Source organism: Halobacterium hubeiense (assembly GCF_001488575.1).
Classification (GTDB): domain Archaea; phylum Halobacteriota; class Halobacteria; order Halobacteriales; family Halobacteriaceae; genus Halobacterium; species Halobacterium hubeiense.
The window spans coordinates 56,341-109,305 of the sequence record NZ_LN831302.1; the positions used below are offsets into that span (position 1 = coordinate 56,341).

Annotated in this window: 60 protein-coding genes, 1 tRNA gene, 1 other RNA gene and 1 pseudogene (2 of these 63 cut by a window edge); 33 read left to right on the plus strand and 30 right to left on the minus strand. The window is 69.1% G+C overall.

Features of this window, described 5'->3' with window-relative positions; translation table 11 throughout:
• Together HHUB_RS00265 and HHUB_RS00270 are read right to left on the minus strand one after the other, a co-directional pair.
• Positions 1-214: the 5' portion of a DHH family phosphoesterase gene (locus HHUB_RS00265; RefSeq protein WP_059055133.1), read on the minus strand. Its footprint begins 872 nt before the window's first position; only the first 214 of its 1,086 coding nucleotides appear in the window; the start codon lies at positions 212-214; its stop codon lies off the left edge, out of view.
• A 46-nt stretch (positions 215-260) separates the two neighbouring features.
• Positions 261-692 carry a universal stress protein gene (locus HHUB_RS00270; RefSeq protein WP_059055134.1) on the minus strand — a complete coding sequence of 144 codons (432 nt, stop codon included), beginning with the start codon at positions 690-692 and terminating at the stop codon, positions 261-263.
• 94 nt (positions 693-786) lie between these two features.
• On the opposite strand from HHUB_RS00270, the gene HHUB_RS00275 reads away from it, so the two are divergent.
• Positions 787-1,230, plus strand: coding sequence for a universal stress protein (locus tag HHUB_RS00275; RefSeq protein ID WP_059055136.1), 444 nt, complete (start codon positions 787-789; stop codon positions 1,228-1,230).
• Here HHUB_RS00275 and HHUB_RS00280 read toward each other — a convergent pair.
• The 4 genes from HHUB_RS00280 to HHUB_RS00295 form a co-directional block, all read right to left on the minus strand.
• Positions 1,222-1,476, minus strand: a complete 255-nt coding sequence (locus tag HHUB_RS00280; RefSeq protein WP_059055138.1) for a hypothetical protein — start codon at positions 1,474-1,476, stop codon at positions 1,222-1,224. The genes HHUB_RS00275 and HHUB_RS00280 overlap by 9 nt on opposite strands.
• A gap of 45 nt (positions 1,477-1,521) precedes the next feature.
• Entirely contained in the window at positions 1,522-2,070 is a 549-nt protein-coding gene (locus HHUB_RS00285; RefSeq protein WP_059055140.1) for a GNAT family N-acetyltransferase, read from the minus strand.
• A 1-nt stretch (position 2,071) separates the two neighbouring features.
• Positions 2,072-2,440 carry a universal stress protein gene (locus HHUB_RS00290; protein WP_059055142.1) on the minus strand — a complete coding sequence of 123 codons (369 nt, stop codon included), beginning with the start codon at positions 2,438-2,440 and terminating at the stop codon, positions 2,072-2,074.
• Positions 2,441-2,659: 219 nt separating this feature from the next.
• Positions 2,660-2,875 (minus strand): hypothetical protein, encoded by a 216-nt coding sequence (locus HHUB_RS00295; protein WP_059055144.1) that lies wholly within the window; start codon positions 2,873-2,875, stop codon positions 2,660-2,662.
• 241 nt (positions 2,876-3,116) lie between these two features.
• Between HHUB_RS00295 and HHUB_RS00300 the strand changes: the two genes are divergently transcribed.
• Positions 3,117-3,740 carry a DUF5806 family protein gene (locus HHUB_RS00300; RefSeq protein ID WP_059055146.1) on the plus strand — a complete coding sequence of 208 codons (624 nt, stop codon included), beginning with the start codon at positions 3,117-3,119 and terminating at the stop codon, positions 3,738-3,740.
• Here the strand turns inward: HHUB_RS00300 and HHUB_RS00305 are convergent.
• Positions 3,737-4,225, minus strand: a complete 489-nt coding sequence (locus tag HHUB_RS00305) for a DUF7529 family protein (RefSeq protein WP_059055148.1) — start codon at positions 4,223-4,225, stop codon at positions 3,737-3,739. The genes HHUB_RS00300 and HHUB_RS00305 overlap by 4 nt on opposite strands.
• Before the next feature lie 82 nt (positions 4,226-4,307).
• Here HHUB_RS00305 and HHUB_RS17470 point away from each other — a divergent pair, with 82 nt between their 5' ends.
• From HHUB_RS17470 to HHUB_RS00330, 5 genes are all read left to right on the plus strand, one after another.
• Entirely contained in the window at positions 4,308-7,037 is a 2,730-nt protein-coding gene (locus HHUB_RS17470) for an ABC transporter ATP-binding protein (protein WP_059055150.1), read from the plus strand.
• A 148-nt stretch (positions 7,038-7,185) separates the two neighbouring features.
• Positions 7,186-8,823, plus strand: a complete 1,638-nt coding sequence (locus tag HHUB_RS00315) for an ABC transporter substrate-binding protein (protein WP_059055152.1) — start codon at positions 7,186-7,188, stop codon at positions 8,821-8,823.
• Between the two features lie 49 nt (positions 8,824-8,872).
• Complete coding sequence (locus HHUB_RS00320; RefSeq protein WP_059055154.1) at positions 8,873-9,886, plus strand: ABC transporter permease; 1,014 nt, start codon at positions 8,873-8,875, stop codon at positions 9,884-9,886.
• Positions 9,883-10,800, plus strand: coding sequence for an ABC transporter permease (locus tag HHUB_RS00325; RefSeq protein WP_059055156.1), 918 nt, complete (start codon positions 9,883-9,885; stop codon positions 10,798-10,800). The genes HHUB_RS00320 and HHUB_RS00325 overlap by 4 nt, the downstream gene beginning before the upstream one ends.
• Positions 10,793-11,155 carry a DUF7268 family protein gene (locus HHUB_RS00330; RefSeq protein WP_059055157.1) on the plus strand — a complete coding sequence of 121 codons (363 nt, stop codon included), beginning with the start codon at positions 10,793-10,795 and terminating at the stop codon, positions 11,153-11,155. The genes HHUB_RS00325 and HHUB_RS00330 overlap by 8 nt, the downstream gene beginning before the upstream one ends.
• Here HHUB_RS00330 and HHUB_RS00335 read toward each other — a convergent pair.
• The 3 genes from HHUB_RS00335 to HHUB_RS00345 all read right to left on the minus strand — a co-directional run bounded on the left by HHUB_RS00335 (position 11,152) and on the right by HHUB_RS00345 (position 14,279).
• Positions 11,152-12,063, minus strand: a complete 912-nt coding sequence (locus HHUB_RS00335) for an amino acid kinase family protein (RefSeq protein WP_059055158.1) — start codon at positions 12,061-12,063, stop codon at positions 11,152-11,154. The two genes, HHUB_RS00330 and HHUB_RS00335, sit on opposite strands and share 4 nt — an antisense overlap.
• Positions 12,064-12,104: 41 nt before the next feature.
• On the minus strand, positions 12,105-13,367 hold the full coding sequence (locus HHUB_RS00340) for a dihydroorotase (protein ID WP_059055159.1): 1,263 nt from the start codon (positions 13,365-13,367) through the stop codon (positions 12,105-12,107).
• A 243-nt stretch (positions 13,368-13,610) separates the two neighbouring features.
• The gene (locus tag HHUB_RS00345) at positions 13,611-14,279 is read right to left on the minus strand and encodes a lipoate--protein ligase family protein (protein WP_059055160.1); all 669 of its coding nucleotides are present in this window, start codon (positions 14,277-14,279) and stop codon (positions 13,611-13,613) included.
• Between the two features lie 51 nt (positions 14,280-14,330).
• Between HHUB_RS00345 and HHUB_RS00350 the strand changes: the two genes are divergently transcribed.
• Together HHUB_RS00350 and HHUB_RS00355 are read left to right on the plus strand one after the other, a co-directional pair.
• Complete coding sequence (locus HHUB_RS00350; protein ID WP_059055162.1) at positions 14,331-15,155, plus strand: hypothetical protein; 825 nt, start codon at positions 14,331-14,333, stop codon at positions 15,153-15,155.
• A 59-nt stretch (positions 15,156-15,214) separates the two neighbouring features.
• A complete protein-coding gene (locus tag HHUB_RS00355) occupies positions 15,215-15,652 on the plus strand; it encodes a phosphate-starvation-inducible PsiE family protein (RefSeq protein WP_059055164.1) in 438 nt (145 codons plus the stop codon).
• A gap of 3 nt (positions 15,653-15,655) precedes the next feature.
• Here HHUB_RS00355 and HHUB_RS00360 read toward each other — a convergent pair whose 3' ends face one another.
• Positions 15,656-16,228, minus strand: coding sequence for a cysteine hydrolase family protein (locus tag HHUB_RS00360; protein WP_059055166.1), 573 nt, complete (start codon positions 16,226-16,228; stop codon positions 15,656-15,658).
• Positions 16,229-16,327: 99 nt separating this feature from the next.
• Here HHUB_RS00360 and HHUB_RS00365 point away from each other — a divergent pair, with 99 nt between their 5' ends.
• Both HHUB_RS00365 and HHUB_RS00370 read left to right on the plus strand, forming a co-directional pair.
• Complete coding sequence (locus tag HHUB_RS00365; protein WP_059055167.1) at positions 16,328-17,758, plus strand: Hvo_1808 family surface protein; 1,431 nt, start codon at positions 16,328-16,330, stop codon at positions 17,756-17,758.
• Positions 17,759-17,825: 67 nt separating this feature from the next.
• On the plus strand, positions 17,826-18,980 hold the full coding sequence (locus HHUB_RS00370; RefSeq protein WP_059055169.1) for a nicotinate phosphoribosyltransferase: 1,155 nt from the start codon (positions 17,826-17,828) through the stop codon (positions 18,978-18,980).
• A gap of 10 nt (positions 18,981-18,990) precedes the next feature.
• On the opposite strand, the gene HHUB_RS00375 is transcribed toward HHUB_RS00370, so the two are convergent.
• A complete protein-coding gene (locus tag HHUB_RS00375) occupies positions 18,991-19,626 on the minus strand; it encodes a TIGR00296 family protein (protein ID WP_059055171.1) in 636 nt (211 codons plus the stop codon).
• A gap of 258 nt (positions 19,627-19,884) precedes the next feature.
• On the opposite strand from HHUB_RS00375, the gene rnpB reads away from it, so the two are divergent.
• Positions 19,885-20,314: RNase P RNA component (gene rnpB, locus HHUB_RS13200), an RNA gene on the plus strand.
• A 219-nt stretch (positions 20,315-20,533) separates the two neighbouring features.
• On the opposite strand, the gene HHUB_RS00380 is transcribed toward rnpB, so the two are convergent.
• The 4 genes from HHUB_RS00380 to HHUB_RS00395 form a co-directional block, all read right to left on the minus strand.
• The gene (locus HHUB_RS00380; protein ID WP_059055174.1) at positions 20,534-20,773 is read right to left on the minus strand and encodes a hypothetical protein; all 240 of its coding nucleotides are present in this window, start codon (positions 20,771-20,773) and stop codon (positions 20,534-20,536) included.
• Between the two features lie 157 nt (positions 20,774-20,930).
• Entirely contained in the window at positions 20,931-22,034 is a 1,104-nt protein-coding gene (locus HHUB_RS00385) for an aminopeptidase (RefSeq protein ID WP_059055176.1), read from the minus strand.
• A 57-nt stretch (positions 22,035-22,091) separates the two neighbouring features.
• A complete protein-coding gene (locus HHUB_RS00390; protein ID WP_059055178.1) occupies positions 22,092-22,508 on the minus strand; it encodes a CBS domain-containing protein in 417 nt (138 codons plus the stop codon).
• 43 nt (positions 22,509-22,551) lie between these two features.
• Positions 22,552-25,191: a valine--tRNA ligase gene (locus HHUB_RS00395; RefSeq protein WP_059055180.1), complete on the minus strand. Its 2,640-nt coding sequence runs from the start codon at positions 25,189-25,191 to the stop codon at positions 22,552-22,554.
• A 231-nt stretch (positions 25,192-25,422) separates the two neighbouring features.
• On the opposite strand from HHUB_RS00395, the gene HHUB_RS00400 reads away from it, so the two are divergent.
• Positions 25,423-26,571, plus strand: a complete 1,149-nt coding sequence (locus HHUB_RS00400; RefSeq protein WP_059055181.1) for an ABC transporter substrate-binding protein — start codon at positions 25,423-25,425, stop codon at positions 26,569-26,571.
• Between the two features lie 48 nt (positions 26,572-26,619).
• Here HHUB_RS00400 and HHUB_RS00405 read toward each other — a convergent pair whose 3' ends face one another.
• From HHUB_RS00405 to HHUB_RS00415, 3 genes are all read right to left on the minus strand, one after another.
• On the minus strand, positions 26,620-27,741 hold the full coding sequence (locus tag HHUB_RS00405) for a FecCD family ABC transporter permease (RefSeq protein ID WP_059055183.1): 1,122 nt from the start codon (positions 27,739-27,741) through the stop codon (positions 26,620-26,622).
• A 156-nt stretch (positions 27,742-27,897) separates the two neighbouring features.
• The gene (locus HHUB_RS00410) at positions 27,898-28,743 is read right to left on the minus strand and encodes an ABC transporter ATP-binding protein (RefSeq protein ID WP_082687129.1); all 846 of its coding nucleotides are present in this window, start codon (positions 28,741-28,743) and stop codon (positions 27,898-27,900) included.
• Positions 28,744-28,818: 75 nt separating this feature from the next.
• On the minus strand, positions 28,819-29,073 hold the full coding sequence (locus HHUB_RS00415; RefSeq protein ID WP_059055185.1) for a hypothetical protein: 255 nt from the start codon (positions 29,071-29,073) through the stop codon (positions 28,819-28,821).
• Positions 29,074-29,167: 94 nt separating this feature from the next.
• Here HHUB_RS00415 and HHUB_RS00420 point away from each other — a divergent pair, with 94 nt between their 5' ends.
• Genes HHUB_RS00420 through HHUB_RS00425 form a run of 3 tightly spaced genes read left to right on the plus strand, consistent with a single transcriptional unit; the run spans position 29,168 to position 32,193 of the window.
• Complete coding sequence (locus tag HHUB_RS00420; protein WP_059055187.1) at positions 29,168-31,018, plus strand: ABC transporter ATP-binding protein; 1,851 nt, start codon at positions 29,168-29,170, stop codon at positions 31,016-31,018.
• A gap of 47 nt (positions 31,019-31,065) precedes the next feature.
• Positions 31,066-31,233: a hypothetical protein gene (locus HHUB_RS16445; RefSeq protein WP_157533961.1), complete on the plus strand. Its 168-nt coding sequence runs from the start codon at positions 31,066-31,068 to the stop codon at positions 31,231-31,233.
• A 51-nt stretch (positions 31,234-31,284) separates the two neighbouring features.
• A complete protein-coding gene (locus tag HHUB_RS00425; protein ID WP_059055189.1) occupies positions 31,285-32,193 on the plus strand; it encodes a decarboxylating 6-phosphogluconate dehydrogenase in 909 nt (302 codons plus the stop codon).
• A gap of 96 nt (positions 32,194-32,289) precedes the next feature.
• Here the strand turns inward: HHUB_RS00425 and HHUB_RS00430 are convergent, their stop codons facing one another.
• Positions 32,290-32,871, minus strand: coding sequence for a DJ-1/PfpI family protein (locus HHUB_RS00430; protein WP_059055191.1), 582 nt, complete (start codon positions 32,869-32,871; stop codon positions 32,290-32,292).
• A 92-nt stretch (positions 32,872-32,963) separates the two neighbouring features.
• Here HHUB_RS00430 and HHUB_RS00435 point away from each other — a divergent pair, with 92 nt between their 5' ends.
• The 5 genes from HHUB_RS00435 to HHUB_RS00455 all read left to right on the plus strand — a co-directional run bounded on the left by HHUB_RS00435 (position 32,964) and on the right by HHUB_RS00455 (position 36,996).
• Positions 32,964-33,545 carry a 2Fe-2S iron-sulfur cluster-binding protein gene (locus HHUB_RS00435; protein ID WP_059055193.1) on the plus strand — a complete coding sequence of 194 codons (582 nt, stop codon included), beginning with the start codon at positions 32,964-32,966 and terminating at the stop codon, positions 33,543-33,545.
• Between the two features lie 163 nt (positions 33,546-33,708).
• Positions 33,709-35,064, plus strand: a complete 1,356-nt coding sequence (locus tag HHUB_RS00440; RefSeq protein WP_059058131.1) for an MATE family efflux transporter — start codon at positions 33,709-33,711, stop codon at positions 35,062-35,064.
• Positions 35,065-35,115: 51 nt separating this feature from the next.
• A tRNA-Arg gene (locus tag HHUB_RS00445) sits at positions 35,116-35,188 on the plus strand.
• A 73-nt stretch (positions 35,189-35,261) separates the two neighbouring features.
• Positions 35,262-35,666, plus strand: a complete 405-nt coding sequence (locus tag HHUB_RS00450; protein WP_059055194.1) for a hypothetical protein — start codon at positions 35,262-35,264, stop codon at positions 35,664-35,666.
• 82 nt (positions 35,667-35,748) lie between these two features.
• Entirely contained in the window at positions 35,749-36,996 is a 1,248-nt protein-coding gene (locus tag HHUB_RS00455; RefSeq protein WP_059055196.1) for an outer membrane protein assembly factor BamB family protein, read from the plus strand.
• 48 nt (positions 36,997-37,044) lie between these two features.
• On the opposite strand, the gene HHUB_RS00460 is transcribed toward HHUB_RS00455, so the two are convergent.
• Entirely contained in the window at positions 37,045-37,743 is a 699-nt protein-coding gene (locus HHUB_RS00460) for a DUF502 domain-containing protein (protein WP_059055198.1), read from the minus strand.
• A gap of 173 nt (positions 37,744-37,916) precedes the next feature.
• On the opposite strand from HHUB_RS00460, the gene HHUB_RS00465 reads away from it, so the two are divergent.
• Entirely contained in the window at positions 37,917-38,402 is a 486-nt protein-coding gene (locus tag HHUB_RS00465) for a DUF7504 family protein (protein ID WP_059055199.1), read from the plus strand.
• On the opposite strand, the gene corA is transcribed toward HHUB_RS00465, so the two are convergent.
• From corA to HHUB_RS00475, 3 genes are read right to left on the minus strand one after another with little or no spacing between them, the layout of a single operon-like run.
• Complete coding sequence (gene corA / locus HHUB_RS00470; protein WP_059055201.1) at positions 38,399-39,367, minus strand: magnesium/cobalt transporter CorA; 969 nt, start codon at positions 39,365-39,367, stop codon at positions 38,399-38,401. The two genes, HHUB_RS00465 and corA, sit on opposite strands and share 4 nt — an antisense overlap.
• Entirely contained in the window at positions 39,364-39,528 is a 165-nt protein-coding gene (locus tag HHUB_RS16965) for a hypothetical protein (protein ID WP_169793376.1), read from the minus strand. Before HHUB_RS16965 ends, corA begins: the two co-directional genes overlap by 4 nt.
• 41 nt (positions 39,529-39,569) lie before the next feature.
• The gene (locus HHUB_RS00475) at positions 39,570-40,034 is read right to left on the minus strand and encodes a deoxyuridine 5'-triphosphate nucleotidohydrolase (protein WP_059055203.1); all 465 of its coding nucleotides are present in this window, start codon (positions 40,032-40,034) and stop codon (positions 39,570-39,572) included.
• Between the two features lie 133 nt (positions 40,035-40,167).
• On the opposite strand from HHUB_RS00475, the pseudogene HHUB_RS00480 reads away from it, so the two are divergent.
• From HHUB_RS00480 to HHUB_RS00500, 5 genes and pseudogenes are all read left to right on the plus strand, one after another.
• Positions 40,168-41,753, plus strand: a pseudogene (locus HHUB_RS00480) (S8 family serine peptidase).
• Between the two features lie 128 nt (positions 41,754-41,881).
• Positions 41,882-43,867 (plus strand): aconitate hydratase, encoded by a 1,986-nt coding sequence (locus HHUB_RS00485; protein ID WP_059055204.1) that lies wholly within the window; start codon positions 41,882-41,884, stop codon positions 43,865-43,867.
• A gap of 99 nt (positions 43,868-43,966) precedes the next feature.
• Positions 43,967-44,470 (plus strand): ribosomal protein S18-alanine N-acetyltransferase, encoded by a 504-nt coding sequence (gene rimI, locus HHUB_RS00490; RefSeq protein ID WP_059055206.1) that lies wholly within the window; start codon positions 43,967-43,969, stop codon positions 44,468-44,470.
• 22 nt (positions 44,471-44,492) lie between these two features.
• Positions 44,493-44,870 carry a DUF5810 domain-containing protein gene (locus HHUB_RS00495; protein ID WP_059055208.1) on the plus strand — a complete coding sequence of 126 codons (378 nt, stop codon included), beginning with the start codon at positions 44,493-44,495 and terminating at the stop codon, positions 44,868-44,870.
• Positions 44,871-44,894: 24 nt separating this feature from the next.
• Positions 44,895-45,314 (plus strand): DUF5809 family protein, encoded by a 420-nt coding sequence (locus HHUB_RS00500; RefSeq protein WP_059055210.1) that lies wholly within the window; start codon positions 44,895-44,897, stop codon positions 45,312-45,314.
• Here the strand turns inward: HHUB_RS00500 and HHUB_RS00505 are convergent, their stop codons facing one another.
• A complete protein-coding gene (locus HHUB_RS00505; RefSeq protein ID WP_059055212.1) occupies positions 45,315-45,752 on the minus strand; it encodes a metal-dependent transcriptional regulator in 438 nt (145 codons plus the stop codon). It abuts the gene before it with no gap.
• 93 nt (positions 45,753-45,845) lie between these two features.
• Here HHUB_RS00505 and HHUB_RS00510 point away from each other — a divergent pair, with 93 nt between their 5' ends.
• Together HHUB_RS00510 and HHUB_RS00515 are read left to right on the plus strand one after the other, a co-directional pair.
• Positions 45,846-46,418, plus strand: coding sequence for an NUDIX hydrolase (locus tag HHUB_RS00510; protein ID WP_059055214.1), 573 nt, complete (start codon positions 45,846-45,848; stop codon positions 46,416-46,418).
• Positions 46,419-46,465: 47 nt separating this feature from the next.
• A complete protein-coding gene (locus tag HHUB_RS00515; RefSeq protein ID WP_059055216.1) occupies positions 46,466-46,834 on the plus strand; it encodes a rhodanese-like domain-containing protein in 369 nt (122 codons plus the stop codon).
• A 94-nt stretch (positions 46,835-46,928) separates the two neighbouring features.
• On the opposite strand, the gene yciH is transcribed toward HHUB_RS00515, so the two are convergent.
• Both yciH and HHUB_RS00525 read right to left on the minus strand, forming a co-directional pair.
• Positions 46,929-47,222, minus strand: a complete 294-nt coding sequence (gene yciH / locus HHUB_RS00520; protein ID WP_058980746.1) for a stress response translation initiation inhibitor YciH — start codon at positions 47,220-47,222, stop codon at positions 46,929-46,931.
• Positions 47,223-47,638: 416 nt separating this feature from the next.
• On the minus strand, positions 47,639-47,842 hold the full coding sequence (locus tag HHUB_RS00525) for a DUF7573 domain-containing protein (RefSeq protein WP_082687249.1): 204 nt from the start codon (positions 47,840-47,842) through the stop codon (positions 47,639-47,641).
• Positions 47,843-47,914: 72 nt separating this feature from the next.
• Here HHUB_RS00525 and HHUB_RS00530 point away from each other — a divergent pair, with 72 nt between their 5' ends.
• Positions 47,915-48,112 (plus strand): hypothetical protein, encoded by a 198-nt coding sequence (locus tag HHUB_RS00530; RefSeq protein WP_059055220.1) that lies wholly within the window; start codon positions 47,915-47,917, stop codon positions 48,110-48,112.
• Here the strand turns inward: HHUB_RS00530 and HHUB_RS00535 are convergent.
• Positions 48,109-49,083, minus strand: a complete 975-nt coding sequence (locus HHUB_RS00535) for a 5,10-methylenetetrahydromethanopterin reductase (protein ID WP_059055222.1) — start codon at positions 49,081-49,083, stop codon at positions 48,109-48,111. The two genes, HHUB_RS00530 and HHUB_RS00535, sit on opposite strands and share 4 nt — an antisense overlap.
• Positions 49,070-49,831 carry a coenzyme F420-0:L-glutamate ligase gene (locus HHUB_RS00540; protein WP_059055224.1) on the minus strand — a complete coding sequence of 254 codons (762 nt, stop codon included), beginning with the start codon at positions 49,829-49,831 and terminating at the stop codon, positions 49,070-49,072. Before HHUB_RS00540 ends, HHUB_RS00535 begins: the two co-directional genes overlap by 14 nt.
• An 88-nt stretch (positions 49,832-49,919) precedes the next feature.
• On the opposite strand from HHUB_RS00540, the gene HHUB_RS00545 reads away from it, so the two are divergent.
• Together HHUB_RS00545 and HHUB_RS17565 are read left to right on the plus strand one after the other, a co-directional pair.
• A complete protein-coding gene (locus HHUB_RS00545; RefSeq protein ID WP_337589475.1) occupies positions 49,920-50,777 on the plus strand; it encodes an NUDIX domain-containing protein in 858 nt (285 codons plus the stop codon).
• The gene (locus tag HHUB_RS17565) at positions 50,702-51,157 is read left to right on the plus strand and encodes an eIF2B alpha/beta/delta subunit family protein (RefSeq protein WP_337589476.1); all 456 of its coding nucleotides are present in this window, start codon (positions 50,702-50,704) and stop codon (positions 51,155-51,157) included. The genes HHUB_RS00545 and HHUB_RS17565 overlap by 76 nt, the downstream gene beginning before the upstream one ends.
• 414 nt (positions 51,158-51,571) lie before the next feature.
• Here HHUB_RS17565 and engB read toward each other — a convergent pair whose 3' ends face one another.
• Entirely contained in the window at positions 51,572-52,189 is a 618-nt protein-coding gene (gene engB / locus HHUB_RS00550; RefSeq protein WP_059055226.1) for a GTP-binding protein EngB, read from the minus strand.
• A gap of 112 nt (positions 52,190-52,301) precedes the next feature.
• Here engB and HHUB_RS00555 point away from each other — a divergent pair, with 112 nt between their 5' ends.
• On the plus strand, positions 52,302-52,965 hold the 5' portion of the coding sequence (locus HHUB_RS00555) for an SIMPL domain-containing protein (protein WP_059055228.1). The gene runs 92 nt beyond the window's last position; 664 of the gene's 756 nt are visible here — the first part of the coding sequence; the start codon lies at positions 52,302-52,304; the stop codon falls past the right edge of the window.

Below are 52,965 nucleotides of genomic sequence, written 5' to 3' on the forward strand. Positions count from 1 at the left end.
CGTCGCCGTACACCTCGCGGACGATGGCCGCACACGCCATCCCGTCGGCGTCCGGGTCCGCGACGACGAGGACGTCCGCGCCCTCGGCCTCCTCGCGAATCTCTCGGTCCTTGCGCTCCTCGTGGATGCTGTCCGGGATGAAGAAGCCCTTGCCGGGGAGCAGTGACTTCCGCTCCAGCGGCATGTCTTCGTCCTCGATGACCCAATCTTCCATACCGGAGGGAGGCGCGGCCGCGCAAAGAACCCCGTGGTTGGTCGCCCTACTCGCTGTCGTCGAGCTGGCGCACTGTCAGCACGGGCACCGGGCACGTCCGCACGACGCGCTCGGCGACGCTCCCGATGAGAAAGCGGTTCTCGCCGTGGCGGCCCCGCGTCCCCGTCGCCACCACGTCGGCGTCCACGTCGCGGGCGTACTGGCTGATTTCCGCGGCCGGCCGGCCCTCGCGGACCGCCGTCGTCACGCGCCGGTCGGCCTCGTCGGCGATGTCCGCGACGGCCTCCTCGCCGCGCTCTTCGAGGGCGTCGTGCATCTCCTCGCGGACCTCCGCGGGCGCGCTCTCGACCTCGCTCTCCTCTAAGACGTACAGCGCGTGCACGTCCGCATCGAAACGCTCCGCGAAGTCGAGCGCGACCGCGACGGCGCGCCCCACGCTCTCGGAGCCGTCGGTCGCGATGACCACCGTCTCTATCATACCCGACGCTGGGCGCCCGCGCCCCTTAAACCCACGCGGCAGTGGCGCCCGCACACGCGGAGCGCTTTAGTAGCCCGCCCGCGCAGACCCAGCCATGACCCTCGAAGTGGACACCGTGCTCGTGCCCGTGGACGGGACCGACGCCTCGGTCACGGCCGCCGAGTACGCGTTCGCGGTCGCGGACCGCTACGACGCTGACGCCCACGCGCTGTACGTCCTCGGCGAGACGGTCAGCCGCGGCATCCACGCCGGCGAAGTCGACGAACCCGAACTCGCCGACGAGACCCGGACGTTCCTCAACGACGTCGAGGAGCTCGCGCCCGAGGACGTCCGCGTCGACTCCACCATCGCGTACGGGTTCTCCACGACGCGCAAACTCCAGCACCCCGGCAGCGTCATCCTCGACTGCGCCGCCGACGTCGACGCCGACTTCCTCACCATCCCCCGCGAGGGGATGCTCGACGAGACCGGCGACGTCCTCGAGAAGGCCGCCGAGTACGTGCTGCTGTACGCCAGCCAGCCCGTCCTCTCAGTCTGACTCTCCGGCCGGCTCGCCGTCTGCCTCCGCGATTCGCGTCTTCACGAGCCTGTCCACCTGCGTGAACAGCGAGTGGACGAGCACCCACGTCGCGGCCAGCGCGAACGCGCCCGCCAGCAGCGCGCCGGCGGTGCCGGTCGGCACCAGAATCGCCTGCAGCGTGACCAGCGCCACCCACGCCAGCACCGCGTGGAGCGTGAACCGGTTCGCCCGCGAGACGTGTTCGTCGGACCAATCAGGGGACATAGTCGGGCGTTCTGGCGCGCTCGACAAAACAGTATCCGAACCGCGTCAGTTCAGCCGAATCGCCATCTCCATCTCGAAGCTCTCGGCCGCGGCCGTCTCGAAGCCGACCTTCTCGTAGAGCGCGACCGCCGGCCGATTCCACCGCTCGACGGTGAGCCAGACGTACTCCGCGCCCTGCTGTTGCCCGTGGCCGAGCAGGGCCTCGATGAGCTTCGTGCCGATGCCCGCGCCCTGGAAGTCCTGATGCACGAAGATGGCGAGCTCGTACGTCGTCTCGTTGTCCGGCACGAGCGTCGCGTGGCCCGCCACCTCGTCGCCGTGCCACGCCAGCACGTCGTAGCCGTCCTGCTCGAAGAGGTTCGCCAGCCACTCCCGGATGCGGTCCTCGCCGACCGGCGGCACGCCCTGCGCGCGGTCCGCCGGGTCGAACTCCACGTACATCTCCACGACCGCCTCGAAGGCGTCGTCGCCCGGGCCGTGCTCGCCCTCCCACGCCCGCACGTCGATGGTCCGCCCGTCGCCGTCCTCGAACTCCCGCGGCGGCCGCGGGAACTCCTCGACCACCTCGTCGGGGTACGCGCGTTCGTCGGTCATGCTAACGCACCAACTTCACGGACACGCGCGCGTTCAACAGCACGAACTCCGCGATGTTCCCGAGGCGAATCTTCCCCATCGGGCTGCGCTGGCCGCCCCCGAGCACGATCTGGTCGAACTCCTCGCTCTCCGCCAACTGCACGATGCTACTCCCCGGGTCGCCCGAGAGCCGCCGCACGTCCGCCTCCAGTCCCGCCTCCGTCAGCGTCTCTCGGGCCACGTCCACGAGGTCATCCGGCTCCCGGTCGCTGTCGGGGTTCTCCACGACCGCCACCGTCACCTCGTCGCCCGTCTCGACCGCTCGCTCGACCGTCTCGTGGAGCGCGTCGAGGGAGTCGTCTGCACCGCCGATGCCCAGCAGCACTTTCATAGTCGGACTGTCAGCGCCGCCGAGTAAAAGGATTCGGCTGGGAGACGGTGAGCGGAGCGAACCGTCTCCGAATACGTGAGCGGGGAGCGAAGCGACCCGCGAATTGGGGGATTCCGAGCGAAGCGAAGAATCCCTGGCTACGTGAACGGCGACCGCAGGGAGCCGTGAACCGGGCGGCGACGAGCGACGCGAGTCGCCTCCGAACAAGTGAGCGAGCGGTCACTCAGTCCCCGTCTGCCACACCTCGTGGGCCAGCGCCGCGACCATGACGCCGAACACCACGACGTGTACGGCCTCGTACAGCGTGCCGACGATGCTCGCTCCGTCCGTGACGAGCCCGCGAAATACGTCCGGACGGAAGGATACCCACGTGAGACACGCGAGGACGAGCACGCCCGCCTGCCCCCACTTCCGTAGCACACGTTCGACCGCCATACACTCGCGTACGCGTGCGCAGCGCACTTATATCGTTATCTGGCTTCGACCGCCGCTCGCGGGTCGCTTCGCTCACGGTTCACTCTGTTCAACGTTCGCCGTAACGAGGAGTCTCACTCCGCTCGGCTCCTTGCCGGGACTCGCGGCTCCCGTCGGTCGCCGCTCGCTTCAACGTGCTCTCCCTGCGGTCGAGCACGCTCCCGGCGACACGCTTTTGCGCTCAACACGGCAACCCTACTCCATGCCCGAACGCGCTTCTCCCGCAGACTGGGACCTCACGCCGGCCGTCGAGCCGGCGGAGGGCTCGACCGACGACGCCGACGACGTGCCCGAGGACGTCCGCGAGTACGCGCGGTTCTCGAAGATGGACGGCGCGCAGTACGACCGCGTCAACGAGTTTCTCCGGGACCGCACGTACATCACGGCCCGCGAATGGGCGATTGCGCGGCTCTGCGCGGACTTCCGCACGGAGACCGGCGTGGAGATGACGAAAATCGGGGAGAACCTCCCGGAGCTGGTGCCGTTCATGACCGACACGTACAGCCCGCAGGCGGTCAATCAGGCGCGGTCGGCGTTCGAGGACAAGGTGCGGATGGCGGGCGCGACGTTCCTCTACGGCGCGATGTCCGGGTTCTTCACGGCCGACGAGCTCGACGACCTGATGTACGAGGTGACGGAGGTTGCGAAGTTCCTGTTGGAGGTCGAGGGCGTGGACCTCGCCGTCGAGGAGGAGTTAGAGGCCGAGGAGCGCATCTCGTCGGTGATGCGTGACGTGCGCTCCGCGAGCGACGAGCTGCGCCACGACGGCACCGAGTGCCCGAACTGCGGGCACACCATCGACGCGGACGCCAGCGCCGACGATTAGGCGTTGGGCTGTTCGGGGAGGAACGGGGCGACGTTCTCGTGGACGAACTCCACGTAGTCGTCGTTCAGCCGGCGGCAGAATAGCCGGAGTTCGCCGCTCTCGCGAATCGTATCGAGCTTCTCCGCGGAGGACGCGGTGTCGTAGTACGCGGGCACGAACACCGCGGTCTCGCTGTCGGGGTCTTTCTCCACGACGAGCAGGTACGTCGTGGTGTCCGCGGCGGCTTGGAACACGTCCACGTCCGTGAACGACGCGTCCGCCGCGAGGGCTTCGAGGTCCTCGTACTCGTCGCCCGGCAACACCACGTCGAGGCCGGTGCGGAACTCCGAGTCCACGAGCACCGAGTCGCCGGGGTGCAGTTCCAGCGTCGTCCAGCCGCGGTCGCGGTACGCCTCCGCGGTCGCCGCCATGTCCTCGACGACGGCCTGCCAGCCCTGCTCGGTGGGCTGGCTGGTCGGGCCGCCCTCGGCGGGGGTCTCGGTCATGTCTGTGTCGCGGGCGGCGCCGGGGATAAGCGTTGCCCAAGTCCCGCAAGGTATTTCTTGAGTGGACTGCGAATTCTGCCCAGTGACTGACCTCCTGTCGCTCTCCGGCCTGCGGACGCAGTTCGAGACCGAACGCGGCGCGGTGAAGGCCGTGGACGGCATCGACCTCACCATCGAGGAGGGCGAGACCGTCGGCCTCGTCGGCGAGTCCGGCTCCGGGAAGAGCGTCACGGCACTGTCGGCGATGGACCTCGTCGACGACCCCGGTGACGTCGTGGACGGGCGCGTGACGTTCCGCGCGGCGGACCTCGCCGCGGACCTCGCGGGCGACTTCGAGGGGAGCGTCGTCCCCTATCCGTTCGAACTCGTGGACGCGGTCTGGGAAGTCGTCGGCGACCTCCGCGTCGGCGAGGGCGTCGAGTCGATGCCCGCGGAACTGCGCGGGATGGCCGACGACCTCGCGGGCGAGGACGACCCCGCGGCCCTCGCGGACTCCCTGCGGGAGGCCGCCGACCGGCTGGCCGACGGCGCGACAGAGTCCGTCGTCGCTGACACCCTCGAAACCGCCATCGAGGACGCCGACGACGGCTTCGTCTACGTGGACGACGACGCGCGCGCTGACCTACTGAGCGGAGCGGACGCGGCCGACGTCGAGGTGACCGACGGCGTCCTCGACCTCACCGACGCGCCCGAGGAGGCGATGCGGAAGGTGCGGGGCGGCGAGATGGGGATGATCTTCCAGGACCCGATGACGTCGCTGAACCCCGCGGTGACCGTCGGCGAGCAGGTCGCCGAGTCGCTGCGCCTCCACCGCTACGGTGACCGCAAGCGGGACACGTGGCTGAACGCGATTCGCGAGATTCTCCCGAAGGTCGGCGGCCGCGAGCACGACGAGGAGGTCTTCGAGGACGTCGTCGACATCCTCACGGAGGTCGGGATTCCGGAGGCGACGACCCGCCTCGACGAGTACCCCCACGAGTTCTCCGGGGGGATGCGCCAGCGCGTGCTCATCGCCATCGCGCTGGCGTGCCAGCCGCGGCTGCTGGTCGCCGACGAGCCGACGACGGCGCTGGACGTGACCATCCAAGCGCAGATTCTGGACCTCATCGACGACCTCCAGGAGGAGTTCGGGATGTCCGTGCTGATGATTACCCACGACCTCGGCGTGGTCGCGGAGACCTGCGACCGCGTGGCGGTGATGTACGCGGGCGAAATCGTCGAGGAGGGCCCCGTCGAGGAGATATTCCACAACCCCAGCCACCCGTACACGTACACGCTGCTGGAGTCGATTCCCACCGAGGACAAGGAGCGCCTGACGCCCATCGAGGGCAACGTCCCGGACCTCATCGACATGCCCGAGGGCTGCCACTTCGCGGACCGCTGCCCGTGGGCCCAGCCAGAGTGCCGGGAGGGCGAGATTCCGTTCCTCCAGCACGGCCCCGAGGACGTCGACCACCGCTCGAAGTGCATCGTCCCGGAGTTCGACGAGAGCGAGTACGGCGTCGAGGGCGTCTCCTCGCGGACCGACCACGAGGTCGGCGAGCCGCTCGTGGAACTCCAGGAGATGCGCAAGTACTACGAGCAGGAGGACAGCTGGTTCGACCGGTTCTTCCCGGGCGAGGAGCCCAGCGTGAAGGCCGTGGACGGCGTCAGCCTCGACGTCCACGAGGGCGAGACGCTCGGCCTCGTCGGGGAGTCCGGCTGCGGGAAGTCCACGGCGGGCCGGGCGCTGCTCCACCTCGACCCGCCGACCGACGGCACGGTCGTGTTCGCGGGCGACGACCTCGGGAGCCTCTCGAAGACCGAACTCCGCGAGAAGCGCAAGGACATGCAGATGGTGTTCCAGGATCCGATGTCGAGCCTGGACCCGCGGATGACGGTCGGGCAGACGGTGATGGAGCCGCTGAAGATTCACGAGCTCGCGGAGGGCCACCGCCGCCAGCGCGTCGTCGAACTCCTCGAAGAGGTGGGGCTGGACCCCAGCCAGTACGACCGCTATCCCCACGAGCTGTCGGGCGGGCAGCGCCAGCGCGTCGGCATCGCGCGGGCGCTGGCGGTCGACCCGGACTTCATCGTCGCCGACGAGCCCGTCTCGGCGCTGGACGTCTCCGTGCAGGCCCAGATTATCAACCTCATGGAGGACCTCCAGGAGGAGTACGGGCTGACGTACCTGTTCATCGCCCACGACCTCTCCGTGGTGCGTCACATCTCCGACCGCGTGGCGGTGATGTACCTCGGGGAAATCGTGGAGGTCGCCGGGACGGACGAGCTGTTCGGCGACCCCAAGCACCCCTACACGAACGCGTTGCTGTCCGCGATTCCCGAGCCCGACCCGCTCGCGGAGACCGGCGACCGCACCATCCTGAAGGGGGACGTTCCCTCTCCCATCGACCCGCCGTCGGGCTGTCACTTCCGCACGCGGTGCCCGTCGGTGATTCCGCCCGAGGACCTCGACATCGAGCAGGAGCGCTACCGCGAGGTGATGTTCTACCGGCAGCGCGTGGAGGCCCGGGACATCGACCTCGACGCCGCGCGCGAGCGGGCGGCCGACGCGGCGGCCGGCGACCGAGCAGTCGCGGACGGCGGTAGCGGCCTCCACGCGGTCCTCCACGACCAGTTCTTCGACGAGCCGCTCGCCGGCCGGGCGCGCGACGCGGTCGAGGAGTCGTTCGACCACCTCGCGGAGGGCGACTGGGAGGCCGCCGAAGACGTCCTCCGCGAGACCTTCGAGAGCGTCTGCGAGCGCGAGGACCCCCACCTCGGCGACGACGACCACCCCGCGGCGTGCCACCTGTTCGCGGACGCGGAGTGAGCCCAGCGGCCGTCTGACCCCCTGCTCCCCGCGTCTGCGGTAATTTTCGCAGCTACCGAAGAGTGCCGAACGGGCATCCCCGCGGCGTGTGCCGGTTCCACCACTACTATCCGATACTATTATTTAGGTCGCCGCCGGGCGTGGTGTTATGGCAGGCAATGACAGTCAGGTCTCACGGCGCAGCTTCCTGAAGGCTGCCGGTACCGCAACCGTCGCCGCGACCGCGACGGGCTCGGTCGCCGGCTGTCTCGGCGGCGGCGGTGGCGGCGGCACGCTCCGGTACGGCCGGGGTTCGCACTCCCAGACGCTTGACCCGCACGCCACCACCAGCGGGGAAGTCGCGAAGGTCACCAACCAGGCCTACGAGACGCTCATCGGCTTCCAGCCCGGCGAAGCCACGCTCACCGAGTCGCTGGCGACCGACTGGACGATGGACGGCTCGAACGTCACCCTCCAGCTCCGCGAGGGCGTGACTTTCCACGACGGCACCGAGTTCACCGCCGACGACTTCATCGCCAGCTACCGGCGCTTCGTCGACGAGGACTACGAGTACTACTTCGACGACGCCTCCGCGTACGGGCCGTTCACGCTCGGCAACTGGATCGACAGCGTCTCCAAGGACGGCGATTACACCCTGAACATCACGCTCTCGCAGACGTACGCGCCGTTCCTCCGGAACCTCGCGATGTTCGTCTCCGTGGTCATCTCCCAGGACGCCATCGAGGGCGACACGAACCTCGCCCAGGAGATGGTCGGCACCGGCCCCTTCGAGCTCTCCGAGCTCGACAACTCGAACAACCGCATCCAGCTCACCGCGTTCGGCGACTACTGGGGCGACAGCCCGAACGTCGACGAGGTGCTGTTCCTCACGCGCGGTCAGAACTCCACGCGCGCGCAGGCGCTCGTCGAGGAGGAGATGGAGATTATCGACGGCCTGGACCCGGACACCATCCAGACCATCGAGGACTCGGACACCGCGTCCGCGGAGACGACGCAGGGCATCAACATCGGGTACATGAGCTTCAACATGTCCCGCGTCGAGGCGTTCCGCGACCGCCGCGTCCGGCAGGCAGTCAGCTACGCCATCGACACGCAGTCCATCGTCGAGAACATCTACTCGGGCATCGCGACGCAGGCCGACCAGCCGATTCCGCCCGCGCTGTTCGGGCACAACGACGACCTCAGCCCGTACCCCCACGACCCCGAGCAGGCGCAGTCGCTGCTCGAAGAAGCCGGCTACGGCGACGGCTTCTCCTTCGAGCTGACTACCTTCCAGAACCCCCGCGGCTACAACCCCGCGCCGCTCCCGACCGCCGAGACCATCCGGTCGAACCTCGACGAGGTCGGCATCGACGTCACCATCGACGACCGGCAGTTCGGCGACTACCTCACGTACACCTCCGAGGGGCGCCACGACGCCAGCCTCGCGGGCTGGTACACTGACAACGCCGACCCCGACAACTTCTGTTACGTCCTCCTGCACCCGCAGTGCGAGGTGCCCGAGGGCCAGGACTGGGTGTCGTGGGACACCGAGGGCTTCAACACGTCGAACCGCTCGGCGTGGGCGAACTCCGAGTACATGAGCCTCATCGAGGAGGCGCAGACGACGACCACGCAGAGCGAGCGCGCGAGCCTCTACAGCGACGCCGCCGAAATCGCTCACGACGAGGCGCCGTGGGTGTACATCGACTACGCCGAGGAGGTGCGCGGTGTCAGCAACCGCGTGAGCAACTACACCATCTCGGCCATCGGCGGCCCGCACCTCGACCTCGTCGAGCTCGAGTAACGCCCCCACGACGGGAGCTTTTTACCACTCGCACTCCCCCCTTCGCGTAATGGTCTCAAAGCGGTTCGTCGCGAAACGGTTGCTGCTCCTCGTCCCCGTGCTGTTCGGGGTGGCGACCGTGGTGTTCGCGATTCTCCACCTCTCGCCGGGCGACCCCGCGGTCGCGATTGCCGGGAACCGAGCCAGCCAGGCGTTCGTCGAGCAAGTCCGCACGGAACTCGGGCTGAACGACCCGCTCTGGCAGCAGTACGTCCGGTTCCTCGGCGAGGCCGCCACGTTCAACTTCGGCGAGTCCTACCAGATTCAGCGCGGCACGCCCGTCAGCCAGATTCTCGCCAACCGCCTCCCCATCACCATCGAACTCGCGGTGCTGGGCCAGCTCGCGGGCCTGCTGTTCGGCCTGCCGCTGGGCATCCTGAGCGCGGTCAAGCAGGACACGTGGACCGACCACCTCACGCGCATCGGCGCGCTCAGCGGCATCAGCATCCCCATCTACTGGAGCGGACCGCTGCTCATCCTGCTGTTCGCGCAGTTCCTCGGCGTCCTCCCCACCAGCGGCCGCATCGGCTCCGCGCACTTCATCGACTCCGCCACCGGCTTCATCCTCGTCGATACGCTGCTTGAGGGCGACCTCCTCGCGTTCCGGTCCGCGGCCCGCCACCTCCTGTTGCCCGTCGTCGTGCTGGGCATCTACCAGATGGCGCTCATCTCGCGGATGATGCGCTCGTCGATGATCGAGGTCATCAGGCAGGACTACATGCGGACCGCCCGCGCGAAGGGCCAGGGCGAGAAGATTACGACGATGAAACACGGCCTGCGGAACGCGTTCATCCCCGTCATCACCATCATCGGCATCCAGTTCGGCGCGCTGCTGGGCGGCGCCGTCCTCACCGAGACGGTCTTCGAGATCAACGGCATCGGCACGCTGCTGGTGGACGCCATCAACCAGAACGACTACCCGGTCGTGCAGGCCACCGTGCTCGTGTTCGCGGTGATGTACACGCTGGTGAACCTCCTCGTGGACGTGACCTACTCCGTGCTTGACCCCCGCATCGAACAATGAGCACCGAAACCCAGACCCCCGACGTCGACCGTGGCATCGTCGAACGGCTCCGCGCGAGCCCGTTCCTCTCCGAACTGCTGTCGAACCGGCTGGCGGTCATCGGCATCACGCTCATCCTGGGCGTGTTCGCGGTCGCCATCTACGCGCGGTTCGCCTACGACCTGAACGCGATTACGTCCACGAACTTCGGCACGAACCCCACCGAGGCCGCGCCGAGCGCGCAGTACTGGTTCGGGACGGACGGCCAGGCCCGCGACATCTTCCCGCGCGTGCTGTACGGCGCGTGGTACGCGATGCTGTACGGCACCGTCACGGTCATCGCCTCGACCGTGCTCGGCGTCGGTCTCGGCATCGTCGCGGCGTACTACGGTGACCTCACGGACAACGTCATCATGCGCACGATGGACGTGCTGCTGTCGTTCCCGTCGCTGCTGCTGGCGCTCGCGCTGGTCACCATCTTCCCGGATAACCTTGGCCTGTGGCGCGCGGTCGCGGCGCTGACGCTCGTGTACACGCCGCGGTTCGCGCGCGTCGTCCGCGGCGCCGCGCTGAAAGTGCTGGAAGACGAGTACATCGAGGCGACGCGCGCGCTCGGCGCGACCGACCCCCGGCTGCTCGTGCGCCACGTCCTCCCGAACTGCCTGGCGCCCATCACCGTCCAGTCGACGCTGAACTTCGGGCTCGCCATCATCGACATCGCGGCGCTGTCGTTCCTCGGGTTCGGCGCTAGCCCCGGCGAGCCGACGTGGGGGATGATGCTGTCGAACGGCGTCGAGTACGGCCTCTTCTCGGGCGCGTGGTGGTGGTCGTTCTTCCCCGGCCTGTTCCTCGCACTGACGGTTCTGGGGTTCAACCTCCTCGGGGACGGGATGCGGGACGCCCTCGACCCGCGGATGCGGGAAGCCGTTGACTGATTCCCCCCGCGAGGACTCGGCGAGTCCACGCGAACTCGTGGTTCGCGCGGGCCGCTGGACGCTCCGCGGCGCCGCCGTCGGCATCGCCGTCTCGCTGGCGCTACTCGTCGTCACGTCCCCGAAGGGCGCCACGGACACGGCGTTCGCGCTCGGCGCGCTCGTGCTCGGGTTCGGCGTGTTCGCGTGGGCGACCGCCGTCGGCCTCGGCGAGACGCTCCGCGGCGTCAAGCAGTACGTCGACGTCGGCTCCGCGTGGACCGAGGCCGGCGCCCGCGAGGCCTTCTTCGTGCTGTCGTGGACGGGCGCCGGCTGGGCGTTCGCCGCCGCCGTCACGTCGATAGCGCTCGGCGTCTAGCCCGGGTGAATCTGCGTGCCGGCGTCGCCTCTGACCGCCGCAGCGACGTCTTCGGTGCCCGCGACGACCGCGCGCTCGCCGCCCGCGTCCAGAAAGTCCAGACACGCCTGAATTTTCGGTTCCATGCTCCCCTCGCCGAACTCGCCGCCAGCGAGGTGCTCGCGCATCTCTGCGGCGGTCGCGTCCGCGATGCGTGACTGCTCGGGCGTCCCGAAGTCCGCGTACACGCAGGGCACGTCCGTCGCCATCACCAGCACGTCCGCACCGACGCGCTCGGCGACGAGGCGCGTCGTGTGGTCTTTGTCCACGACCGCCGCCACCCCCTCGATTCCGTCGTCCCCGACAGTCACTGGGACGCCGCCCCCGCCGCCGCAGACGACGGGTTCGCTGTCCCCGACGAGAGTCTCGATGCGCTCGCCCTCTAAAATCCGCCTCGGCTCCGGTGACGGGACGACCCGCCGGTGCGCCGTCTCGCCCTCCGGCGTCGTCACGTCCGTCGTCTCGAAGTCGCGCTCGCCGGCCTGCTCGGCGCTCAGGTACGGGCCGACCGGCTTCGACGGCTCCCCGAACGCCGGGTCCTCGGGGTCGACTTCCACCTGCGTGACGACCGACGCGACGCTGGCGTGAATGCGCTCGTCGAGGGCCTGCTGGAGGAGGTAGCCGAGCTGGGCCTGCGTCTCCGCGACGAGCACGTCCAGCGGCCGCTCGGGCGCGTCCGACTCCTCCTGCTGGCGGAGCAGCGCGCCGACCTGCGGGCCGTTCCCGTGGGTCAACACGAGGTCGTGGCCCGCCTCGTGGAGTTCCCGTAGCTGGTCGGCGGTCGCCTCGATTCGCTCGCGCTGGGCGGCTATCGTGGCTTCCCCGCTCGGCGCGAGCGCGTTCCCGCCGAGCGCGACGACCGTTCGCATACCCCTGTGGTCGCCGCCCCGCCACTAAGCCCTGCTGGCGACTACGCGCGGACGTTCTCGCCGCCGTGGTCGGCGAACGCCTCGCCGTCCCAGACGACCGTCCCGCGCACCAGCGTCAACTCCGGGAACACGCCCGCCATCCCCTCGAACGGCGTCCACCCGCAGTTCGAGTGGAGGTCGTCGCCGCGGATTTCCCGGGATTCCTCGGGGTCAACGAGCACGAGGTCGGCGTCCCGTCCCGCCTCGATGCGGCCCTTCCGCGGCAGGTCGAAAATCTCGGCGGGATTGGCGGCCGTCACGTCCCGCACGCGCTCGAAGCTCAGGCGTCCCTCGCTGGCGGCCTGCAGCAGCAGCGGCAGCGCCGTCTCGACGCCCGGTACGCCCGAGGGCGCGTCCCAGATGCTCGCGTCCTTCTCCTCGCGCGTGTGGGGCGCGTGGTCGGTCGCCACCACGTCCACCTCGCCGTCCGCGAGCCGCTCGAACAGCGCCTCGCGGCGCGCCTCGCTGCGCAGCGGCGGGTTCATCCGCCCGAACGTCCCGAGGTCGTCGAGCTCCTCGCGCGAGAGGAAGAGGTGGTGGGGCGTCACCTCGCAGGTCGCGCCGCCCGCGCGCGCCGCGTCCACGCCCTCCGGCGTGGACGTGTGCGCGACGTGAACCGTCGCGCCGACGTTCCCGCCGACGCCGACCGCGCGTTCGACGGCCGCCTCCTCGGCCTCGGCCGTGCGGTACGCGCTCCACGCGTCCGCGTCGTCGCGCTCCCGGGCCGACTCGTCGAACAGCTCCGCGTCCTCGGCGTGGACCGTCACGACCACGTCCTCCTCTGCGGCCCGGCGACAGGCGTCCGCGAACAACTCGGCGTCGATGCCCATGTCGCCCGTCGAGTCCGCCAGGAACACCTCCCCGAGCGCGAACAGCGGCCGGTCGAACAGCGTCTCGCGCTCCCACTCGGCGGTGACGCCGCCGTTGATACCCCAGTCCACGAGCGAGTCGGCCGCGTACTCGGCCTTCTCGTCGAACGCCGCCCCCGTCACCGTCGGCGGCTCCGTGTTCGGCTGGTCCACGACGGTCGTGACCCCGCCCGCCGCCGCGCTCCGCGACCCCGTCGCCCACGTCTCCTTGTGCCCGTACCCCGGCTGGCGGAAGTGCACGTGTGCGTCAATCATCCCCGGGAGCAAGCGCTTCCCCGTGGCGTCCACCAGCGTCTCCCCGTCGAGGTCCTCGCCCACCGCGTCGATGCGGCCGTCCGTGATGCGGACGTCCCGCTCCAGTCCGTCGGGGAGCGTCGCGTTCCGGATTACTCGCATACTGTGAGTGTGAACGGCCGGCGCGTAAGTCCTCCGGACGCGACTAGATCTTCTGTACGTTCCCGCCGATGTCTATTAGAAAGCCCTCGGCACGGTCGCCTCCCGCGGCTCGCTGCGCGCTTCGCTCGTTCGCGTCGCTCACTCGCTGCAGTGCTTACGTCGCCGGGGTTCGGCGACCGCGCCTCGCCCTTTCAATCCGCCAGGGGGCCGGCTGTGTAATCGCTGGTACTGTGGCCGAAGTCCCTAAAGCCGTTCTACGTCGATGTCTGCATCGCCGACGAGCGCGGCCTCCAGTTCGTCTCTGACGCGTTCCGCCTCGCCGCCTGCGGCCGCGACGCTCCCCACCGATTTCGGGTCGAACGGCACCCCCAGTTTCGGGTAGACGGCCGCGAGCGCGTCGGCGATTTCGTCGCGGTCGTCCACGACGAGCACGCCCGACGTGAGCGCGGCGTCCTTCTTCACGCGCTGGGCGATGCCCGCGAGCTTCCCGTCCGCGGAGACGGAGTGGTCGCCCGGGCAGAACGACTCCGGTGGTTCGCCCTCCTCGGCGTCCACGCCGACCGCCGCGAGCGCGTCGAGTACGTCCGCGACCATCGCGTCGTAGCGCTCTTGGAGGCCCGTGCGGACGCCCTCGACCGGCGTGATTCGCGCGAACGCCAGCGTCGAGTCGGTGTACGCGACCGCGCGACCGCCGACGCCGCGCTCGACCGGCCGAAAGCCGTGCTCGCGGGCGGCGGCCCGAGCCGCCTCGTAGCCGTCGCTGTTGGCGTCCCGGCGGCCGAACGCGAGCTGACGGCCCGGCGCCCACACGCGAACCGCCGACTCGCGATTCTCGGCGACGGAGTCGAGGAGGTCGCGGGTCGCCGCGCGGTCGGCGTCCCGGTCCTCGGCTCGCCCGCGGAGCACGCGCATACCCGCCACTTCGACCGACGGCGGTAAATCCTCACGGTCCGACTGGCGGGTATGGTCACGCTGGACGGCGACGTGCTCGCGCGCTACCCGCGGGCGTCCCTCTACAACTCGCCGTACCCCGCCCACGACGCCGGCTGTGCGGTGGACTTGTACCCCGACGACGCCGCGGGCCGCGCCCCGAGCCCCATCGCAGGCGACGTCGTGGAGACGCGGACCGTCCGCTGTCCGTCGAAGCCGTACGCCGCCGACCACGACCACCTCATCGTTGTCGACACGGGCGACTACCTCGCACGCGTCCTCCACGTCGCACCCGCCGTCGAATCTGGGGATACTGTCGCAGTCGGGGACGACCTCGGGCGGCTGGTGCGTTCGGGCTTCTTCGCGCCGTGGGTCGACAACCACGTCCACCTCGGGTTCCGCGAGCGCGACGCCGACCCGGTGCGCGCCTCGGGGTCGCTCTCGCTGACCCTCGGCGCTCCAGTCGAAGCCGTCCCGTGGGACGGCACGGGCGAGGTCGTCGAAACCGGGGAGACGTACGCGCTGCTTGACGCGCCCAAGCACCCCGCGCCGGGCGACGCGCTCGCGGGCATCGCTACCGACGACGGCCGCGTACTCGACGGCGGATTCCCGCACTACGATGGCGGCGGCGTCTTCGGACCGAGCGGCATCGACGATTCGGTTTCGTTCCTCGGGACGCACGCTGGTGGCGTCGCGGACGACCGCACCGTCGCGTGGCGAGACGTCACCGTGACTGCGAACGACAAGCCGATTCGCGGGCTCTCGCTGTGGTTCGGCACCGACCGCCTCGGCGTCAAACTGGTCGCGCCCGGCCACGACTTCGTGGTCGGTGACAGCGTCGCTGTTTCGGTCGAGTAGCGCGCTCGCCGCCGAGTCCCGCCCACGCGCTTAATAGCGCCCCGGCTGTACCCCGTCGCATGGACGTCGACGACCACGTACGAATCACCGAGCGGCTCATCCAGTCGGTCGAAATCGTCGCCGCGTACGTGCTCGTCCTCCTGTTCGCCGTCGGCGTCTTCGACCTCGGGCTGACCATCTTCGACCTCGTGCGCACGGGCGCCATCACGCAGACCAGCGAGGTCATCGCGCTCATCGACACCGTCCTCCTGCTGTTCATCATCGTGGAAATCTACCAGACGGTCGTCGCGTACACCCGCGAGGAGAGCGTCGTCCGCATCGTCATCATCACCGGCATCATCGCGGTCACCCGACGGGTCATCAGCTTCCACCCCGACGACCACGCCGCACAGGAAGCGCTGCTGACGTCCGCCGGGTTCGCAATCCTGCTCGCCGTGCTCGTCGGCGCGCTCTACATCGTCCGGAAGACCCCAACCGAATCCGGCAGCCTCCACTGACCGCTACGCGAACGCCACGCCGTCGCGGTCGACGACCTCCCCGAACAGCCAGTCGGCGTGGTCGAGGGCGTACTCGCGGTGCTCCTCCTCGATGTAGCCGATGGCGTCCTCGACGAGCACCGGCCGGTAGTCCCGCAGGCCCGCGCTCCCCGCGGTGTGGAGCACGCAGACGTTCGCCAGCGTCCCGCAGACCAGCAGGTCGTCGATGCCGTGCGCGTCGAGGTGGCCGTCGAGGCCGGTCTGGTAGAACGCGTCGTAGGTGTGTTTCTCCACGACGTAGTCGTCGTCGCGGATGTCGAGGCGGTCGTGCAGTTGGGCGTCCCACGTCCCCTCGACGACGTGCTCGCCCCAGCGCTCGAACTCGTCGTAGTAGTGGGTGTCCTCGAACTGCTCGGGCGGGTGGACGTCCCGCGTGTAGACGACGCTCGCGCCCGCCTCCCGCGCCCGGGCGACGAGCGAGGTGACGGGGTCGATAACGTCCTCGCTGGCGGGCGCGTACAGGCTCCCCTCGGGGTGGCAGAAGCCGTTCTGCACGTCCACGACGACGACAGCGGTGCGTTCGGCGTCGAACTCCATGCGCGAGGGCTCGACGCCGAGCCACTAAGCCGTTCGGTCCGACTACGGGCGGTGTGACTGTGCGTAGCGTTTTACCCCGTCCGGTCCGAACGGCGTGTAATGACACGCCGCATTCTCGCCGTGGCGTTCGTCGCGCTGGTCGTGCTCGCGGGCTGTCAGTCCCCCGCGGTGACTGGCGGCGACCCCGCGGAGACCACGACTGCGCCCGCGACGAGCGACTTCGACTACGCCGACCCCGCCGGCGACGCGCTCGGCTGGGAGGGCGGCTACTGGCACAACGAGTCCCTCCCGGTCACTGTCGGTGACGGCCTCAACGAGACCGAACGCGAGATGGTCGTCAACCGCTCGATGGCGCGTGTCGAGCAGCTCCGCGGCATCGAGTTCCAGAAGCCGGTGTCCGTGGACGTCATCTCGCGGTCGACGTACCGCGAGGAGTACGCCGGCTCCGGGAACGCCAGCGACGCCATGGAGACGTTCGACAACGTGAAATTCGAGGCGCTGTTCCTCGTCGGCGAGCAAAACGACTCGCTTGCCGTCCAGGACTCCAACCGCGGGTCGAACGTCCTCGGGTTCTACACGCCCCGCGACGACCGCATCGTCGTCATCTCCGAGTCCGAGACGCCGACCATCGACGAGAACACGCTCGGCCACGAGCTGATGCACGCCCTGCAGTTCCGGAACTTCAACGCGAACTTCTCGTCGGCGACCCGCGACCAGTCGAACGCCCACAACGGCCTCATCGAGGGCGAAGCGAGCTTCCTCGACAGCCAGTACAGCGAGCGTTGCGGCGTCGAGTGGGAGTGCGCGACGCCCGAGGCGTCCGGCGGCGGTGGCGGTAGTAGTGACATTCACCGCGGCATTTACACTATGTCGTACTTCCCGTACAGCGCGGGGTCGGCGTTCGTCGAGCACGTTCACGACGCCGGCGGCTGGGACGCGGTCGTGGACGTCTACGACGACCCGCCGGCGTCCTCCGAGCAGGTCGCCCAGCCCGAGAAGTACGGGAGCGACCAGCCCACGGACGTCTCGCTTCCCGACCGCTCCAGCGACGACTGGGAGCGCGTGACGCCGGGCGGCCGCGCGCCCTACGGCGAGGTCGGCGTCGGCGGCCTCACCGCGATGTTCGGCTACACGTACTACGAGCAGAATCGCCATCCACAGAGCGCCGTGTTGAACCCCCTAGACTTCGACGCGAACGGCAACATTGACCTGTCCTCGCCGTTCGACTACGCCACCCAGCCCGTCGCGGGCTGGGACGGCGAGCAGCTCTGGGTGTACGAGAACGGCGACGACACCGCGTACACGTGGCGGCTCGCGTTCGACTCCAGCGGTGACGCCCGCGAGTTCGCGCAGACGTACCGCCAGCTCCTCCAGTACTGGGGGGCCCAAGAGCGCTCGGACGGCGTCTGGCGCATCCCCGAGAACGAGAGCGAGTTCGCGGACGCGTTCCGCGTCACGCGCTCCGGGGACGAGGTCACCATCGTGAACGCGCCGACGCCCGACGACCTCGGGGACGTCCACTCGCGGTAGGGAGGCGAGGCTTTTTCGCCGGGGCGAGTGTACCCGAGGGCATGCAGGCTACTCGCCGGGTGGTCGCGTGAGCTTCGACGTCGTCCCGCCCGAGGCCATCGAGAGCGGGCGCGCGACCGACGCGTACTTCGAGCGCACCGAGACGACCCTGGAGTTCGCCGGGAAGAACCCCCGCGTGGTCGCGGAGGTCACCGCCGACCAGTTCCCGACCGGGGAGTTCGAACTGCTCGCGGGCGTCAAGGACGCCGCCCACCTCCTCGAAGGCCTCCCCATCGACGTGGACGCGATGCCGGAGGGGTCGCTGTTCGACGGCGGTCCCGTCCTCCGCATCGAGGGCGACTACCGCGACTTCGCGCGCTACGAGACCTCCCTACTGGGCTTTCTCTCGCACGCCTCCGGCGTCGCGACCGCCGCCCTCGAAGCTCGCCGCGCCGCACCGGACTCCCAAGTGCTGAGCTTCGGCGCGCGCCACGTCCACCCCTCGATTGCGGCGATGGTCGAGCGCTCCGCGCTCGTCGGCGGCCTCGACGGCTTCTCCCACCTCGCCGCCGGCGACGTCATCGGCCGCGAGGCCGGCGGGACGATGCCCCACGCCCTCCTCATCTGCTTCGGGCGCGGCAACCAGGAGGCGGCGTGGCGCGCGTACGACGACGCGGTCGACGAGTCCGTGCCGCGGGTCGCGCTCTGTGACACGTACAGCGACGAGAAAGACGAAGTCCTGCGCGCCATCGACGAACTCGGCGACGACCTCGACAGCGTCCGCCTCGACACCACGGGGTCGCGGCGCGGCGACTTCCGGCACATCGTCCGCGAGATTCGCTGGGAGCTGGACGCCCGCGACCGCCGGGACGTCGACATCTTCCTCAGCGGGGGCCTCGGCCCGACGGAACTCCGCAATCTCCGCGACGTCGCGGACGGCTTCGGCGTCGGGAGTCACGTCTCGAACGCCGACCCCGTAGACTTCGCGCTCGACATCGTCGAAGTCGAGGGCGAGCCCGCGGCCAAGCGCGGGAAGCTCTCCGGGAAGAAAGACGTCTACCGCACGCGCGACGGCGGCCACCACGTCGGCCTCGCCGCCCGGCCCGGCCCGACGGACGGCACGTCGCTGCTTGACCCGCTGATTCGGGACGGCGAACTCGTCCGAACCTTCAGCATCGAGGACGCCGCCGACCGCGCGCTCGACGACGCCGAGCGTGTCGGCTTCAGGGAGCGCGCGGAGTAAGGAATCCGTTCTACGCGGTGAGCTCTTCGACGGGCTCCTCGGCGTCCTCGCCGGTCTCTCGGAAGACCTGGCCCTCGAAGAGCGTGACCATCACGTCGTCGTCCTCCCACGCGCCGTTCGGGAGGCCCGCCTTCCGGCAGGTGCGGTCGAGGTACTCGAAGACGCTCCAGTCGTTCTCGACGGGCAGCGTCGGATACATCCAGCCGTGCTGGCCGTCGCCGTCGATGGCGACGCCGTGAACGCCGAGCTCGATGTCCTCGACGGGGTCGTCCGTGAGGACGAGATTCGACACCGTGCAGACGGAGACGCGGAGGTTCGGCAGCTCCGCGGCCTCGACCTCCGAGCCACACGAGGCGTCGGAGGCGGCCTTGATGGACGCCTCGACGATGGCGTGCCCGAGCTGCTGGTCGCGGCTCCCGAGGTCGCGGGCGGACTTCTGGGCGCCCGCGCAGCCCCGGAGCCGGCCGCGGCCGTGGGTGGACTCCAGTCGAACGAACGCGCTCGTTCGGTTGTAGAAGGCATCCCGCATGCTTCCGGGCTGCTCGCGCTGGCCGTTCCGGACGAACGCCTCGACGGATTCGCGTGCTAGTTCGACTGTCCGGGCGCCGTCCTCGAAGGAAAGTACTACTGACTGGGCCTCGGCCATACGAGTTTGTATATGGCAAGGATTAACTTGAACTCTTCCCCTCACGCGCGAGGACCCCGGCGGACTTCTCATCGGCTGCGTAGGACGGCCGAATCGCGGAACGTGAGTCGGACTCGAGCGTAGTGGTTGCTTATCTTACAACGAATCTGCATAATTCCGGCGGCCACAAGGTTGAATACTGCAGGGTGGTCGTCGACGCTCGCTCCGACGGCCCGGGCAACCGAACCCCTTAACGCCGCGGCACTCCTAGAACGGGCGAGCAGAGGGAGCCTGGCTCCCGTGCCGCGAGGCATGAGGAAAGTCCCCCCACCCGTTCGGGCAGGCGGCCGGATGCAAATCCGGGACGGGAGACCGTCGGCACTGGAACAGAGACGACACGTCCCTCTCGAACCGATGAGGCGCGCGACCCGACCCGCGAGGGGAGGAAGCTAACCCGCCGAGGGAAGCGCGGCTTCGCCGCGTTACACGCGAACGGCGCAAGCCGTGAGCGAGCGTGACCGACGAACGTCGGTCACGTTACAGGTGCGCGGCGTCAGCCGCGAGCCAGACGGGAGGGGACCGATGGAACGGCTAATCCCCGCCGGTGCAAGTCCACGCGCGCAAGGTAGCCCGACACGCCCGCAAGGGGCCGCGTGGACGCTCAGCCGAATGCCAGGCCGAACAGAAGGGGGCTTACTCCCCTCCAGCTCGTACCTTTTTGCGGGGTCGCTGCGCGACCCCGCAAAAATCTACACCGGGAGAGCGAGCTCTTCCGAGCCCTGCCGTACCGCGTTCGGCAGGACGCTAAAAAGACCGCCACAGCAACCGCTACCGGCGTGGAGACATCACGATACAGAAGTCTAAGACCGCGGTAAGTCCGCCCTACGAACGGTTCACGGGCTGAAAACGCGAAAAGTAGCGCGAAGCGTTACGCGTTCTCTGCGCCGGCAATCGCCGTCAGCGGGGACGCGCCGCCGACGATGGCGCCCGCGGTCAACACCGCTGCCGCGAGTGTGACGAAGTCGTCGCCCGGACTGAGCCCGGCGAGGCTCGCGCCCGCGTCGACGATGAAGATGGTCACGAAGAAGCTGATTACCGCGAGCGCGAGCAGCAACGCGACCGCGATGACGCTGCCGACGAGTTCGCCGACGGAGTTGAGTATCGACATTGTGTCTCTCTAAACATTGACACGCCGGTGAGGGATAAACGCCGTGGCCTGCTCGCCCGTTCGAATTTCCCGAGAACCGGACCGCGTCCTCACGGCTCACTCTGTTCGCCGTTCGGCTCCTCGTGGTTCTCACTCACTCCGTTCGTTCCGGACCACGCTATCCGTCGAACCCGTCTTCCCACCGGAACGTCCCGTTGCGCTGGACGACCTCGCCGTCGACTTCCATGAACGAGTCCTCGCTGACGTCCGTAATCATGTCCACGTGGACGGCCGACTCGTTGGCCTCGTCCTCGTAGCCCTCGGGGTAGTTGGAGTCGTAGGCGCGGCCGACCGCGAGGTGGACGGTGTCGCCCATCTTCTCGTCGAAGAGGATGGAGTCGGTGAACTGGTCGATGCCGCGGTTCATCCCGATGCCGAGCTCGCCGAGGCGGCGCGCGCCCTCATCGGTGTCCAGAATCTCGCCGACGACGCTCTCGTTCTGGGCGGCGCTGTAGTCGACGACCTCGCCGTCCTCGAACGTGAGGTGGACGTCCTGCACGCGCTCGCCGCGAATCGTCATCGGGACGTCGAAGAACACCTCGCCCTCGGTGGCGTGGGGCGCGGTGAACACCTCGCCCGACGGGAGATTGTGCGAGTCGTACGCGACCGACGCCGCGGAGTTCACGGCAGTCCGGTTCTCGATTGACATCGTGAGGTCGGTGTCCTCCTTGACGAGCCGGACCTCGCTGCCCGCGTCGAGAATCTCCTTCATGTTCGCCATCTGGTCGGCCAGTTCCTCCCAGTCGCGGAGGATGGCGTCGTACGCGAACTCCCGGTACTCCTCGAAGGACATGTTCGCCTGCTGGGCGAGCGACCGCGTCGGGTGGACCGTCGACACCCAGTCCGTGTCCATCCGGGCCTCGCGGATGCCCTGCCGGGCTTTCGACTGTGCGCGGCGCGTCTCGGCGGGGATGTCCGAGCCTTCACTGGTATTGCGGCCGCCACCGATGGAGAGTACCACGTCGGCGTTCTCGTAGAGCGCGAGTTCGTACTCGGGGTTCTCGTCGAAGTCGTCCTCGTGAGCGAGCGCGTACGCCCGGCCGAGTTCGCTCGACGCGTACGTCGTGACGAGATTCGCGCCGCGCTCGCCGACCTTCTCCGCGACGGCGACTGCGAGCTCGTGGGCGTCCGGGCCGACGCTCAATACGACGTCGTCGCCCTCCTCGACGCGCGCGCTCCAGTCCACCAGCACTTCCGCGTGTTCCTCGATGCGGGGGTCCATACCCCTCTCTCGCGGACGGCGGCGAAAAAGCAGTCGGGTTCCGGACGGCGCCGGGGGTTACACCTGTGTCTCGACGAGTTCGGCGACGTCGGCCATCTCCTCGCCGAGCAACACGAGCGCGTCGTCGAGGCTCACCAGCCGGACGACGTCGCCCGCCTCGTCCACGAGCGGGAGCCGGCGGACGTCCTCCTCGCGCATCGTCTCCACGACCTCGAAGATTTCCGCGCCCTGCTCGGCCGTGACGGGGTCGGGCGTCATCACCTCGTCCACGGTCGTCTGCTCGGGGTCGATGCCGTCGCGGAGCGCGAGCGCGAGGTCGCGGTCGGTGACGATGCCCGCGAGGTCGGTCGTGTCGCCGGTGACGACGACGCTGCCGACGTCTTCGGCGTGCATCGTCTCCGCGACCTGGTCGAGGAACGCGTCCTCGGGCAGGCGCACGACGTCCTCGATTCGTGGTGCTGTCAGGTCGACCATGCTCGCGGAGTCGCCCGCGCGCCAGTAGAAGGTAGTGGCCGTCCTACTCGTAGACGAGGACGGTGCCGAAGGAGGTCTCGACGACCGCGACCTCCTCGCCGGACTGGGCGCGGTACTCCTCCTCGACAGTCAGCCAGTCGGCGTCGAGTTCGTACGTCTCTCCGTCGGCCTCGACGGTGACGGTGTCCCCGGAGTGCATCTGGGCCTGAATCTCGGCGGGGTCGGCGTCTTCGACCGCCTGCATGACCGCGCCGGCCTCGCTGCGGAACTCGGGGCCGACCTTCGAGTCGTCGGCGTCGGCCTCGACGGGGACGAGTTCGATGTCCGGGCGCCCCTCCACGAGCTTGATGGGGGCGTTGACGGTCTCGCTGAGGTCGTACGTGTCGAGGCTCGCGTCGTTGCCGGCGTCGAAGTAGAGCTCGACGCGGTCCAGCGACTCGTTCAGCGGGATGTGGTTCTCGGACTTCCACGCGCGGACTTCGCTCGCGGTCTCGGCGATGTACTCGCCGGCGACCTCGGCGTCCTCGTCGAGCATGTCGACGTCGGGCCACGTCGCGTTGTGGACGCTGCCCTCGGTTCCGGGGAGGTGGGTCCAGATTTCCTCGGTGACGTGCGGGCTGAACGGCGACAGCATCCGGACGACCGCGGTGACCGCGGTGTAGAGGGTCTTCTCGGCGGCGGCGCGCTCGCCGGGGCGGCCGTTGTACAGCCGGCCCTTGACGAGTTCGACGTAGTCGTCGGCGAGGTCCTCCCACGCGAACTCGCGGAGGCGACGGAGCGCCGCGTCGAACCGATACGCCTCCATCTCGGCTTCGACCTCGTCGGCGACGCGCGTGAGTTCCGAGAGAATCCAGCGGTCGGCGTCGCGGTACGCGGGGTCGGCGACGTCGGGCGTGTCCTCGTCGAAGTGCCCGCCCGCGAACTTCACGATGTTCCAGAGCTTCGTCAGGAAGCGGGAGGCGGACTTGACCTCCTTCCACTGGAACTGGACGTCGCTGCCGGGCTGGCCGCCGAGCGCGAGCGCCTGCCGGACGGCGTCCGCGGAGTACTCCTCGATGGCCTCGTCGGGCGCGACCACGTTCCCGCGGGACTTGGACATCTTGTTGCCGTCGTCGCCGAACACCATGCCGTTGACGAGGATGTCCTCCCAGGGCGCCTCGTCGGTGAGCGCGCCCGTCCGCAGCAGCGTGTAGAACGCCCACGTGCGGATGATGTCGTGGCCCTGCGGCCGCAGGCCGACCGGCTCGAACTCCTCGAGGTCGATGTCCTCGGGCCACCCGGAGATGTGCAGCGGCGTAATCGACGAGTCCATCCACGTGTCCATGACGTCGGTCTCGCCGCGCCAGTCGTGGCTGCCGCACTCGGGGCAGGCGCCGACGGCGGGGTCTTCCTCCGTGGGGTCCACGGGCGTCTCCGCGTCTTCCGCGATGTGCCAGTGCCCGCAGTCAGCGCACTCCCACGCGGGGATGGGCGTCGCGAACACGCGCTGGCGGGAGATGACCCAGTCCCACTCCATGCCCTCCGCCCAGTCGACGAGGCGGTCGTGCATGTGCTCGGGAATCCACTCGACGTCCTCGGCCTTCTCCAGAATCAGGTCCTGGTCGACCTCGACGAACCACTGCTCCTTGGAGAGAATCTCGATGGGCGTGTCGCAGCGCCAGCACGCGCCGACGCTCTGCTCGGTGGGCTCGCTGTCGTTGAGGTAGCCCTCGTCGTCGAGCGCGTCCGCGATTTCGGTCTTGGCCTCGTCGATGGTCAGGCCCGCGAACTCGGCGGCCTCCTCGGAGAGGTGGCCGTCCTCGGTGAACACCGACCGGAGGTCGAGGTCGTACTCGGCCCACCAGTCGACGTCCTGCTTGTCCCCGAACGTACAGATCATGACGGCGCCGGACCCGAACTCGGGGTCGACCTCGTCGTCGGCGAGCAGTTCGACCTCCTGGCCGAACAGCGGGACCTCGAACGTGTCGCCGACGCGGCCCTCGAAGCGCTCGTCCTCGGGGTCGACGGCCATCCCGACGCAGGCGGCCAGCAGCTCCGGGCGCGTGGTCGCGATTTCGATGTCGTCGTTGCCGACGCCCTCGAACGTGACGTAGTAGAGGGTGCCCTCGCGGTCGACGTTCTCGACCTCGGCGTCCGCGATGGCGGTCTCGCAGCGCGGGCACCAGTTGACGGGGTGTTCGTCGCGGTAGACCATGTCGTCGTCGGCCATCTCGACGAACGACGACTGGGTCTGCCCCCAGTACTCGGGGTCCATCGTGCGGAACTCCGCCGACCAGTCCTGGGAGAACCCCATCTCGGTCATCGTCTGCTTCATCTCGGTGATGCGGGCCTCGGTGTGCTCGACGCACATCTCCCGGAACTCCTCGCGGGAGACGTCCGTGCGGTGGATGTCGTGGTTCTCCTCGACTTTGACCTCGGTCGGGAGGCCGTGGCAGTCCCAGCCCTGCGGGAAGAGGACGGCGTCGCCCTGCAGGCGGTGGAAGCGCGCGGTGAAGTCGATGTACGACCAGCCGAGCGCGTGCCCGAGGTGGAGGTTCCCCGTGGGGTACGGCGGCGGCGTGTCGATGATGTACTCGGTGTCGGCGTCGCTGGGGTCGAACTCGTAGACGTCGGAGTCCTGCCAGTCGCTTTGCCACTCGGATTCGATGCGGTCGGGGTCGTAGCTGTCCGGAATGTTCGTCATAGCTGGGTGGGTCGTCGGCCGCGGCCGCGTGTCTGCGTGTGCGAGTCGTGACGAGAAGAGGGCTTACACACGTACTACCGCGAGCTCGACGCGCATACGTCAGCGGAGCGGTGGCGCGGCAATAAAGGTTCCCGTCCCGGGCTGTGTCGCGGCTCTGCCGCGCCCGCCCGTCTAGTTTAGGTTGGCCGAAAAACCGACGGGCTTTTATTCTTTAGGCGAACCTAAACGGGTATGCGACGACGCACGTTCATCAAGTCGGGCGGCGCGGCCACCGTCGCCGGCCTGCTCGCCGGCTGTACGAGCGGCTCGGAGACCGAGGACCCCACTTCCGAGCCGACGACCACCGAATCGAGCGCGACGACCGAGGAGCCGACGACCAGCGAAGACAGCTCCTACAGCGTCTCCATCGAGCCGATGGGCGAGGTGTCCTTCGACTCGGTGCCCGAGACGTGGGTCGCGAACAACGGCAGTTGGGCGGACATGGGCGTCGCACTCGGCCGCGAGCCGCCGGAAGCCGTCTGGCTCGCGCGCCGCTACCACACCCAGTACTACGACGAAATCGACGACATCTCCGTGGACGCCGGCGACATGACCTCGCTGTACCAGGGCGGCGTCGACAAGGAGCTGTTCTACTCGCTGGACGCCGACGTCCACGTCATCGACCCGAACTTCCTGCTGAACCGCTTCAGCGGCTGGAGCGAGGGCGACGTCGAGGAAATCAGCGACAGCGTCGCGCCGTTCTTCGGCAACAGCATCTTCTCGCGGGGCTACGGCTGGCACGAGGACTACCAGTACTACTCGCTGTACGAGGCCTTCGAGAAGCTCGCGCAGGTGTTCCAGCGCACGGAGCGCTACGAGGCCTTCGAGAGCCTCCACGAGGACTTCCAGTCCCGCGTCAGCGACGTCGTCCCCGCCGAGGGCGAGCGCCCCAGCGTCGCCATCATGTGGGCGGCCGGCGACGAGCCCACGTCCTTCTCGCCGTACCTCATCAGCGAGGGGACGAGCTTCAAGCAGTGGCGCGACCTCCAGGTCAACGACGCGCTCGCGGAGACCGACGTCCGTGACTTCCACGCCTCCCGCGCCGAGGTCGACTTCGAGACGCTGCTGGAAATCGACCCGGACGTCCTGCTGCTGCGCGGGCAGGAGGCCAAGACCGCCGAGCAGTTCCAGAACACCGTCGTCTCGTTCCTCGAAGACGACACCACCGCCAGCGACCTCACCGCCGTCCAGAACGGCGACGTCTACCGCGGCGGCCCGCTCTACCAGGGGCCGATTACGAACCTCGTGCTCACCGAGCGTGCCGCCCGGCAGGTGTACGGCGTCGAGGAGGAGCTGTTCGACCGCGACCGCGTCGCGAACATCGTCAACGGCGACTTCTGAGCGCGGTCCGACTGTTCTCTTGCGAGCCGGCGAACGGAAGACGGGACGCTACAGGTCGCCGACGTCCTGCTGGCGCCGCATCAGGTAGAGGAAGTACGGGCCGCCGAGGACGCCCGTGACGATGCCGACCGGCACTTGGCCGACGGGGAGCGCGAGCCGCGCGATGACGTCGGCGGCGACCATCAGCGCGGGGCCGGCGAACAGGCACCCGACCATCAACTGCTTGTAGTCGCTGCCGACGATGTTCCGGACGACGTGCGGGATGAGCAGGCCGACGAACCCGACGATGCCCGCGATGGCGATGCTGGCGGCGGCCGCGAGCACGGCGACGCCCGCCAGCAGGAACCGCGTGCGTTCGACGGCCATGCCGAGCGAGCGCGCGGTCTGCTCGCCGAGCGCGAGCACGTTCAGCTGGCGCGCGCTCACGAGCGAGAGCGCGACCGAGCCGAGCGCCCACGGGAGCGCGGGCCGGATGTGGCGCCACTCGACGCCGGTCAGCGACCCCGTCGTCCACGCGATGGCGCTCTGGACGACGCCGAGGTCCTCGGCGAAGTAGAACATCCCCTGCTGGAGGGACTGGAACACCGTCGAGACGATGACGCCCGCGAGCACCAGCCGCACCGGGCTCGTGCCGTTCTGCCACGCGATGACGTACACGAGCACGAACGCGCCGGCGCCGCCGAGCGCGGCGATGATGGGGAGGTAAGCGTTCAGCCCGGAGAACACGACGAGCGTAAGGAGGATGGCAAGTCCCGCGCCCGAGGAGACGCCGAGGATGTACGGACTGGCGAGCTCGTTGCGGGTGACCGCTTGGAAGATGGCGCCCGACACCGCGAGGCTCGCGCCGACGACGACGGCGGCGGCCACGCGCGGCAGCCGGATGGTCCAGACGACGACCGTGCCGGTCGCCAGTTCCGGGAGTTCGCCCTGGAAGCCCGTAATCGTCCGCATCAGGGACTCGCCGACGACGAACTTCAGCAGCCACCGCGGGTCGTAGATGACGTCGGTGTCGAACAGCGCTCTCAGCGCTTGTTCGAGGCTCATCGAGTACGAGCCGTACCGGACCTGTACGACGGCGCCGGCCGCGACGATGACGACGCTCGCGACGACGACGCCGACCAGCGAGCGGTCGATTCCGTCGCGGAGGCGTTCGGTGTCGCCTACGGACATCGCTTCCTCCGGGCGGGGCGTCGCGCGCGTGGTCGTTCGCCGGGCGGGGCCGGGTGGCGGCGAGTCGTCGTGTCCATCTACTTTAGGGTTACCTAAACGAAGCAAAAGGATTTCGTTCCGCGCTCCCGCGAGCGGCGCCGCCGGCCCGGGACACGCTCAGTCCAGCGACCCCTTCGGAATAATCTGGGGGTCGGGGGTGTAGGAGATGGCGGCGTCCACGCTGAAGACGTCCGAGAGCAGCTCCTCGGTCAGCACCTCCACGGGCGGTCCCCAGTCGTACACCTCGCCGTCTTCGAGCGCGACGAGGTAGTCCGCGCGGCGGGCCGCCTGCGCGATGTCGTGGAGGACGACGCCGACCGTGACGCCGTCCTCCTCGTTGAGCCGCTCGATGGTCTCCATCACGCGCAGCTGGTGGTGGAGGTCCAGATACGTCGTCGGCTCGTCCAGCAACAGCACGTCCGGCTCCTGCGCCAGCACCATCGCAATCCACGCCAGCTGCTTTTGCCCGCCGCTGAGCCCGCCGACCTCGCGCTCGCGGAGGTGCTCGACGCCCGCGAGGTCGATGGCCCGCTCGACGGCCGCCTCGTCCTCGTCGGTCACCGAGTCGAAGAACCCGCGGTGGGGGTAGCGGCCGTGGTAGATGAGGTCTTCGACGGTGATCGAGCCGGGGGAGGTGTTCTCCTGGGAGAGCAGGCCGAGTTCGCGCGCGAGCTCCTTCTGCCCGTACTCCTGTATCTCCTTGCCGTCGAGGACGACCGCGCCCGCCTCGCGGTCGAGGTGGTTCGACAGCGCCTTCAGCAGCGTGGACTTCCCGCTGCCGTTCGGCCCGACGAACGCGGTGATTTCGCCCTCTGGGATGTCGACGCGGTCGCAAGTCACGACCGGCTCGTCGGCGGTCGCGTACGTCACTTCGAGGTCGTCACCGAACAGCGCCGAGGGGGTGTCCTCGTCGGCCTCGCTCGCCCGTTCCGCGCGCTCGGCGGTGGTCTCTTCCAGCGACACTACCGCTCACCCCGAGAGCCAGTCCGGTCGGCGCCGACGCTTCGGTTCACGGCCGCAGTTTAGGCGTGCCTAACGTTAATCGTTTCCCCTTCGCTCGCGGTCCTCCAGCGCCGCGACCCGCTCGCGCAACGCCTCGATTTCGCGCTGTAACTCGGCGTTCGTGGGGGTTTCGCGCTCGACCCCCACACTGACGGCGGCCGCGACCAACGCCGTCAACGCCAGCGCCGCGCCGAGGACGCCCAGCCACGCCGGCACCGACACGTCCAGCGCCAGCAGGAGGGCGGCGTCGTTCACGACCACGACCGCGAGGACCACCGGGAGCGTGCGCATATTCGCGTGTCGCCGTGCGGCCGACTGAAACCTTGTGGTCGCCGGACTGCGGCGACCGTAACCGACTTCGGGGACGGTGGTATCTCGAACCGTAATGGCAGCGACGGAGGACAGCGCCTTCGACGAGTACCGCGACCGCGTCGAGCGGCCGCTCGGCCGGCTGTTCCGGGAGTACGGCGCCAGCGAGTGGCCGTACTTCGCGGCCGGCATGGTGGCGAACGTCGTCGCGCGCGTCGCCAGCCTCCTGCCGCCGGTCGTACTGGGGGCCGCCATCGACAGCGTGTTCACCGGGAACGCGCCCTTCGACCTCCCGCTCGTGCCCGCGGCGTGGTTCCCGACCGAGGAGGTCGCCGTCTTCGAACTGTCCGTGGTGCTCATCGCGGGGTCGTTCCTCGTCACCGCCGTGTTCACGTACGCGTACGGCGTCACCGCGAACCTGTTCGCGCACCGCGTGATGCACGACGTCCGCACGGACTCGTTCGCGAAGATGCAGGGCCTGGACATGACGTTCTTCGACGACAAACAGACCGGCGAGGTGATGTCCGTGCTGAACAACGACGCCTCGAACCTCGAAGTGTTCCTCGACGACGCGCTCCAGAACTCCGCGCGGCTCGTCGTGATGGTCGCGGGCATCACCGCCATCCTCGTCGCCGAGAACTGGCAGCTGGCGGTCGTCACGCTGTCGGCGATTCCGCTGATGGTCGCGCTCACGTCGTGGTTCATGAAGCGCGCCGAGCCCCGCTACGAGCGCCAGCGCGCCGCCGTCGGCAACCTCAACACGAAACTGGAGAACAGCCTCGCGGGGGTCGAACTCGTGAAGACCAACGCCGCCGAGGCCCACGAGACCGACCGCGTCACGGACGCCTCCTACCGGTTCTTCCGGGACACGATGGACGTCCTCCGCCTGAGCTACGTCTACCGGCCGGGCATGGAGCTGCTCGCCGGGCTCTCCTTTGCTGTGACGTTCGCCGTCGGCGGCTACTGGCTGCTGTACGGCCCGCCGCTGTTCCTCTCGGGGTCGCTGTCCCCGGGCGCGTTCGTCACGTTCATCTTCCTCACCCAACGGTTCGTCACGCCGCTGGCGGAGGTGTCGAACATCGTCGACCAGTACGAGAACGCGAGGGCCTCCTCCGCGCGCGTGTTCGGCCTCATGGATGTCCCCTCGGCGGTCACGGAGGCCGAGGAGGCCGTCGAACTCACCGACGTCGAGGGGCGCGTCGAGTACGACGACGTGACGTTCAGCTACGACGCCGAGGAAACCGTCATCGACGACGTCTCCTTCGACGCAGACCCCGGCGATACCGTCGCGCTCGTGGGGCCGACCGGCGCCGGGAAGTCCACGCTCTGCAAGCTCCTGTTGCGGTTGTACGACGTGGACGAGGGCGCGGTTCGCGTGGACGGCCACGACGTCCGCGACCTGACGCTGGCGAGTCTCCGCGAGCACGTCGGCTACGTCAGTCAGGACACGTTCCTCTTCGACGGCACCATCGCGGAGAACATCGCGTACGGCCAGTTCGACGCCGACCGCGAGGCGGTCGTCGAGGCCACGAAAGCCGCCGACGCCCACGAGTTCGTCGTCGACCTCCCGGAGGGCTACGACACGGAGGTCGGGGAGCGCGGCGTGAAGCTCTCTGGTGGCCAGCGGCAACGCATCGACATCGCACGCGCCATCCTCAAAGACCCCGAGATTCTGGTCTTCGACGAGGCGACCAGCGACGTCGACACGGAGACCGAGCGCCGCATCCAGGCGAGCCTCGACGACCTCTCCGCGGACCGCACCGCGCTCGTCATCGCGCACCGGCTCTCCACCGTCCGGGACGCCGACGCGATTCTGGTCGTCGAGGACGGCGAAATCACCGAGCGCGGCACCCACGACGACCTCCTCGACCGCGGCGGCCGGTACGCCGACCTCTGGAACGTCCAGACGACCACGCTGGACGAGTGACCGCTCCCGGCGCTGGAATTTTGTCGGCGGCGTTCCAACGTGTAGGTATGGACGTCGAAGTCAAACACCTCGGTGCGCTCGGCATCCTCGGTGTGCTCGGCGTGCTGACCAACGAACCCGCGCTGTTCGGGCTGTTCGCCCTCTTCGTGCTGTTCGCCAGCGACCGCACCATCACGGTGCCGACGCCCGGCGGCCGCGACGCCAGCGCCGACTGACGCCCCCGCGGCTATCGCAACCACTACCTACCGCGGCCGGGAGTGCCACGTATGGAACTCGGTGTTGTCGGTCTCGGCCGCATGGGGCGCATCGTCGTCGACCGGTGTCTGGACGCGGGCCACGACGTGGTCGCGTTCGACATCGACGCGGACGCCCGCGAGGACGCCGCCGACGCCGGCGCGACGCCCGCGGAATCGATTCCCGACCTCGTGGACGAACTCGGCGACGAGAAGCGTGTCTGGCTGATGGTGCCCGCCGGCGACCCCGTGGACGCCGCGCTCGACGAACTCGCGCCCGAACTCGACGCCGACGACGTGGTCGTGGACGGCGGGAACAGCCACTTCGAGGACTCCACGCGGCGCGCCGGCGAGTACGAGTTCGCGTACCTCGACTGCGGCACCTCCGGCGGCCCCGCCAGCGCGGAACTCGGCTTCTCACTGATGGTCGGCGGCCCCCAGTGGGCGTACGACGAACTCGTTCCGGTCTTCGACGCGGTTGCGACCGGCCCGGACGGCCACGACCGCATGGGGCCCGCGGGCTCGGGCCACTACGTGAAGATGGTCCACAACGGCGTCGAGTACGCGCTCATGCAGGCGTACGGCGAGGGCTTCGAACTCCTCCACGAGGGCCGCTACGACCTCGATTTGGAAGCCGTCGCGAACACGTGGAACAACGGCGCCGTCATCCGATCGTGGCTACTGGAACTCTGCGAGGAAGCGTTCCGCGAGGAGGGCAACGACCTCGGCGACGTCGCCGACCACGTCGCCGGCGGCTCTACGGGCACGTGGACGGTCCAGGAGAGCCTCGAACAGGAGGTCCCGCTCCCCATCATCTATCAGGCGCTCGCCGAGCGCTTCGACTCCCGCGCCAGCGGCGACGGCGAGGGGCGGTTCGCGCGGCGGCTCGCGAACCGGCTGCGGTACGGGTTCGGCAGACACGAGGTCGCTCGGAAGGAGTAGCGCGGTTCTCAGTCGCTCGCTCCTTCCGAACCGCGGGAAACGCGAGCGGGGAGCGAAGCGACCCGCGAGCCGAGCGTAGCGAGCAACTGGGGGAGGTCAGTAGGTGTGGTCGTACTCGATTTCGTCGGCGACCTGTTCGGCGACGCCGGGCGAGCACTCGCGTTCGAGGAGGTGGAGAGCGAGATCGATGCCGGCGGTGACGCCGGCGGCGGTGAGGACGGTGCCGTCGTCGACGTAGCGGTCGTCGCGGACGTCGACGCCGTACTCGCGGAGGTCGTCTTTCGCGGACTCGTGGGTGGTCGCCGGCCGCCCCTCTAGGAGGTCGCCCTCCGCGGCGAGGAGCGCGCCCGTGCAGACTGTCGCGACGGTCGCGCCGCCGTCGTGGAGCGTAGCGAGGCGCTCCGGGAGCGTGCCGTCCTGCACTTCGGCCCACGTGCCGTTCTCGCTGCGGTCGTTCCAGCCGCCCCCGGGCACGAGCACGAGGTCGGGCGTGCCGATGAGCACGTCGTCCGGTTCGACGCGGAGGCCGTGGCTCGCGGTCACGCGCTCGCTTGGTACCAGCGTCTTCAGGTTCGCGTCCACGTCCGCGCCGAACGCGGCGGCCGTCCGGAACACCTCGTAGGGCGCGACCGCGTCCAGCTCGTCGAACCCCTCGTACAGCAGTATCGCGACGTCCATACCGGGGGTTCGCGTTACCCCCTCAAAACTCGCCCGGAGCGGGGCGGTGAGCAATCACAATACTGTTAAGCCACCTCTCCGTACCGCCGGACATGGTGAACACACTGGGGCTGCTGCTCGGTCTCGGGATGGCGCTCGCGCTCGTCGGGCTCCACCTCCTGAAGGGCACGTCGAAGCCCGTCCCCGAGGACATCGCCAGCGAGGTCCTCGAACAGCGCGCCTCGACGGTTCCGGAGACCGACTTCCCGGAGCCGTACAACCGCTCTATCGGCGGTGGCGGCGGCGCCGGCGCGGTCGCGGGCGGCGCCGCGGAAGGCGAACTCGAAGAGGAGAGCGAGGAAGACGAGGGCTTCGACCCCGAATCCATCCCGGAGGACGAGGTCGAGTACTACGAAATCGAGTTCGTCAAGGAAGGCGAGACCATCGAGGTCGCGAACAACGAGTCCATCCTCGACGCCGGCGAGGAGGAGGGCTGGGACCTCCCGTACGCCTGCCGGCAGGGCCAGTGCCTGTCGTGTGGCGGCCGCGTCGCCAGCGGCGAGGACGCGAGCGAGTTCATCCGCCACACGAACAACGAGACGCTCAGCGACGACGAGATGGAGAAGGGGTACATGCTGACGTGTACCGCCCACCCGACCACGTCGTTCTCCGTCGAGACCGACGAGACGCCGTAACTGCGGACCAGTTCTCCCCGCGACGACCGTCGTTCGACGGCGACGCGTGCCGTTTGCCGCTTTCTCCGAGCCGGAGTTTTCAAAACGGGCCGCTGCGTGAGACGTTGTAGTGCCCGAAACCCGCTCGACGAGCAGCATCACCGAGGGCGACCTCGTCGGCCCCATGATTCGGCTCGCGTGGCCGATGGTCGTCATCCAGCTCCTCCAGGTGACGTACAACCTCGCGGACACGTTCTGGCTCGGCCGGCTGTCCGGGAACGCCGTCGCCGCCATCAGCCTCGCGTTCCCGCTGGTGTTCTTCCTCATCTCCGTCGGCGGCGGGTTCACGACCGCCGGGTCGATTCTCGTCGCGCAGTTCACGGGCGCCGACAGCGAGGGCTCCGCGGGGAAGGTCGCCGCGCAGACGCTGGGCTTCGTCGTCGCCATCTCGACGGTCCTCGGCGTCGTCGGCCACTTCCTCACGCGGGACATGCTCGCGTTGCTCCCCGCGCAGGCCGAGACCGCCCGGGTCGTCGTGCCGCTGGCCGGCGACTACATGGAGGTGTTCTTCCTCGGGATGCCCGCGCTGTTCGGCTTCTTCGTGTTCTCCGCGCTGATGCGCGGCTACGGCAACACCCGCACGCCGATGCTCGTGATGTTCGTCAGCGTCGCCATCAACGTCGCCCTCGACCCGTTCCTCATCTTCGGCTGGTGGGTGTTCCCCGAGATGGGCATCGCGGGCGCCGCCGTCGCCACCATCTTCGCGCGCCTCGTCGCCGCCGTCATCGGCGTCTACGTCCTCTTCTTCACGAACGCCGGCCCCGACATCTCGCTGTCCCAGTTCGCGCCCGACTTCTCGATGATTTCCCGCATCGTCCGCGTCGGCACGCCTAGCGCCGCCGAGCAGTCCACGAGCGCGCTCGCGATGATTACGCTCACCGCGATGGTGGCGTCGTTCGCGCCCGCCGTCGTCGGCGCGTTCGGACTCGGCAACCGCCTCATCTCGCTGGTGTTCCTGCCCGCGATGGGACTGGGCCGCGCCACCAACACGATGGTCGGGCAGAACCTCGGCGCGAAACAGCCCGAGCGCGCCGAGCGCGCCGTCTGGCTCGCCGCGAAGGTCGCCGCCGGCGTCCTCCTCGCGGTCGCCGTCCTCGCCGCCATCTTCCCGCGGCCCATCGTCGCGGTGTTCCTCAGCCCCGGCGCGGAGAACGCCGCCGCCATCGTCGAGTACGGCTCGACGTACGTCCGCATCCGCGCCGTCGAGTTCGTCTTCGTCGGCGTCGTCCAAGTCTTGCTCGGCGCGTTCCGCGGCGCCGGCAACACGAAGACCGCGATGGTGATTTCGATGGTGACGCTGTGGATTGGCCGCGTCCTCACCGTCTACCTGTTCGCGTTCACGCTCGACTGGGGTGCTATGGGTATCTGGGTCGGAATGGCGTTCGGGAACATCACCGGTGCCATCGTCGCCGCCGCGTGGTTCACGCGCGGCACGTGGAAGCGCACGCTCGTCGACGCCGACGACGGCGACCCCGCATGACCGCCTTGGACTCACAACCGTTATACCGTTGCCCCCGCTACCACACGCCGAGGGCGCGTAGCTCAGCGGACAGAGCACTTGGTTCCGGACCAAGATGTCAGGGGTTCAAATCCCTTCGCGCCCGCTTCTCGGTGGTTCGATAGCGATCATCGGAACTGGCAAACGATTTACTTGTCCGTGCGTCGTATCGCGTGAATGTGAGTTGGCGCCGCTCGGCCCGCCGTCTCGTCGCGCTCGTCGTGTATTTCGTGACGTTCACGCTCGGCGCCGGGCTATTCGCAATCGACCCGGTTCGCGTCCTGCTCGCCGTGCCGGTGCTGGCTGGCGTCGTGGTGCTCGGTCACGCGGTGAAAACGAGTCACCTCGACGCGGTCGGCGTCGCGATACTGTGGCTGTGGGGCGCCGTGTTGGCGCTCAGCGTCGGTGGGGCCGTCGTCGAGACCGCGTTTCTGCTCCTGCACCGAGATGTACCGCCGTTAGTCGAACTGCGGGTGGCGCGCGTCGTCGGCACGGTCGCGCTCGTCGCCGTCCCCCTCTCGGTCTACCTCCGGCGCGTCCGGCGGAATCGACGAGCGACGGGTTCGAGCGGACGAGCCGCCTGATACCGCCCCTCGAAATCCTCGGCTGTCCTATTCTGAAAGTCGTCACAAGACACTTCTCGGGGGCGTCCGAACCCGCACAGCGATGGCTTCTGGTCCCTCGCCCTCCAGCCCTCCACCCTCGGAGTCGTCTCCGCGTCGTTCGTCGCGGCGCGCGTTCCTCGCGGGCCTCGGCGCGGTCTCGGCGACCGCGCTCGCGGGCTGTAGCGCGCTCGACGGCGACGCCGGTCCGGCCCCGTTCCCCGACGGCGACTGGCGGACGTACGGCAACGGCGCGACGAACGCGAACTACGCCGCGGGCGGCGTCCCGGAGCCCGAAGCCCACACGAACCTCGCGTCCGGGCAGTGGCCGCAGTTGCCGCCGGTCGTCCACGACGGCGTCGTCTACTTCGCCGCGGACCGAGCGGTCGTCGCCGTGACGCCGGACGGCAACGAGCAGTGGACGTGCCGCCTCGACGTGGAAGCCTGCGGCGCGCCCGCGCTGGATCCCGAGCGCGGCCGGCTCTATGTCCCGACTCGGGTCGTCCCGACGCAGGACGGCCCGGACCCGGCGCCCGCGTCGGTCACCGTCCTCTCACTCGCGGACGGCGACATCGTCGCGACCCACCGCGTCGGCGACGGCCGCACGTACGGCGTCACGGTCGCCGACGGCGACGTGTACGCCCGGAGCGCGACGTCGTGCGTGCGGCTCGCGCCCGACGGCACTGAGCGCTGGCGGCGCTCGCTGACGCCGCTGGTCTACGACGAGTACAACCTCGGCGACTCGTCGGCGACCCAGATTCCACCAGCAGTCACCGACGACGGCGTGTACGTCCCCGACCGGGACGCGCTCGTGAAGTTCGACCGCGAGACTGGCGACGAACAGTGGCGCGTCCCCGTGGACACGCCGTACGCCGCCGCGGTCGTGGACGACGGCGGCGTCGTCCAGACGGGCTGGCAGGAGACGGTCGCTGTCACGCGCTCGGGCGACGTTCGCTGGCGGCGGGACCTCCAGAGTCGGGCGGCCGCCGCGGCCGACGGCGGCGACCTCTACGTCGTCTCCGGCGACCTCCACGAGGTCGACGCCGAGACCGGGGAGACGAACTGGCAGGCACACCTCCCTAGCGAGGGGACGGCCGCGCCGGTCGTGACCGACGAGTCGGTCCTCGCCGTCGCCGGTAGCGTCTACGCGTTCCGCCGGGACGCCGGCGGCTTCCTCGGTCCCGACCGGCGGCGCTGGCGCGTCGCCGCGGTCAACGCGACGACGCACGCGTCCCCGGTGCTGGCGGCCGGGCGGGCGTTCGTCGTCACGCTGTCGCGTCTCGTGGCGCTCTCGCCCGAGACGAGCGACTGAGAGACGTGACTCGGGAATGGCGCGCGGCGTCGCGGGCCGCCGCGAGAATCAGTGCTCGGTCTCCGCGTCGCGGTCGTCGTCGGGTGCCGCGCCCATCGCGGCGAGTTCGTCTTCGTCGAGTTCGATGGCGTCGCTGCCGGAGCCGTCGGCCATCCCCGTCGTCATGAGGATGCGGATGGCCGTGCGGACGCTGAGGTCGGCGTCGTAGACGCGGCTCTCCGGGACCATTAGGAGCGCGCCCTGCGTGGGATTGGGGCTGCCCGGCACGAAGACGTTGTGCGCGGGCTCGCCGGCCACGTCGCCGACGCCGCTGGGGCTCTCGCCGGTCTTCAGGCCGAGCCGGTAGAGGCCGTCGCGCTCGTACTCGACGTACACCGCGGACTCGAAGTCAGAACTCCGCGAGGAGACGGAGTTCGCCATCTGCTTGACGCTGCTGTAGATGGTGCGGAAGACCGGGACGAAGTTCACCAGCCGCCCGGTCCGGCCGAACACGCGCCGGCCCGTGGGGCGCTTGGCGAACGCGCCGAGGACGGTGACCGCGACCAGCAGCACCGCGAGCGCGACCAGTTGCGCCAGCAGGTAGTTGTCGGCGGTGTACGAGGCGAGTCGCGTCCCTTCGACGATTGGCTGCAGCTGGCCCGCCAGGAGGTTCGTGACGAACCGGAGGATGACAATCGTCGCGACCAGCGGCGCCACCAGCACTACTCCCGCGAGAAAACTGCTCTTCAGTGACTCCTTGAGCCGCATATCGCGAACGGGCGCGCTGCGGAGAAAAGTGTGGCGGTGGGCCGTGTTTCCGACCCCCGAGAGAACACATGTCAAAGTTTATGTCGGTGGAGTAAGATGATTACGCGAACACGAATGCGAGGGGAGGGTCTGCCGGCGGCTCGACGCACGTTCTCGTCACCGGCGCGGACGCCGTGGCGACGGACGCCGACGTCCCGCCGGCGTCGAACGTGCTTGGTATCACTTACGAGACCGCCGCGGAGACGTGGCTCGGGGAGGTCCAGTCCGGTCCGGAGCGCACCGCCGTCGTGAGTGTCGGGGAGCACTCGCGGGCGGCCGCTGCCGCGCCGGCCGAACCGACCGCCGCCGCGTCCGAGGACCTCGCGGTCGCGACGGCCGCCGTCGAGACCGTCCCGGAGGTCGCGGACGTCGCCAGCGTCGGCGTGCTCGTCAACGACTACGTGTCGGCGTGGGACGACGAGACCACCGTCTACGTCGACGACTTCTCGGCGCTGCTGGACCCGACGTCCACGGAGACGGCGTTCCGGTTCGCGCACGCGCTGACGTCGTGTGCGGCCGCCAACGACGCGCGCGTCGTCGCCGGCCTCGACACCGCCGACCGACCGTCGTACGTCGCCGCGACGTTCGCGGAGCTGTTCGACGACGTCCGCGAGGTCTAGACCCAGTCCTCGCGGCGGAAGTACGCCATCAGTATCAGCGCCATCGCGGCCATCCCGACCATCACCGCCGGGTAGCCGTACGGCCACGCCAGCTCCGGCATGTGCTCGAAGTTCATGCCGTAGACGCCCGCGACGAACGTCAGCGGGAGGATGACGGTGGCGACGACGGTGAGCTTCTTCATCGCGTCGTTGGTGGACATCGACAGCGCGTTCAGGTAGATGTCCCGGGCGCCGCTCGTCAGGTCGCGGTACGTCTCCACGAGGTCGACGAGCTGGACGAGGTGGTCGTAGACGTCCCGGTAGTACTTCTCGGCGTCCTCGCCGATCTGCTCGGGGTCGCCGCGCGCCAGCACGCCGACGGCTTCCCGCGTCGGCCACAGCAGCCGCCGCACGGACAGCAGGTCGCGGCGCAGGTCGTTGATGCGCTCGAGGACGTCGTCGCCGGCGGCGTCCACGACCTCGTCCTCGACGACCTCGATGTCGTCCTCGATGTCGTCCAGGATGGCGAAGTAGTCGTCGACGACGCGGTCGAGACACCGGTACGCGGTGAAGTCCGCGCCCCGGGAGGCGAGCCGCGGCTCCTCGCGGTGGACGCGCTCCCAGACGTCGTCCAGCGAGGCGACGCGCTCCGGTTCGACGGTGACCAGCCAGTCGTCCCCGAGGAACAGCCCGACCTGCTGTGCGTGGAGTTCCTCCGCGAACGCGACGTCGCCGCGCCGCAGCGTCGCCGCCTTCACGAGCACGAACGTGTGTTCGTCGAACTCCTCGACCTTCGGCCGGACGTCCCCGCGCACGTCCTCGACTTCCAGCGCGTGGATGTCGTAGGCGTCGGCGACGTCGTCGAGTTCGGCGTCGCTGGGGTCGGTCACGCGCACCCACGTCGTCCCTTCGGCGTCCCGCGCGGCTTCGAGGTCGGTCCACTCCGCGAGCCCGTCGGCCGCGTAGACGACGCAGTCGACGGTCACGCCGCCACCTCCCGTCCCGCGGTGATGCTCAACAGCGTGATGCCGACGATGAGTGCGGTGATGCTGAACGCCCGCCCGGGGTAGGCGACGGTGGTGCCGACGACGTAGCCCGCGACGCCGGCGGCGGTCGCGGCGACGCCGGCCGCTCGCAGCCAGTGCATGCTCTGGTGCTCGCGCCCGGCCACCAAAAGTGCCCGCCCGACTACTCGACGCGCTCGCCCTGGTAGCTCCCCTCGTAGGTGTCGGCGTGTTCGGCGTCGGCGAGCACGAGCTGGGCGACGCGCGCACCGCGTTCGAGTTCGACCTCGTGGTGGACCTGCAGCAGTCCCTCGCCCTTCCCGGTGTAGCCGGCGTCCCAGACGGCGGTGTTGAGCATGCAGGAGTTCCGCATCAGCGACGACCGCGGGTAGAGGAAGCCGACGTGGTCCTCGGGGATGGAGATGGTCTCGGCGTACTGGAGGATGTAGCCGCCCGGCGAGAGCGTGAACGTCTCTGCCTCGGTCGCGACCGGCTGGCGGTCGCCGATGGTCTTGCCGTCGGTTCCGATGCGGCCGGGCTGGCGCTGTTCGAGGACGGCTTCGACGGTGAGGTCGACGCCGTTCGGCTGGACCTGTGCTTTCGTGACCGGTTCGACGTGCTCGGCGACGAACGCGCCGCTCTCGTACATGCAGGGGCGGTCGCCCTCGCGGCCCTATGCTCTGTCGGTTCCACCGCCGAGTAGAATACGACCCCAAGACAGTATTATTTGTAGGTAAGAACTAGAAAAATTTTAAGTCTAAACGGTAGCTCGGTTGGGTGGTATGGCTGACAATACCAACCTGACGCGACGCGGCTTCCTGGGGGCAGCGGCAGCCGGAACAGTAGCGCTGGTCGGCGCGGCGTCGGCCGCGCCCGGCAAGGGGAACGGCAACGGAAACGGCCCGGAGCGCCGCGAGTACATCGTCGGCGTCTCCGCGACCGAGGACGACCCGAAGGGGTACGTGAAACAGCACCTGAAGGGCCGCGAGCAGGCCCTCGACAGCAACGAGACGCTGAACACGACCGTCGTCGGGCTGCCGGAGAACGCCGCCGAGCCCGCTCACGAGAACTTCCGCGAGCGCCTCGAAGCCGCGGACGCGGTGAAGTACGTCGAGCAGAACGTCGAACTGCAGGCGCAGGTCGCGCCCAACGACCCGCGGTACGGCGACCAGTACGCCGACCAGCAGGTGAACGCGCCCGACGCGTGGGACGTCACGTTCGGGGACGCGTCCGTGACCGTCGGCGTCGTCGATCAGGGCGTCAAGTACGACCACCCGGACCTCGACGGGAACATGGACGGCTCCGTCTCGAACTACGGCCGGGACTTCGTGGACGACGACGGCGACCCGTACCCGGACAGCATGGCCGACGAGTACCACGGCACGCACGTCGGCGGCATCGCGGCCGCCGAGACCGACAACGGCGAGGGCGTCACCGGCATCGGCAACTCCAGCTGCTCTCCGGGCGCGCGCTCTCCGAGCAGGGCTCGGGCTCGACGTCGGACATCGCTGACGCCGTGACGTGGGCGGTCGACCAGGGCGCGGACGTCGTGAACCTCTCGCTGGGCGGCGGCGGGTACACGAACACGATGAAGAACGCCGTCTCCTACGCCGCGGACAACGGCGCGCTCGTCGTCGCTGCGGCGGGCAACGACGGGCAGGGCTCCGTCTCCTACCCGGCGGCGTACAGCGAGTGTCTCGCGGTGAGCGCGCTCGACCCCGACGAGACGCTGGCGTCGTACTCGAACTACGGCTCGAACATCGAACTCGCGGCCCCGGGGACGAACGTCCTCTCGACGTGGACCGACGACGGCTACGACTCCATCTCGGGGACGTCGATGGCGACGCCCGTGGTCGCGGGGGTCGCGGGTCTGACGCTCGCGCAGTACGACCTTACGAACGCCGAACTTCGCGACCACCTGAAGGCGACCGCCGTTGATGTCGGCCTCTCCGGCGACGAGCAGGGCGCGGGGCGCGTCGACGTCGGCAACGCCGTCACCACCGAACCCGGTTCCGGCGGGGGCGGTGGTGGCGGTGGTGGCGGCGACGGCGGTTCGACGTCGACGACCGTCTCCGGGTCGCTGAACTACTGGGGAAGCACGTGTCACACGTACGCCTTCGAGTACGACAGCCCGAGCCGCGTCGTCCTCGAACTCTCCGGGCCGTCCGACGCGGACTTCGACCTCTACGCGACCACGGGCGTGGACGCGTGCCCGACCACCTCGGACTACGACCGCCGCTCGTGGACGACCAACTCCCAGGAGACCATCTCCATCGACGACCCGGACGCGTCCACGGACCTCCACGCGCTCGTGGACTCCTACTCGGGGAGCGGTGACTACACGCTCACGGTCACCGAGTACGAGTGACGAGCGACCCGCGAATCGTGTGGGTCGTTCACACTGTGCAAATAAGGACTTAGCCCGCGTATAAGGCGAATACGCCGTTCCTGAAACACGCGGGATTTATAATCTTCGAAGGTGCATCTTCGGACGCTATGGGACAGACGCTCACGGAAAAAATCCTCGACGACCACCTCGTCGAGGGCGACCTCGTTCCCGGTGAGGAAATCGGGATCGAGATCGACCAGACGCTCTCCCAGGACACCACTGGGACGATGGTCTGGCTGCAGTTCGAGGCCCTCGAGATGGACGAAGTCCAGACCGAGCTCGCGGCCCAGTACTGCGACCACCAGACTTATCAGTTCGACTTCAAGAACACCGACGACCACCGCTTCCTGCGCTCGGCCGCGGGGACGTACGGCGCGTACTTCTCCCGGCCCGGGAACGGCATCTGTCACAACGTCCACAAGGAGAACTTCGCCGCGCCCGGCAAGACGCTCCTCGGTTCTGACAGCCACACGCCGACCCCCGGCGGGCTCGGTCAGCTCGCCATCGGCGCCGGTGGCATCGACATCGCCGTGGCGATGGGCGGCGGCGCCTACCACGTCGAGATGCCGGAAGTCGTCAACGTCCGCCTCGAAGGCGAGCTCCCCGAGTGGGCCACCGCCAAGGACGTCATCCTCGAGCTCCTCCGTCGCCTCTCCGTGAAGGGCGGCGTCGGCAAGGTGCTCGAGTACACGGGTCCGGGCGTGGAGACGCTCTCGGTGCCCGAGCGCACCACCATCACGAACATGGGCACCGAACTGGGCGCCACCTCCTCCATCTTCCCGACCGACGAGAAGACCGAGGAGTGGCTCGCGCAGTTCGACCGCGAGGACGAGTTCGTCGACCTCGGCCCCGACGAGGACGCCGAGTACGCCGACGAAATCGTCGTCGACCTCTCGGACCTCGAACCGCTCGTCTCGAAGCCGTCCATGCCCGACGAGGTCGTCCCCGTCCGCGAGGTCGAGGGCGAACAGGTCGAGCAGGTCATCGTCGGCTCCTGTACGAACGGCGCCTACGAGGACATCCTCCCGTCGGCGAAGATGCTGGAAGGCCGTCAGGTCAACGCCGGCACCGAGATGATTGTCGCGCCCGGCTCCAAGCAGGCCTCCGAGATGCTCGCCCGCGAGGGCTGGACCGCCGAGATGATGGCGGCCGGCGTCAACTTCTCCGAGGCGACCTGCGGCGCCTGTATCGGCATCGGCCACGTTCCGGCCAGTGATTCCGTCTCGCTGCGGACGTTCAACCGGAACTTCGAGGGCCGCTCGGGCATCGAGGACGACTCGGTGTACCTCTGCTCGCCGGAAGTCGCCACCGCGGCGGCCATCGCCGGCGAGATCGTGGACCCGCGCGACCTCGCCGACGAGCTCGGCGACCTCGAAGCGCCCGGCTTCGAGCTCGCGGACAAGTACTCCGCGGGCTACGGCGCGGACGACCCCGACATCATCACGCCCGACGAGGCCATCGACGACGAGCTCATCAAGGGCCCGAACATCTCCAGTGTGCCCGTCAAGGACCCCATCGACGAGGACGTCTCCGGCGAGACGCTCCTGAAGATGGGCGACAACATCACGACGGACCACATCATCCCGGCGACCTCCGACATCCTGAAGTTCCGCTCGAACATCGAGCGGCTCTCGGAGTTCACGCTCTCGCGCATCGACGACACGTTCGCCGAGCGCGCGAAGAACGCCGGTAGCAGCGTGCTCGTCGCGGGCGAGAACTACGGTCAGGGTTCCTCTCGCGAGCACGCGGCGATGTGCCCGATGTTCCTCGGCGTGGAAGCGGTGCTCGCACAGAGCTTCGCGCGCATCCACAAGGCCAACCTGTTCAACTTCGGCCTGATTCCGCTCACCATCGACGAGGAGACCTACGAGCGCATCGAGCAGGGCGACGACGTCGAAATCGTCGACGACGCCCGCGCGGGCGTCGAGTCCGGCCAGGAGGAGTTCACCATCCGCGTGAACGACGACTGGGAGGCGACCGCCTACCTCGACGCGTCCGAGCGCGAGCGCCGCACGCTCGCGGCCGGCGGGAAGCTCTCGCTGACGAAGCAGCGCCACGGCGACAGCGGCGCGACGAGCTCCGCCGACGACTAAGCGCCTCGATTCTCTCTCTCCTTTCTTTCGCGACCCGACAGCGGCGCGTGGACTTCGCCTGCCACAGCGCCTTTATCCGCGGTGTGCCTAGGGTGGCACGTGACGACCGTCGCCCCGCGAGGCTCCGACACGGCCATCCGGCAGGCGACCCGCGCGGACCTGCTGGACGTGTTCGGCATCGAGAAGGAGGTGTTCGACCAGCCGTGGCCGTACTCGGCGTTCGAGCGACAGGTCGGGACGCCGGCGTTCCTCGTCAGCGAGACCGGCGGCCCCGTCGCCGCGAACGGCGAAATCACGGGGTACGTGGTCGCGGACACGATTCCGAACCACCGCCAGCCGCTTGGCCACGTCAAGGACATCGCGGTCCGCCCGGACAGCCGCGGCGAGGGCATCGGCGCGGCGCTGCTGCGGCGGTCGCTGTCCGCGCTCGGCGGGCAGGGCGTCCGCAGCGTGAAACTCGAAGTCCGGCAGAGCAACGACGCCGCGATGAACCTCTACGAGAAACACGGCTTCGAGTACCTGCGGACGCTCCCCCAGTACTACTCGGACGGCGAGGACGCCTACGTACTCGTCGCGAACCTCGAAGACCGTGACGCGTTTTAGGCGGTAGCCCCATCTCTCCGGCATGGGCTACGAGTGTCCGGTCTGCGGCGTCGAGGAAGCCGACGGCGAACACCTCGCGAACCACCTCGCGTTCACGGCGCTGGTGCGGGGCGGCGACCACGAGGCGTGGCTCGACGAGACCGTGCCGGACTGGGAGGACCGCGACCCCGAGTCGCTGGCGCCCGACGTGACCGAGCACGCCGAGGAGACGGACACGGAGACGGTGACCGAGCACCACGGCCACGAGATGCCCGCCGTCGAACAGCACGGCGACGCCGACCTCTCCGGGGAGGCGGCCGCGATTCTCGACGACGCACAGGAGCTCACCGAGCAGCTCCACGAGTCGTCGCTGGCGAGCCCCGACCCCGAGGACGGCGACGACGACTCCGAAACCCAGTAGGGCGTCCAGACTGTTCGTCCGCGCATGACAGAGACGCGTGGCGTGCTCGCGCCCGCGACAGAAGCCGCGGTCCGCGAGCGCTTCGAGGGCGTGGGGCCGGCCGCACAGACAGTCACCCGCGAGGTCGCTCGCGCGATGGAACTCTCCAAGGAGGAGTACGACGAGCGCGTCACCAGCGACGTCGTGGGCGCCACCCGCGAAGCCATGTTCGCCTCACTCCTGCAGGTCGAAGTCGGCGACTACGAGGAGTTCGAAACCGCGAAAGCCGACCACCCCGACGCCGAGGTCCACGAGAACGGAAGTAGCGACGTAGACCGCGCCGCGTGGCACTACGTGCCGTTCTCGGACGCGCTGGTGGCAACGACGTTCCAGAACGAGCCCGACGCCGCCGTCGCGACGCTGCGCCGCATCGCGTTCAGCGAGTTCTACGAGCCGGTCCTCTGACTACCGCGACACCTGGTAGTCCGAGCAACACTCCGCGAAGTCCGCGTCCGGCGCCGAACACCGTCCCGTGCAGGGGTGGTCGATGTGGCGCTTGAGCGCGCGAGCGGCGTCGTCGGAGAGCACGCCGCCGATGGCGTCCGAGTCGACGCCGTCGAGGTCGAGGTCGTCGCTCGTGAAGTTCTCCACGAGACACCGCTTCCACATGAGTTCGCGCGTGACGGTCTCGCCGTCGCCGGTGAGCGTCGCGCCCTCGTAGCGCTCGTAGTCGACGAGCCCGCGCTCCGCGAAGTCGTTCACGCGTTCGGTGACGGTCGCGGGGTCGACGTCGAGCCGGTCGGCGACCTCGCCGGTCTTCGCCGGGCGGTCCTCGCGGGCGGACACCAGCAGGATGGCGCTGAGGTAGCGGCCCGCCGTCTCCGAGAGGTCTCCCCCACTCATCTCGCGTGTTCGTCCGCCCCTCGGAGGGAAAAGGCTGTTCCCGGCCGCGCCGAGTCCCCCGGAGGCTTTGTGGGTGAGCGCGTACGGTCGCCCATGCGCGACCACGACTGGCCGGTCGTCGACGCCGTGACTGAGTACGAGACCAGCTGGTACGACGGCGGCTACGACCGCGTCGAGCAGCCCGACGGCTCGCTGAAAGACTACTACTGGGCACAACTGCCGCCCGCGGTCGTCGTCGTCGCCGTCGACGACGGGGACGTGTTGTTCGTCGACCAGTACCGGCCGACGATTCGCGAGCAGTGCATGGAGTTGGTGGCGGGCATCGTGGAAGAATCGAGTGAAGAAACGGAGGATGTCGCACCGACCCCGAACCGCGAGTCGTACGTCTCCGCTGGCCGCCGCGAACTCCGCGAGGAGACCGGCTACGACGCCGACGACGTCCACTTCCTCGAATCGTTCTGGACGGCGACCGGCGTGCTCCGCCACCAGCGCGGCATCGTCTTCGCGGAGGGGCTGACGGAGGTGGGGCGCGACCTCGACGACAACGAGTTTCTCTCCGTCGAGCGCGTGCCCGTCGAGGAGGCGCTGTCGGTGGCCCGCGAGCCGCCCGCCAACGACGCCACCATCGAGGGCCTGCTGCTCGCGCGGGCCGACGGCTACCTCTAAGTTCCACGACCGCAAGCCGTAACTCCGCACAGACCCACCGGAGGGACATGGACGGCGAGATTTCCGCCGACGAACTCGAAGCGCTCCTCGACGACGGGGAGGACGTCCGCGTCGTCGACATCCGCCAGCGGGCGGCCTTCGAGCGCGGCCACATCCCGGACAGCGAGAACATCCCCTTCTCCGAACTCCCGCAGTCCGTCGACCAGCTAGAGGGCGCCGACCGCGTCGTCACCGTCTGCCCACACGGGCAGGCCAGCCAGCAGGCCGCCCGGCTCATCAAGTCCTACGAGGGCCTCGCCGAGGACGCGCGCGTCGAGAGCCTCGCCAGCGGCATCACCGGCTGGGACGGCGACGTCGTCGCCGACGACCGCGACGAGGGGCCGGACACCGAGTCCGCGACCGAATCCCCGTTCTGAACGCTGGCGCTCCTCCTGCGGTAGCTGTACTGCGGAGCCGTGCGGCTCGGCGACGCGAACACTGAGAGAGAAGCGGTGGTCGTCGACGCGCGGGTTAGGCGACGTTGAAGCCCTTGTCGCGGAGGAAGTCCTCCACGCGCCCCGAGTGGTTGCCTTGGAGTTCGATTTCGCCGTCCTCGACGGTGCCGCCGCACGCGAACTTCGACTTGAGGTCCGACGACAGGCTGTCGAGGTCGACGTCGTTGGGATCGAATCCTTCGATGACGGTAACTTCCTTTCCGTAGCGTCGCTCGTCGATGCGGATCTCGATTTGCTGGGACTCTTTGGCGACGTCCTCGCAGACGCAGAGTTCCTCGGGCAACCCGCACGTCGAGCACACCTCAGACATTACACGTGTGCGTACGAAATCCGCCTATTAAACACTATCGCCGAGGACCGGGCAGGCGGCTGTTTTCGGCGGCCAGCGACCGCGCGAGCCGCCTCGCTTCGGCGGCGTCCACGTCCCGGCCTCGCTGCCCGCCGCGACACCCGCCTGTTCGGCGCTCGTTCGTTCGTCGCTGGGCGTCGGGTTGAAGCACACCGACCCGCGGTCAGCGACGCCGTGAGGTCGCTGGCGTCCGGGACCGACATCGCGGTCGTCGCGCCACCCCGCGAATCGGTGACCGTGTGGGTGTCGTGTGCGTCTGTTATGGTGTGCGAGCACCGGGCGTCGTCAGTTTTGACATCCTCCCACCCCTGAAAGGGTGGGCTTCCGCTCGCCACGTGTCACTTGTCTGTTTCTCGGTCACACACGACAATGCCGGTTCACGACCAGCGCTTACAGGCCGCGCACACGAACTCGCCGTCGTCCAGCCAGCGCCGCTGTGCGGCCTCGCCGCAGGCCGCACAGACCGACGCGTCGCTCCACGAACTCGTCACCGGCGTCGCGGCCGGCTCGTCGGCGTCATCGTCCGATTCCCGTTCGTCGTCCGCTCGGGCGAACGCATCGAGCGTGGCGTCGTCGGACACGCCCCCGAATTCGGGGGCGACCGACATAACCGTCCCGGAGCATCTAAGGTACCAGCTCACACACGACCGCATATGGTCTGGTTCATCGACAACGCCGTCTCGCTCGTCGAGAACATCGTCACCGCCGCCAGCACGGACCCGCTCTCCGCTGCGCTCGTCCTCCTCGGCGGCGCCATCGTCACGCTCTCCGCCGGCGGCTTCGGCGCGCTCGCGCTCGGCGCGCTCGCCGAGTCGCTGGTCCCGGACACCGCGACCCAGCGCCAGCCCTAGACGCCCGCCGAATCGAACGCGTCCGCGAGCAGCGACACCGCCTTCTCCCGGTCGGGACCGAGCGGCGACGCCGCTACCACGCTGTCGACGTGCTCGCCGACCGCCGCCAACTGCTCGGCGACGTCCCCGGGGTCGCCCGCGATGCAGAACGCCTCCAGCATCCCGTCGGTCACCTGCTCGAACGCCGCCGAGAACTCGCCGGCCTCGATGGCGTCGCCGATGTCGCTGGCGCGCTCGGCGTCGATGCCGTGGCGCTCCAGTACGGGCGGCGCCGCGCCCGCCGCGATGAACGCGACCGGCGGCCGCGCGGCCTCCAGCGCGGCGTCAGCGTCCTCGGCGATGGACACCGACGCGAACGCCGCCACGTCCACGTCGCCGTCCACCACGCGGTCCGCTTCTCCCTCCGCGACGCGGTCGGCCGACCACGCGAGGTCCTTCTCGTGGCTCGCGTTCACCAGCACGCCGTCGGCGTGCTTGCCGGCCATCCGGAGCATGTGCGGGCCCTGCGCGCCCACGTACACCGGAATCTCGCCGACCTCGTAGTTCAGGCCCGCGTCCCGCGCGACGAACGTCCCGTCGTGATCCACGCGCTCGCCCGCCCACAGGTCCTGCGAGACTTTCATCGCCTCCAGCACCCGCCGCAGCGGCTTCTCCCGCTCGACGCCGAGATTGCGGAGCGTCGAGGCGTCGCCAGCACCCAGCCCCAGCATCGCGCGCCCGCCGCTCACCTCGTCGAGGGTCGCGACCTGCGACGCGAGCTTCACGGGGTGGGTGTCGTAGGGGTTCGCCACCCCCGGACCGAGTTGCACGGTCTCGGTCGCGGCCGCCATTTGGTCGAGCGCGATTGCCGGGTCGCGGTTGTTGTAATGACACGACGCGAACACCGCGTCGAAGCCCACTGACTCCGCCCGCGACGCGAGGTCTGCGACCTCCGAGACCGGAATCTCGGGCGTCAGCTCAATTCCGCGCATACTCCCACCCCCGGAGCGCCTGCCGCACGAAGTCACCGTCTATCTCGCGGTACAGCGCCTCGCTGCCCTCGTGGTCGCCGAACTCGAACTCCCGGACGACGACGACGGGCGTGCCGCCGTCGCCCTCCCCGGAGACGAGGTTCGCGGTCGCCGCGAGCTCGTCCACCACGCTCTCGACGGTCACTTCGAGCTCGTGGCCGTCGCGATCGGTCTCTCCGCGCCAGTCCCGGGACGCGGGCATTCCCGCCCAGCCGAGCGCGACGCCGCGCTGGCCGTGCCGGAACGGCCGCCCCGACGTGTCGGTCACGACGACCGCGACGTCCGCATCCAAGCCCTCGCGGATGCGCTCGGCGCTCTCCGACGGTCGCTCCGGGAGCAACAGTAGTTCGGCGCCGCCCGTGTTCGACCGGTCGATGCCGGCGTTCACGCCGACGTGGCCGAACGGCGTCTCCGTCAACAGGAACGGCGCCTCCATCAGCAAGTCCACGGACTCCTCGAGGACCGCCTGCGCGAACCGCGGGTCCTTCTGCTCGCCCGTGGCGTCCGCCAACCGGACGGCGATTTCCCGGGCGCGCGGCCCCGCCGGGTAGTCCGCCAGTGACGCCGTCCGCCCCTCAGCCTTCGAGACGATCGTGCTCGCGACGCAGACCACGTCGCCGTCCTCTAGGTCGGCGCGCTCGGCGACGAGGTCGGCGAGGCTGTCGTCCGAACGCACCTCCGGGAACTCCGGCACCGCGAACGCGTGCATACCCGGGCTTCGACGCCACCGACAAAAGCCCCGGCGGTACCGGACACGCTGGACTACGTTCAAGCCGCTGGCGCTCCCAGTTCCCCATGTGCCAACGCACGTCGTCACCGCCTTCCTGCGGAACGGGCCGGACGTACTGCTGTTGCGACGCAGCGACGACGTCGGCTCCTACCCCGGACAGTGGGGCGCGGTCGCCGGCCACGCCGAGGGCGACCCGGACGCGCAGGCCCGCGTCGAAATCGCCGAGGAGACGGGGCTCCACGACGCGGTCTCGCTCGTCCGCCGCGGCGACCCCTTCGAGGTGACCGACCCCGAGCACGGCACGTGGGTCGTCCACCCCTACCTCTTCGACTGCGACACTCGGAACGTCGACCCGAACTGGGAGACCGCCGACTACGAGTGGGTGCCGGCGACCGAAATCCGGGAGCTCGACACCGTCCCCGAACTCTGGACGTCCTACGACGCCGTGCGGCCGACCGTCGAGACGGTCGCCGGCGACGACGAGCACGGCTCGGCGTACCTCTCGCTGCGCGCGCTCGACGTGCTCCGCGACGAGGCCGCGCTCGCCGCCGACGACGGCGGCTGGCCAGCGGTCGCTGAGACTGCCCGCCGACTCCGCGACGCGAAGCCGAGGATGGCGGTCGTCCGGAATCGCGTGAACCGCGCGGTGACGACCGCCGACCGCGCGGCCGACAGCGTCGAAGCCGCGGCCCGTGAGGTCGCTCGCGAGGCCGTCGATGCGGACGACCGCGCCGCGAGCAACGTAGCGAGCGAACTCGACGACATCGACGCGGTGTTCACGCTCTCGCGCTCCGGGACCGTCGAACGCGCGCTCTACCACGCGCGCTCTACCACGCGCGCTCCGAGCAGGTGTTCGTCGCCGAATCACGGCCCGGCGGCGAGGGGATTGCTGTCGCGGAGTCGTTCGTCGGCGACTTCGACGTGACGCTCACCAGCGACGCGAACGTTCCCGCGACGGTCGCCGACGCCGACGCGGTGCTCGTCGGCGCGGACGCCGTCTTCCCGGACGGCCGCGTCGTCAACAAGGTCGGGACGCGCGCCGCCGCGCTCGCCGCCCGCGACGCCGGTATTCCGGTGTTGGTCGTCTGCGCCGCTGACAAGGTAGCCCTGGAACCGCACCCGGTCGGCGACAGCGAAGCCGGGTCGCTGTACGACGGCGACGCGCAGCTCGACGTCTGCGACCCCGTCTTCGAGGTCGTTCCCGCGCGCCTCGTCGACGGCGTCGTCACCGAGGAGGGGCGACTCGATTCCGCAGACGTCGAGCGGGTCGCCGACGAACACCGTCGCTGGGCGGACTGGGAGTGAAAGGCTCTTCTCCCGGGAGCCCCTACCACGCTCCCGGGCGACGGTGACGAGGAGTTACCCCCTCCGAGCCCCTTGTGACGAGGAATTTTCTCCCGAGTCGCCCGCCTCAGAACTAGGCAGCGACGGCTGTAGCTCGCAGGCGGCGTTCGAGTTCGCGAGCCGGTCCGCCGCCGTTCCGCGTCCGCCGGCCCGCGGCGACTGTCAGGTCACGCGCTCGGTTGGCTCCGTTCTCTCACTTGAACCTACGCAGCCGACGAACAAGCATCCGCGAGCCTCGCGGCTCGGAGAGCCCGAGGCGAGCGGTTCACTCGCGGCGAAGCCGCGAGGCCGACGAACCCCCGAAGGGGTGAGGACGGCTTTTGGCCGAGCTTTTGTCGAGGGCGCGCTCCGCGCGCCCGCAGCGCAAAAGGTCGCCTAGAAGAACTTCTTGAGGTCGTCGCGTTTCTCGGCGTCGAGGTGCGTCCGGACGGCGTCGTCGAAGGCGCTGGTGCGGCCGTGTTTGGCGGCGATGGGGGCGATGGTGTCCTGCCACTGCTTCCACGGGGGGTGGAGGCCGAGGCGGTCGGCGACGTCGTTCAGTCGTTCGTCGCGGTCGTCTACTTTGTCCATCTTGTTGACGGCGACGACCGGCTGGATGTCAAGGTCCTGGAGGAGGTAGAACAGCTCGACGACGTGGGGAATCTCGTCGTCGCTGGTGTGGCGGTCGATGATGTCGACGGCGGCCTTGCCGTCGAGGACGAGCACGCCGACCATGATGTCGTCGGCGTTGTCCTCCAGGTAGCGGACGACGTCGGTCTTGATGCGTTCGCGGACGTCGTCCTCGACGCCGGACATGAACCCGAAGCCGGGGAGGTCGGTGACGACGAAGTCGTCGCTGGCCCAGTCGTAGTGGTTGGGTTTCCGGGTGACGCCGGGCTTCTGGCCGGTCGCCACGCTGTGGCCGGTAATCTCCCGCATGAGCGTGGACTTGCCGACGTTCGACCGGCCGACGAGGACGACCTCGTCGCTGCGGTCGGGGCGGGTGTCGAACATACCGTTCGTAGCCGGTCGGCGGGGTTAAGTCCCGCGTCCGGTAGCGCACGCTCAAACGCGGGTTTCACTCTGAGCGAGGTTGAAGGCGTCGCCCGTCGTAGCGTGGTGTGTGATGCGACAGCAAACACTCGTGCTCGCGGTCCTCGGCACCGCCCTGGTGGTGACTGCTGGCGTCGCCGGCGCGCTCACTCTCGGGAGCGGGTCGGCGACGGCCGGTCAGGCGGCGCCCGACGAACAGTCGATTACGGTCTCCGCGGACGGCACCGTGGAGGCGTCGCCCGACCAGGCGGTCGTCCGGGTCGCGGTGACGGCCACCGGTAACGACTCCTCGGCGGTCCGCGACGAGATTGCCGAGCGCGCCGAGACGATGCAGTCGGCGCTCGAGTCGTCCGGCGTCCCGTCTGAGAACGTCCGCACCGCGCACTTCGACATCCGTCAGGAGCGCGAGCGGACCGGTGACGGAATCGAGCGCGGCCAGTACGTCGGCACGCACGCGTTCGAAATCACCGTCGAGGACACCGATTCGGCCGGCGAAGTCATCGACACGGCCGTGAACAACGGCGCCGACCGCGTGGACGGCGTCTCGTTCACGCTCTCCGACGAGAAGCGCGATTCCCTCTACCAGGACGCGCTGACGAACGCGATGGGCAACGCGGAGACGCGCGCCGACACGCTCGCCGACGCCGGCGGGCTCTCGGTGACCGACACCCACACTATCGTCTCGACGAACACCGACTACCGCGCGTACCGCGTCGAGTCGGCCGCGCTCTCGGCTG

Coding starts and splice junctions, on each gene's coding strand:
- HHUB_RS00270 (WP_059055134.1), bottom strand. CDS start 692: ATGATAGAGACGGTGGTCATCGCGACCGACGGCTCCGAGAGCGTGGGG.
- HHUB_RS00275 (WP_059055136.1), top strand. CDS start 787: ATGACCCTCGAAGTGGACACCGTGCTCGTGCCCGTGGACGGGACCGAC.
- HHUB_RS00280 (WP_059055138.1), bottom strand. CDS start 1,476: ATGTCCCCTGATTGGTCCGACGAACACGTCTCGCGGGCGAACCGGTTC.
- HHUB_RS00285 (WP_059055140.1), bottom strand. CDS start 2,070: ATGACCGACGAACGCGCGTACCCCGACGAGGTGGTCGAGGAGTTCCCG.
- HHUB_RS00290 (WP_059055142.1), bottom strand. CDS start 2,440: ATGAAAGTGCTGCTGGGCATCGGCGGTGCAGACGACTCCCTCGACGCG.
- HHUB_RS00295 (WP_059055144.1), bottom strand. CDS start 2,875: ATGGCGGTCGAACGTGTGCTACGGAAGTGGGGGCAGGCGGGCGTGCTC.
- HHUB_RS00300 (WP_059055146.1), top strand. CDS start 3,117: ATGCCCGAACGCGCTTCTCCCGCAGACTGGGACCTCACGCCGGCCGTC.
- HHUB_RS00305 (WP_059055148.1), bottom strand. CDS start 4,225: ATGACCGAGACCCCCGCCGAGGGCGGCCCGACCAGCCAGCCCACCGAG.
- HHUB_RS00315 (WP_059055152.1), top strand. CDS start 7,186: ATGGCAGGCAATGACAGTCAGGTCTCACGGCGCAGCTTCCTGAAGGCT.
- HHUB_RS00320 (WP_059055154.1), top strand. CDS start 8,873: ATGGTCTCAAAGCGGTTCGTCGCGAAACGGTTGCTGCTCCTCGTCCCC.
- HHUB_RS00325 (WP_059055156.1), top strand. CDS start 9,883: ATGAGCACCGAAACCCAGACCCCCGACGTCGACCGTGGCATCGTCGAA.
- HHUB_RS00335 (WP_059055158.1), bottom strand. CDS start 12,063: ATGCGAACGGTCGTCGCGCTCGGCGGGAACGCGCTCGCGCCGAGCGGG.
- HHUB_RS00340 (WP_059055159.1), bottom strand. CDS start 13,367: ATGCGAGTAATCCGGAACGCGACGCTCCCCGACGGACTGGAGCGGGAC.
- HHUB_RS00345 (WP_059055160.1), bottom strand. CDS start 14,279: ATGCGCGTGCTCCGCGGGCGAGCCGAGGACCGGGACGCCGACCGCGCG.
- HHUB_RS00350 (WP_059055162.1), top strand. CDS start 14,331: ATGGTCACGCTGGACGGCGACGTGCTCGCGCGCTACCCGCGGGCGTCC.
- HHUB_RS00355 (WP_059055164.1), top strand. CDS start 15,215: ATGGACGTCGACGACCACGTACGAATCACCGAGCGGCTCATCCAGTCG.
- HHUB_RS00360 (WP_059055166.1), bottom strand. CDS start 16,228: ATGGAGTTCGACGCCGAACGCACCGCTGTCGTCGTCGTGGACGTGCAG.
- HHUB_RS00365 (WP_059055167.1), top strand. CDS start 16,328: ATGACACGCCGCATTCTCGCCGTGGCGTTCGTCGCGCTGGTCGTGCTC.
- HHUB_RS00375 (WP_059055171.1), bottom strand. CDS start 19,626: ATGGCCGAGGCCCAGTCAGTAGTACTTTCCTTCGAGGACGGCGCCCGG.
- HHUB_RS00380 (WP_059055174.1), bottom strand. CDS start 20,773: ATGTCGATACTCAACTCCGTCGGCGAACTCGTCGGCAGCGTCATCGCG.
- HHUB_RS00385 (WP_059055176.1), bottom strand. CDS start 22,034: ATGGACCCCCGCATCGAGGAACACGCGGAAGTGCTGGTGGACTGGAGC.
- HHUB_RS00390 (WP_059055178.1), bottom strand. CDS start 22,508: ATGGTCGACCTGACAGCACCACGAATCGAGGACGTCGTGCGCCTGCCC.
- HHUB_RS00395 (WP_059055180.1), bottom strand. CDS start 25,191: ATGACGAACATTCCGGACAGCTACGACCCCGACCGCATCGAATCCGAG.
- HHUB_RS00400 (WP_059055181.1), top strand. CDS start 25,423: ATGCGACGACGCACGTTCATCAAGTCGGGCGGCGCGGCCACCGTCGCC.
- HHUB_RS00405 (WP_059055183.1), bottom strand. CDS start 27,741: ATGTCCGTAGGCGACACCGAACGCCTCCGCGACGGAATCGACCGCTCG.
- HHUB_RS00415 (WP_059055185.1), bottom strand. CDS start 29,073: ATGCGCACGCTCCCGGTGGTCCTCGCGGTCGTGGTCGTGAACGACGCC.
- HHUB_RS00420 (WP_059055187.1), top strand. CDS start 29,168: ATGGCAGCGACGGAGGACAGCGCCTTCGACGAGTACCGCGACCGCGTC.
- HHUB_RS16445 (WP_157533961.1), top strand. CDS start 31,066: ATGGACGTCGAAGTCAAACACCTCGGTGCGCTCGGCATCCTCGGTGTG.
- HHUB_RS00425 (WP_059055189.1), top strand. CDS start 31,285: ATGGAACTCGGTGTTGTCGGTCTCGGCCGCATGGGGCGCATCGTCGTC.
- HHUB_RS00430 (WP_059055191.1), bottom strand. CDS start 32,871: ATGGACGTCGCGATACTGCTGTACGAGGGGTTCGACGAGCTGGACGCG.
- HHUB_RS00435 (WP_059055193.1), top strand. CDS start 32,964: ATGGTGAACACACTGGGGCTGCTGCTCGGTCTCGGGATGGCGCTCGCG.
- HHUB_RS00440 (WP_059058131.1), top strand. CDS start 33,709: ATGATTCGGCTCGCGTGGCCGATGGTCGTCATCCAGCTCCTCCAGGTG.
- HHUB_RS00455 (WP_059055196.1), top strand. CDS start 35,749: ATGGCTTCTGGTCCCTCGCCCTCCAGCCCTCCACCCTCGGAGTCGTCT.
- HHUB_RS00460 (WP_059055198.1), bottom strand. CDS start 37,743: ATGCGGCTCAAGGAGTCACTGAAGAGCAGTTTTCTCGCGGGAGTAGTG.
- HHUB_RS16965 (WP_169793376.1), bottom strand. CDS start 39,528: ATGCACTGGCTGCGAGCGGCCGGCGTCGCCGCGACCGCCGCCGGCGTC.
- HHUB_RS00475 (WP_059055203.1), bottom strand. CDS start 40,034: ATGTACGAGAGCGGCGCGTTCGTCGCCGAGCACGTCGAACCGGTCACG.
- HHUB_RS00485 (WP_059055204.1), top strand. CDS start 41,882: ATGGGACAGACGCTCACGGAAAAAATCCTCGACGACCACCTCGTCGAG.
- HHUB_RS00495 (WP_059055208.1), top strand. CDS start 44,493: ATGGGCTACGAGTGTCCGGTCTGCGGCGTCGAGGAAGCCGACGGCGAA.
- HHUB_RS00500 (WP_059055210.1), top strand. CDS start 44,895: ATGACAGAGACGCGTGGCGTGCTCGCGCCCGCGACAGAAGCCGCGGTC.
- HHUB_RS00505 (WP_059055212.1), bottom strand. CDS start 45,752: ATGAGTGGGGGAGACCTCTCGGAGACGGCGGGCCGCTACCTCAGCGCC.
- HHUB_RS00510 (WP_059055214.1), top strand. CDS start 45,846: ATGCGCGACCACGACTGGCCGGTCGTCGACGCCGTGACTGAGTACGAG.
- HHUB_RS00515 (WP_059055216.1), top strand. CDS start 46,466: ATGGACGGCGAGATTTCCGCCGACGAACTCGAAGCGCTCCTCGACGAC.
- yciH (WP_058980746.1), bottom strand. CDS start 47,222: ATGTCTGAGGTGTGCTCGACGTGCGGGTTGCCCGAGGAACTCTGCGTC.
- HHUB_RS00530 (WP_059055220.1), top strand. CDS start 47,915: ATGGTCTGGTTCATCGACAACGCCGTCTCGCTCGTCGAGAACATCGTC.
- HHUB_RS00535 (WP_059055222.1), bottom strand. CDS start 49,083: ATGCGCGGAATTGAGCTGACGCCCGAGATTCCGGTCTCGGAGGTCGCA.
- HHUB_RS00540 (WP_059055224.1), bottom strand. CDS start 49,831: ATGCACGCGTTCGCGGTGCCGGAGTTCCCGGAGGTGCGTTCGGACGAC.
- engB (WP_059055226.1), bottom strand. CDS start 52,189: ATGTTCGACACCCGCCCCGACCGCAGCGACGAGGTCGTCCTCGTCGGC.